At 40.4% G+C, this 57,671-nt stretch carries 53 protein-coding genes, 1 tRNA gene and 1 pseudogene (2 of these 55 cut by a window edge); 32 read left to right on the top strand and 23 right to left on the bottom strand.

The features are described 5' to 3' along the window. The 3 genes from PJ15_RS07330 to PJ15_RS07320 form a co-directional block, all read left to right on the top strand. On the top strand, positions 1–279 hold the 3' portion of the coding sequence (locus tag PJ15_RS07330) for a TonB-dependent receptor plug domain-containing protein (protein WP_047429363.1). The gene continues 1,545 nt to the left of window position 1, outside the view; the window shows 279 of its 1,824 coding nt (coding positions 1,546–1,824); the start codon falls outside the window, past its left edge; the stop codon is at positions 277–279. A 103-nt stretch (positions 280–382) separates the two neighbouring features. Beyond that, on the top strand, positions 383–970 hold the full coding sequence (locus PJ15_RS07325) for a cob(I)yrinic acid a,c-diamide adenosyltransferase (RefSeq protein WP_047429360.1): 588 nt from the start codon (positions 383–385) through the stop codon (positions 968–970). Between the two features lie 23 nt (positions 971–993). Beyond that, entirely contained in the window at positions 994–1,710 is a 717-nt protein-coding gene (locus PJ15_RS07320) for a glycerophosphodiester phosphodiesterase (RefSeq protein ID WP_047429357.1), read from the top strand. Positions 1,711–1,740: 30 nt separating this feature from the next. Here the strand turns inward: PJ15_RS07320 and PJ15_RS07315 are convergent, their stop codons facing one another. Further along, the gene (locus PJ15_RS07315) at positions 1,741–2,268 is read right to left on the bottom strand and encodes an META domain-containing protein (protein WP_047429355.1); all 528 of its coding nucleotides are present in this window, start codon (positions 2,266–2,268) and stop codon (positions 1,741–1,743) included. 211 nt (positions 2,269–2,479) lie between these two features. On the opposite strand from PJ15_RS07315, the gene PJ15_RS07310 reads away from it, so the two are divergent. From PJ15_RS07310 to PJ15_RS07300, 3 genes are all read left to right on the top strand, one after another. Next, complete coding sequence (locus tag PJ15_RS07310) at positions 2,480–3,652, top strand: acyl-CoA desaturase (RefSeq protein ID WP_004775465.1); 1,173 nt, start codon at positions 2,480–2,482, stop codon at positions 3,650–3,652. A gap of 135 nt (positions 3,653–3,787) precedes the next feature. Beyond that, the gene (locus tag PJ15_RS07305) at positions 3,788–5,230 is read left to right on the top strand and encodes a protein adenylyltransferase SelO (RefSeq protein WP_047429351.1); all 1,443 of its coding nucleotides are present in this window, start codon (positions 3,788–3,790) and stop codon (positions 5,228–5,230) included. Positions 5,231–5,304: 74 nt separating this feature from the next. Beyond that, positions 5,305–5,886: a L,D-transpeptidase family protein gene (locus PJ15_RS07300; protein WP_047429349.1), complete on the top strand. Its 582-nt coding sequence runs from the start codon at positions 5,305–5,307 to the stop codon at positions 5,884–5,886. A 474-nt stretch (positions 5,887–6,360) separates the two neighbouring features. On the opposite strand, the gene PJ15_RS18605 is transcribed toward PJ15_RS07300, so the two are convergent. From PJ15_RS18605 to baeS, 4 genes are all read right to left on the bottom strand, one after another. Beyond that, positions 6,361–7,434 carry a hypothetical protein gene (locus PJ15_RS18605; RefSeq protein ID WP_171248576.1) on the bottom strand — a complete coding sequence of 358 codons (1,074 nt, stop codon included), beginning with the start codon at positions 7,432–7,434 and terminating at the stop codon, positions 6,361–6,363. A gap of 37 nt (positions 7,435–7,471) precedes the next feature. After that, positions 7,472–8,827, bottom strand: a complete 1,356-nt coding sequence (locus tag PJ15_RS07290; protein WP_047429346.1) for a hypothetical protein — start codon at positions 8,825–8,827, stop codon at positions 7,472–7,474. A gap of 163 nt (positions 8,828–8,990) precedes the next feature. Continuing rightward, entirely contained in the window at positions 8,991–9,677 is a 687-nt protein-coding gene (locus PJ15_RS07285; RefSeq protein ID WP_004775485.1) for a response regulator, read from the bottom strand. 45 nt (positions 9,678–9,722) lie between these two features. Further along, on the bottom strand, positions 9,723–11,393 hold the full coding sequence (gene baeS / locus PJ15_RS07280; RefSeq protein WP_004775486.1) for a sensor histidine kinase efflux regulator BaeS: 1,671 nt from the start codon (positions 11,391–11,393) through the stop codon (positions 9,723–9,725). Between the two features lie 131 nt (positions 11,394–11,524). Between baeS and PJ15_RS07275 the strand changes: the two genes are divergently transcribed. The 4 genes from PJ15_RS07275 (at position 11,525) to PJ15_RS07260 (ending at position 16,575) form a co-directional block, all read left to right on the top strand. Further along, positions 11,525–11,899 (top strand): hypothetical protein, encoded by a 375-nt coding sequence (locus PJ15_RS07275; protein WP_005259465.1) that lies wholly within the window; start codon positions 11,525–11,527, stop codon positions 11,897–11,899. A 311-nt stretch (positions 11,900–12,210) separates the two neighbouring features. Beyond that, positions 12,211–14,013, top strand: coding sequence for an acyl-CoA dehydrogenase C-terminal domain-containing protein (locus PJ15_RS07270; protein WP_004775488.1), 1,803 nt, complete (start codon positions 12,211–12,213; stop codon positions 14,011–14,013). Between the two features lie 162 nt (positions 14,014–14,175). Then, positions 14,176–15,957, top strand: coding sequence for an acyl-CoA dehydrogenase C-terminal domain-containing protein (locus PJ15_RS07265; RefSeq protein WP_004775489.1), 1,782 nt, complete (start codon positions 14,176–14,178; stop codon positions 15,955–15,957). Positions 15,958–16,077: 120 nt separating this feature from the next. Continuing rightward, the gene (locus tag PJ15_RS07260) at positions 16,078–16,575 is read left to right on the top strand and encodes a phosphate-starvation-inducible protein PsiE (protein WP_004775490.1); all 498 of its coding nucleotides are present in this window, start codon (positions 16,078–16,080) and stop codon (positions 16,573–16,575) included. A gap of 41 nt (positions 16,576–16,616) precedes the next feature. Here the strand turns inward: PJ15_RS07260 and PJ15_RS07255 are convergent, their stop codons facing one another. Together PJ15_RS07255 and PJ15_RS07250 are read right to left on the bottom strand one after the other, a co-directional pair. Then, the gene (locus PJ15_RS07255; protein ID WP_047429344.1) at positions 16,617–16,988 is read right to left on the bottom strand and encodes an RcnB family protein; all 372 of its coding nucleotides are present in this window, start codon (positions 16,986–16,988) and stop codon (positions 16,617–16,619) included. 153 nt (positions 16,989–17,141) lie between these two features. Next, positions 17,142–17,633, bottom strand: coding sequence for an RcnB family protein (locus PJ15_RS07250; protein WP_047429342.1), 492 nt, complete (start codon positions 17,631–17,633; stop codon positions 17,142–17,144). A 178-nt stretch (positions 17,634–17,811) separates the two neighbouring features. On the opposite strand from PJ15_RS07250, the gene PJ15_RS07245 reads away from it, so the two are divergent. Further along, a complete protein-coding gene (locus PJ15_RS07245; RefSeq protein WP_047429501.1) occupies positions 17,812–18,249 on the top strand; it encodes a hypothetical protein in 438 nt (145 codons plus the stop codon). 82 nt (positions 18,250–18,331) lie between these two features. On the opposite strand, the gene PJ15_RS07240 is transcribed toward PJ15_RS07245, so the two are convergent. The 3 genes from PJ15_RS07240 to znuD all read right to left on the bottom strand — a co-directional run bounded on the left by PJ15_RS07240 (position 18,332) and on the right by znuD (position 22,782). Continuing rightward, positions 18,332–19,144, bottom strand: a complete 813-nt coding sequence (locus tag PJ15_RS07240; protein ID WP_047429338.1) for a hypothetical protein — start codon at positions 19,142–19,144, stop codon at positions 18,332–18,334. Between the two features lie 25 nt (positions 19,145–19,169). After that, positions 19,170–20,633: a phospholipase D family protein gene (locus PJ15_RS07235; protein ID WP_155766453.1), complete on the bottom strand. Its 1,464-nt coding sequence runs from the start codon at positions 20,631–20,633 to the stop codon at positions 19,170–19,172. 79 nt (positions 20,634–20,712) lie between these two features. After that, complete coding sequence (gene znuD / locus PJ15_RS07230; protein ID WP_047429335.1) at positions 20,713–22,782, bottom strand: zinc piracy TonB-dependent receptor ZnuD; 2,070 nt, start codon at positions 22,780–22,782, stop codon at positions 20,713–20,715. Positions 22,783–22,920: 138 nt separating this feature from the next. Between znuD and PJ15_RS07225 the strand changes: the two genes are divergently transcribed. The 4 genes from PJ15_RS07225 (at position 22,921) to PJ15_RS07210 (ending at position 26,833) form a co-directional block, all read left to right on the top strand. After that, positions 22,921–23,691: a DUF4184 family protein gene (locus PJ15_RS07225; RefSeq protein ID WP_047429334.1), complete on the top strand. Its 771-nt coding sequence runs from the start codon at positions 22,921–22,923 to the stop codon at positions 23,689–23,691. Between the two features lie 144 nt (positions 23,692–23,835). Then, positions 23,836–25,617 (top strand): aspartate--tRNA ligase, encoded by a 1,782-nt coding sequence (aspS, locus tag PJ15_RS07220; protein ID WP_005226864.1) that lies wholly within the window; start codon positions 23,836–23,838, stop codon positions 25,615–25,617. A 125-nt stretch (positions 25,618–25,742) separates the two neighbouring features. Beyond that, the gene (locus PJ15_RS07215; RefSeq protein ID WP_004775503.1) at positions 25,743–25,958 is read left to right on the top strand and encodes a hypothetical protein; all 216 of its coding nucleotides are present in this window, start codon (positions 25,743–25,745) and stop codon (positions 25,956–25,958) included. An 11-nt stretch (positions 25,959–25,969) separates the two neighbouring features. Then, positions 25,970–26,833, top strand: coding sequence for a lysophospholipid acyltransferase family protein (locus PJ15_RS07210; RefSeq protein WP_047429331.1), 864 nt, complete (start codon positions 25,970–25,972; stop codon positions 26,831–26,833). 36 nt (positions 26,834–26,869) lie between these two features. Here the strand turns inward: PJ15_RS07210 and PJ15_RS07205 are convergent, their stop codons facing one another. The 4 genes from PJ15_RS07205 to PJ15_RS07190 form a co-directional block, all read right to left on the bottom strand. After that, on the bottom strand, positions 26,870–27,676 hold the full coding sequence (locus PJ15_RS07205; protein ID WP_005259560.1) for a glycosyltransferase family 25 protein: 807 nt from the start codon (positions 27,674–27,676) through the stop codon (positions 26,870–26,872). A 130-nt stretch (positions 27,677–27,806) separates the two neighbouring features. Then, complete coding sequence (locus tag PJ15_RS07200; RefSeq protein WP_047429329.1) at positions 27,807–28,580, bottom strand: glycosyltransferase family 25 protein; 774 nt, start codon at positions 28,578–28,580, stop codon at positions 27,807–27,809. Next, positions 28,577–29,374 (bottom strand): glycosyltransferase family 25 protein, encoded by a 798-nt coding sequence (locus PJ15_RS07195; protein WP_081402759.1) that lies wholly within the window; start codon positions 29,372–29,374, stop codon positions 28,577–28,579. The genes PJ15_RS07200 and PJ15_RS07195 overlap by 4 nt, the downstream gene beginning before the upstream one ends. A 333-nt stretch (positions 29,375–29,707) precedes the next feature. Continuing rightward, positions 29,708–31,675, bottom strand: a complete 1,968-nt coding sequence (locus tag PJ15_RS07190) for an HAD-IA family hydrolase (protein ID WP_047429325.1) — start codon at positions 31,673–31,675, stop codon at positions 29,708–29,710. Between the two features lie 115 nt (positions 31,676–31,790). Between PJ15_RS07190 and PJ15_RS07185 the strand changes: the two genes are divergently transcribed. Both PJ15_RS07185 and PJ15_RS07180 read left to right on the top strand, forming a co-directional pair. Continuing rightward, positions 31,791–32,693 (top strand): glycosyl transferase, encoded by a 903-nt coding sequence (locus PJ15_RS07185; RefSeq protein ID WP_047429323.1) that lies wholly within the window; start codon positions 31,791–31,793, stop codon positions 32,691–32,693. Between the two features lie 78 nt (positions 32,694–32,771). Beyond that, positions 32,772–33,668, top strand: a complete 897-nt coding sequence (locus PJ15_RS07180; protein ID WP_047429321.1) for a lipopolysaccharide biosynthesis protein — start codon at positions 32,772–32,774, stop codon at positions 33,666–33,668. Positions 33,669–33,686: 18 nt separating this feature from the next. Here PJ15_RS07180 and PJ15_RS07175 read toward each other — a convergent pair whose 3' ends face one another. From PJ15_RS07175 to PJ15_RS07165, 3 genes are all read right to left on the bottom strand, one after another. Next, positions 33,687–34,598 (bottom strand): glycosyltransferase family 32 protein, encoded by a 912-nt coding sequence (locus tag PJ15_RS07175; RefSeq protein WP_047429319.1) that lies wholly within the window; start codon positions 34,596–34,598, stop codon positions 33,687–33,689. 75 nt (positions 34,599–34,673) lie between these two features. Next, positions 34,674–35,432, bottom strand: a complete 759-nt coding sequence (locus PJ15_RS07170; protein WP_047429317.1) for a glycosyltransferase family 25 protein — start codon at positions 35,430–35,432, stop codon at positions 34,674–34,676. 3 nt (positions 35,433–35,435) lie between these two features. Next, complete coding sequence (locus tag PJ15_RS07165) at positions 35,436–36,434, bottom strand: Stealth CR1 domain-containing protein (protein WP_047429315.1); 999 nt, start codon at positions 36,432–36,434, stop codon at positions 35,436–35,438. 376 nt (positions 36,435–36,810) lie between these two features. Here PJ15_RS07165 and PJ15_RS07160 point away from each other — a divergent pair, with 376 nt between their 5' ends. From PJ15_RS07160 to PJ15_RS07150, 3 genes are read left to right on the top strand one after another with little or no spacing between them, the layout of a single operon-like run. Further along, complete coding sequence (locus PJ15_RS07160; protein ID WP_005259575.1) at positions 36,811–37,695, top strand: ATP-grasp fold amidoligase family protein; 885 nt, start codon at positions 36,811–36,813, stop codon at positions 37,693–37,695. A 35-nt stretch (positions 37,696–37,730) separates the two neighbouring features. Further along, the gene (locus PJ15_RS07155) at positions 37,731–38,900 is read left to right on the top strand and encodes a nucleotide sugar dehydrogenase (RefSeq protein WP_004775531.1); all 1,170 of its coding nucleotides are present in this window, start codon (positions 37,731–37,733) and stop codon (positions 38,898–38,900) included. Beyond that, positions 38,897–39,922, top strand: coding sequence for an NAD-dependent epimerase (locus PJ15_RS07150; protein WP_047429313.1), 1,026 nt, complete (start codon positions 38,897–38,899; stop codon positions 39,920–39,922). Before PJ15_RS07155 ends, PJ15_RS07150 begins: the two co-directional genes overlap by 4 nt. An 89-nt stretch (positions 39,923–40,011) precedes the next feature. Here PJ15_RS07150 and PJ15_RS07145 read toward each other — a convergent pair whose 3' ends face one another. From PJ15_RS07145 to PJ15_RS07125, 5 genes are all read right to left on the bottom strand, one after another. Continuing rightward, positions 40,012–40,767, bottom strand: coding sequence for a hypothetical protein (locus tag PJ15_RS07145; protein WP_047429311.1), 756 nt, complete (start codon positions 40,765–40,767; stop codon positions 40,012–40,014). Between the two features lie 173 nt (positions 40,768–40,940). After that, positions 40,941–41,867, bottom strand: a complete 927-nt coding sequence (locus PJ15_RS07140) for a branched-chain amino acid transaminase (protein ID WP_004775537.1) — start codon at positions 41,865–41,867, stop codon at positions 40,941–40,943. 30 nt (positions 41,868–41,897) lie between these two features. Next, entirely contained in the window at positions 41,898–44,645 is a 2,748-nt protein-coding gene (gene glnE, locus PJ15_RS07135; protein WP_047429310.1) for a bifunctional [glutamate--ammonia ligase]-adenylyl-L-tyrosine phosphorylase/[glutamate--ammonia-ligase] adenylyltransferase, read from the bottom strand. 72 nt (positions 44,646–44,717) lie between these two features. Then, positions 44,718–45,989, bottom strand: a complete 1,272-nt coding sequence (locus PJ15_RS07130; RefSeq protein WP_047429308.1) for a sensor histidine kinase — start codon at positions 45,987–45,989, stop codon at positions 44,718–44,720. A 176-nt stretch (positions 45,990–46,165) separates the two neighbouring features. After that, entirely contained in the window at positions 46,166–46,792 is a 627-nt protein-coding gene (locus PJ15_RS07125) for a hypothetical protein (protein WP_047429306.1), read from the bottom strand. Positions 46,793–47,038: 246 nt separating this feature from the next. Here PJ15_RS07125 and PJ15_RS07120 point away from each other — a divergent pair, with 246 nt between their 5' ends. From PJ15_RS07120 to PJ15_RS18940, 5 genes and pseudogenes are all read left to right on the top strand, one after another. Further along, the gene (locus PJ15_RS07120) at positions 47,039–47,467 is read left to right on the top strand and encodes a PAAR domain-containing protein (RefSeq protein ID WP_047429304.1); all 429 of its coding nucleotides are present in this window, start codon (positions 47,039–47,041) and stop codon (positions 47,465–47,467) included. A gap of 18 nt (positions 47,468–47,485) precedes the next feature. Further along, positions 47,486–48,019 (top strand): PAAR domain-containing protein, encoded by a 534-nt coding sequence (locus PJ15_RS07115; RefSeq protein ID WP_047429303.1) that lies wholly within the window; start codon positions 47,486–47,488, stop codon positions 48,017–48,019. A 1-nt stretch (position 48,020) separates the two neighbouring features. Further along, complete coding sequence (locus PJ15_RS07110; RefSeq protein ID WP_047429301.1) at positions 48,021–48,656, top strand: hypothetical protein; 636 nt, start codon at positions 48,021–48,023, stop codon at positions 48,654–48,656. A gap of 11 nt (positions 48,657–48,667) precedes the next feature. Then, positions 48,668–49,111: a hypothetical protein gene (locus tag PJ15_RS07105; RefSeq protein ID WP_047429300.1), complete on the top strand. Its 444-nt coding sequence runs from the start codon at positions 48,668–48,670 to the stop codon at positions 49,109–49,111. A gap of 70 nt (positions 49,112–49,181) precedes the next feature. Then, positions 49,182–49,502: pseudogene (locus PJ15_RS18940) on the top strand (NF045616 family extracytoplasmic (lipo)protein). A 217-nt stretch (positions 49,503–49,719) separates the two neighbouring features. Here PJ15_RS18940 and PJ15_RS07100 read toward each other — a convergent pair. Further along, positions 49,720–49,806, bottom strand: a tRNA-Leu gene (locus PJ15_RS07100). Positions 49,807–49,986: 180 nt separating this feature from the next. On the opposite strand from PJ15_RS07100, the gene queA reads away from it, so the two are divergent. The 7 genes from queA to secF all read left to right on the top strand — a co-directional run. Beyond that, a complete protein-coding gene (queA, locus tag PJ15_RS07095; RefSeq protein WP_047429298.1) occupies positions 49,987–51,024 on the top strand; it encodes a tRNA preQ1(34) S-adenosylmethionine ribosyltransferase-isomerase QueA in 1,038 nt (345 codons plus the stop codon). A gap of 175 nt (positions 51,025–51,199) precedes the next feature. Beyond that, positions 51,200–52,228 (top strand): membrane protein, encoded by a 1,029-nt coding sequence (locus PJ15_RS07090; protein ID WP_047429297.1) that lies wholly within the window; start codon positions 51,200–51,202, stop codon positions 52,226–52,228. A 62-nt stretch (positions 52,229–52,290) separates the two neighbouring features. After that, positions 52,291–52,860, top strand: coding sequence for a LemA family protein (locus tag PJ15_RS07085; protein ID WP_004775583.1), 570 nt, complete (start codon positions 52,291–52,293; stop codon positions 52,858–52,860). Positions 52,861–53,248: 388 nt separating this feature from the next. Then, positions 53,249–54,379, top strand: a complete 1,131-nt coding sequence (tgt, locus tag PJ15_RS07080; RefSeq protein ID WP_005289237.1) for a tRNA guanosine(34) transglycosylase Tgt — start codon at positions 53,249–53,251, stop codon at positions 54,377–54,379. Positions 54,380–54,477: 98 nt separating this feature from the next. Next, a complete protein-coding gene (gene yajC, locus PJ15_RS07075) occupies positions 54,478–54,807 on the top strand; it encodes a preprotein translocase subunit YajC (RefSeq protein WP_004775585.1) in 330 nt (109 codons plus the stop codon). 51 nt (positions 54,808–54,858) lie between these two features. After that, positions 54,859–56,760: a protein translocase subunit SecD gene (gene secD, locus PJ15_RS07070; RefSeq protein WP_005259597.1), complete on the top strand. Its 1,902-nt coding sequence runs from the start codon at positions 54,859–54,861 to the stop codon at positions 56,758–56,760. Between the two features lie 10 nt (positions 56,761–56,770). Continuing rightward, positions 56,771–57,671: the 5' portion of a protein translocase subunit SecF gene (secF, locus tag PJ15_RS07065; RefSeq protein ID WP_047429292.1), read on the top strand. The gene runs 68 nt beyond the window's last position; the window shows 901 of its 969 coding nt (coding positions 1–901); its start codon is at positions 56,771–56,773; its stop codon lies off the right edge, out of view.

Genomic DNA, 57,671 nt, shown 5'->3' with positions numbered 1-57,671 from the left:
AATATTGCGTTGACTGCTGGTTGGACAGATGAACAATATACCTTCTCGACCACAATGCTTGCGAATGGTGATTATGACAACAGTGCGTTTGATAATGCTCAAATCCCTGGGCACTTCCGTGTAGATATGCATGGACAATACAAAGTGAATAAAAATGTAGATATTTTTGCCAATATCCAAAATGTAGGCGATTCAAAATATCGTACTGCATATGGAAGCGGTAGTTACTACATCAACGGCGGTCGTTTAGCTTCTGCGGGTGTCACATTCCGTTATTAATCGTACGCTAAAATAATAAAAACATTTTCTTAACTCCAGTTTCGGGGTAATGTTCTGACCGACATTATCCCCTTTTTATTTTCAGGATCAGAGAAACAGAACTATGGGACATCGTTTAAGTAAAATCTATACACGTACAGGCGACTCAGGCACCACAGGTCTGGGAGATGGCTCACGTGTTGCCAAAGACGATTTACGCATCGCAGCTTTGGGTGATGTCGATGAACTCAATGCAACCATTGGTGTACTTCGCGCACAAATCAGTGCCAGCCAAGTTGAAAATAAAGCACACTGGGATAAAAGTTTAAGCCTGATTCAACATTGGTTGTTCGATCTAGGTGGCGAAGTCTGTATTCCCAATTATCACCTGCTTCAACCTGTATGCATCGACTTTCTGGAACAAGAAATCGACCACATGAATGAAGCTTTACCGATGTTAAAAGACTTCATTTTGCCATCAGGCACTTTGGCTTGTAGCTATGCCCACCAAGCCCGCTCTGTCTGTCGCCGCGCAGAACGTGCTTTATTGTCAGTACATAATCGCGACCAAAATATTCAAGCGACTGCACTACAATTATTGAATCGCTTATCAGACTGGTTATTCGTTGCCTCACGTGCTTTACAGCGTGCCGAAGGTGGTAGCGAAGTGCTGTGGCAAAAGAATATTAACGACAGTATCGATCAAGCATAACTTTTCAATAAAGGCAGAGACAAATGCGAATTATTGGTCATCGTGGTGCGCGTGGTGAAGCCCCTGAAAATACATTAGGCGGTTTTCGTTATCTGCATGATTTAGGCGTACGTGCAGTCGAGTTTGATGTACGTCAATTGAAAGATGATCAATTGGTCGTAATCCATGATGATGACTTTGTTCGCACGGCGGGCCGCTCACAACAGGTTGAAAGCTGTAATTTATTCGAAGCGCAGCAATTCGATCATCGTCATCAATGGCAGGCATGGGCCTTTGAAGAATATACGCCGAGTCTTCCCCATGTCCTTGAGTGCTTAACGGACTTTGAGCACATTGAAGTTGAAATCAAAGCAGTTACAGACGATGCAGCGGCTGAACGCTTGGTCTATCAACTGCATCAAGATTTAAAAGGGTTTGAGAAGAGCGCAACCATTACCAGTTTTGATGTCAAAATTTTAGCTGCCTTACAGCGTCATCACAGTCATTTTAAGCGTGGACTACTGGTTGAAATTCCAATTGGGGAATATGCGATTGAACTTGCCCAGCAATATGACTGCTGTCAAATTGGTTGGGGCGATGCTCTGGCAACTGATGAAATTATTCAACGGACTCAACAGGCAAATCTTGCAATCAGTGTCTGGACGGTGAATGAGGTTGAACGTGCCAAGCACCTGCAGCAGCTGGGTATTCAAGGTTTAATTACTGATGTTCCAACAACCATGTTGCAACATTTAAAATAACAAAAGGCGGAATAAATTCCGCCTTTTATTTTATTTCTTACGCTGGGCCTGAATCAAACGTTGCCCTTTTGCATCTAACAAATATAGGTTTGCGCCATCTAGCTGGAAGCGCTCAACTCGTTGAATCGCATCCATCAAATCCGCCTCTTGCGCTAAAGCGCGGTTACAGCTTTGATGCTGTGCCATCACATCAAAATCCAGTTTACGCTGGGTGAAATCATATTTATAACGACCATAAATATTGTTGCAGCCCGTATGCCCTGACACCATCTTTGAAATGGAGTTGAGCTGAAAACCCGGATACTGGTTAAAGAACAAAGCTCGCTTGCCTTGAATGGTGGTAATTTGCCAATCCACATCTTGCACACCATCAGTACTTTTACGTACTTGCATGGCGGGCGGCTGTGTCACCCGTTTCGGCTGCAAGGTATTCTTTTTTGCCGGCTGGGGTTGGCTTTGGCAGGCTGCAAGCATGACAGCAGCAGAGAATATTAAAGTTTTGTTAAAAAATGCCTTCAAAGAAAAAATAGGATTTTTCATGGTATTTTGCTCAGACATTGATTTATTTCACCTTTTAATTCATTGATCAAATTTACAAATGAATTCTGTTACTGTTCTTTCGATACAACTGTACAATAATACTAGTGCTAATCGATTTGGGCATGCTAATATCAGTGATAAAATAGCAATATATCGTCATGATTGGTTTTGCTATCTCGTTTAGTTTTATTATCTTGTACAAACAAGGTTTTTAGGAGCGCTGACGGATATGACTTCCGCCCCACTCAAAAAAAAGGCACCCATTAACTGGACTGCTAGCATTACCTTAATTGGCACACCAATTCTTGCCGCTATTTTAATCCCTTTATACGCTTATTATTATGATTTTAGTGTAAGTGCTTGGGTGAGCATGATCTTCCTTTTGGCACTTAGTAGCCTAGGAATTACAGCAGGTTATCACCGTCTTTGGGCACATCGTGCTTATGAAGCAGCTTTACCACTTAAAATTTTATTGATGATTGGTGGTACCTTTGCTGTCCAGAATAGTATTTTATTCTGGGCTTCAGGTCACCGTACCCATCACCGCCATGTCGATGATGTGGATCAAGACCCGTATTCCATTAAACGTGGTTTCTGGTACGCGCACTTAGGCTGGATGATTCGCGATCACTCGCCATCTGAACCTGACTTTAAAAATGCACCTGATTTGCTCAATGACAAATTAGTGATGTTCCAACATAAATATTATGTGCCAATGGTCATCGCAGTTCATGTCGGTGTATTAGGGTTAATCGGTTGGGCGACTGGCGATATCTGGGGCGTGATTTTACTGGGTGGTTTATTACGTTTAATCATCAGCCATCACGTTACCTTCTTTATTAACTCGCTTTGCCACATGTGGGGCAAACGTCCTTATACCGATGAAAATACAGCACGTGACAACTTTGTCTTAGCTATTTTCACTTGGGGTGAGGGTTATCATAACTATCATCACATCTTCCAGTACGATTACCGTAATGGCGTGAAATGGTGGCAATATGATCCAACCAAATGGTTAATCTGGACCAGCTCAAAACTTGGTTTAGCTAAAAATTTACGTCGTATTCCAAGCTTTAATATCAAAAAAGCTGAGCTTGCGATGAAGTTTAAATATGCTGAACGCGATCTTGCGATTTATGGTCATGATGTCAATACCGACATCGTGCAAATGAAGCAACGTATTGCACAAGAATACGAAGCATTTACTCATACCTTAAATGATTGGGCGAAGCTGAAAGAACAAGAGCTTCATGCCAAGAAAGCAGCTATGGCTGAAAAAATCCATCAAATGGATCACAAGCTAAAAGTTGATTTCCAGTTACTTGAACACCGTTTAAGTCATCACCGTGAATGTTTAGAAACCTTAATGCGTAACATCAAAAAAGCGCCTGTTTCTGAATAACAGAATACCCATTAAAAATGGTCTCAAATCGAGGCCATTTTTTATATCTACTGTTTCATCCTTGTGTTTTACCCTTCCCCACTGCATCCGTTAATTTGCTATAGTCATGATTCAGCTCACCATGATGTTTCAGTTATGCAATTCAATTCTCGCTATGATTCTTTAAATCCGAAGCTTTATCATCAGCAACAGCCGAGTCCGTTGCGTGGTGCCAAAGCAGGCCATTTCAATGAAGCCTTAGCAGATGAGTTGCAGTGGAGTGAAGAAGATAAAGCCAACTGGGTTGAAATCTGTAGTGGACAAAAAACTTTTGCTGAATTTCCACCGCTTGCCATGGTCTATGCAGGCCATCAATTTGGACAATGGGCTGGACAACTCGGTGATGGTCGAGGTTTGCTCATCGGACAAATCCTGAATAAACATGGCGAAACAATTGATCTACATCTGAAAGGTGCAGGTTCTACTCCCTACTCACGTATGGGCGATGGCCGTGCTGTGCTGCGTTCGGTAATTCGTGAATATCTAGCTGGACATGCGTTAAATGCTTTGGGCGTTGCATCAAGTCACGCAGTCGGTTTTACCAGCTCAACTCAGGGCGTACAACGGGAAACCCTAGAGCTGGGTGCAATGTTATTGCGCACGTCTGAATGTCATATTCGTTTGGGACATTTTGAATGGATTAATCAATACTCACCTGAACTCTTGGCTGAATTCACGCAAAAATGTATCGAATGGCATTATCCAGAATGTCTTGAAGCTGAAAATCCAATTCTGGCCTTTGCTGAAGCCGTGATTGAGCGAACAGCCATCATGATCGCCAAATGGCAACTGGTGGGTTTTGCGCATGGGGTGATGAATACCGATAATCTCAATATTACGGGTTCAACACTGGACTTTGGTCCTTACGGGTTTATGGAACGTTTCCGTCCAAACTGGATTAACAACCATTCCGATTATCAGGGGCGTTATACTTATCAGAACCAGCCAAGTATTGGACACTGGAATCTTTGGACATGGCTGAACAATCTGATTCCATTAGCATCGGCCAAAGACAAAGAACAGTTCAAACTGGATCTGGCGACCTGCCTAGAAAAATTTGAACCAACATTTTTGCAGCATTATGGTCAGGGCTTATGTCAAAAGATGGGATTACCGCATTTCCATAAAGACAGTCTGGATTGCAGCTTTGCCTTCTTGAGAATTTTGCAAACTGAACAACTGGATTACACTCAAAGCTTTATTCGCCTACAACAACAAGATTACAAAGCTTTAAGAGATGACTGTATTCATGTCCAGCAGTTCGATGATTTCCTGACGCATTACCAGAATATCCGTCAACATCAGGATACCGATGAATTAGACCAGCAGATGCAACAGATCAATCCACAATATGTCCTGCGCAATCATATGGCGCAGAAAGCCATTGAGCAGGCTGAACGTGGTGATTTTAGTGAAGTTGATCGTTTATTTAAGCTGTTGAATCAGCCCTATCAAAAACAGCCTGATCTGGAAACCGAAGCAGATACGGCACCTTTACCCAGTGATGTACCAGAGGTGATGGTGAGCTGTTCATCTTAATTTTGAGTCATTATGATTCACTTGGGTCGCTATTGCGGCTCAGGTGAGTTACTTATTTTTAAAAGAAGAAAATAATGAAAACTGGATTGATTGCTGGATGTGTTGTTTTAATCATTTTATTGGCACTGGCTTTTTATCAGTATGGCAAGTTCATCCCAACATTGGCAGCAACGCATACGCCGCTTTCAACCGAAGAAATACAGCAGCTCAAACAAAGTAAACCCGTGACCTCAATTGAAGTCTTTAAGAGTCAGCGTATTTTGCAATTAAAACATCAACAGGAAGTCATTCGCAGCTATCCGATGCGTTTAGGCTTTGATCCGATTGGACATAAACAGTTTGAAGGTGATGGCAAAACGCCTGAGGGAACTTATTCTATTGATTGGCGCAATCCACAAAGCGCTTATTATAAATCTTTGCACATCTCCTACCCCAATAAAACTGATACAAGCTATGCTCAACAGCATAATCGTTCTGCGGGTGGCGATGTCATGATTCATGGTACGGTTCCAACACGTGCCACCTCATTTGCTGCAAGTGCGAGCTATATGCCACGCAAAGACTGGACCTTAGGCTGTATCGCGGTGACCAACTCGGATATAGACGAAATATGGCAACTGGTTGCTGATCATACACCCATTATCATTCACCCCTAATGGGGCAGCGCTCAGGCGAGTTTGCGGATAAAGGCGGTGATCAAACCGAGCAAGGCTTATTCAGGGGATAAGTTTCTCATTCAGAAATAATCTCATTACTGCAATCTAGCTCACCACAAGTGATTGTAAAGTAATGTAATCTTATTTATCGCAGAATCCAGTGATGGTTCACTTAAAACTAGAAAAGAAGATAATTTCTACAAAACCTATAAGAAACTATCCACATTTTCTGTGGATAACGCTGTGGTTATCCACAGGATAAAAGTTTTTGCAGTGCTCTACCTTTTATTCTCATCAAAACTCATCTCATGTCAGCTTCTCTATACGGAGGAAAAGAGATGAGTTTATCTATAGAAACTGTTCCACATTTTCTTGGATATGAGCCGCGTTGAAGCGGCGCAAGGAGGAGCCACAGGATAATAGTTTTAGCATTCATTCTTATTGTCCAAAATTTTTATTTCCCATGAAAGTCCATTACCAACGATGCTGTGCAAATAATTGTGCCCCCATTCGCTTAGCTTGATTAGTATTCAGATCATCCGTGATATATTTCAAACCAAAGTTATGATGTTGAATAGATAGCCCCACTGCATGAGTTTGAGGTTCATAGTGAACTCCCCATTTTAAAACTGCGTCCCAATATGCATTCATCTGCCAAAGACTCATATACTCATTGCTTATCGAACTAAGCCCAACACTCCATGGTTGATTAGACTGATATATCATGTCTGTATAGACTTTATAAGGTAATCTTTGCGTGTATTGCTTATAGGTATTAAACTTTCCCTGAATATCGAATCTAGGACGCATATCCTGATCATAGTTTATTTTATATCGCGTATAAGGCGCATCATGCCAATACAAATAAGCTAAGGCATCTTGAATATTAATATGAACTTTAAAGTTATTCGCAATTGTCCCTGCTATTGAAGCATCTAAAGCGAAGCCATAGCCTTTATTTGCTTGCTCTTTCCACCCCATTTTATCTTCTTTTAATGCCGGCTGATCATAACTATAGTCAATTTGACCATTCAGCCATTTAACTCGATCCATGAGTTGCACTTGATTTGTTGTTTGAGCCAAAGCATTAACTTGACCATCAACATAATGACGTCCAATTAACGCTGTTGCACCTGTTGTCAAACTCCAATTTGGAGCAACTTGCCAAGTATAAGCAAATCTAGACCCAACTGTATCAACATGCTGCGCCTCAAGCTGTAAATCATATTGGGTATTACCATCAATCAATTTTTCATTTTTTATTTGATAATAAAGTTTGGCAGTATCTTTACTGAATCTTAATACATAATCATAACGCCAAATCCAACTAAAATCCCACGCGTCTTTTCTTACCCCTAATTGCATTAATCCATGGGCAAAAGCATTCTTTCCAGATTTAAAATTTGGATCACTCCAATCATCTGTAAATGATTTAATCGATAAAGGTTCACTATAAACATCAGCACGTACTTGATAGTACAACTGCTCTTGAGCATGACAATAGCTCGCTATCAATAAAATAGAGAGCACGAAACTTTTTCTTAGCATATAAAAAGGGGTAGCATGTACCCCTCTCCTTTCATGATTATGGCGCAATGACTTTGGTGGTGTTATCAATAAAGGTGGCAGAATAAACGCTTCTTGAAACCTTATTGATTGTTCCATACTTGGTATTGCCAACTTTAATATCAGCTGAAGTAAACTGATCTACATTTGCAATATCTACAAATGCACCATTTGCATGAGATATTTTTGCAGAAACAGCTGGTTTTTCAGCAACTAAATTTTCTGTTTTGACATCCACATTTAAAGCATTTTGATCAACTGCGATTTTAATATTTGCAGTCCCTTTTTGATAATCACTGCGTTTAGCAGATAAATCAATATTAAATGGCTTGATTGCATTCGCAGCACCTTTAACATTGCCTGATAGTTTTACCACTAAGTCTGCATTAATAAATGATGTAGCAGATTCACCATTTGTGATATCAATTGTCTTGGTTAAATCGTTATTTAGTTTGATACTTGCATCTAAATTTAGACTCTCCGAACCACTAATCGCTTTACCTTTCAAAGTAAGTTCAGTTGGAATGATCTCTGTCCCCAAATTATTACCGTTTTTGAATTGAACTTTTCTAGCTTTGCTTGCCAGCTCGGTTAATTCAATTTCAGCATCTGTTGTTTTCAAGACAACATTTGAGAACTTAAGTTCCGCAGTCTCAGGACGTGAATCCCCACGACTTTCTAATAATGCAGCCGTACTATAAATGGCTTGTGCTGTACTATCACTCTTAAACTCTAAAGAAGCATCTTTTTTATTTGCATCATTCTTGGTTAGAATTTTCCCACCTGCAACGATTTTAAAATTATATTTATCCGTTACAGCTGTATAAGGCGCCTCTAGCTTAACAGCATTAACCGTAACTTGAGCACCTTCACCAAAAATATCTTTCAATGTATTGGTTTTAAAATCCCAAATAGTATTTATCCAATATTGTGCTTTTGCACTGCCTGAAACTGTCACGGATGATGCATTTACTGTCACAGCAAATGTACTATCCGTTAATTGATAGTCAATATAATCATCATTATCAAGCAAGGTCTGCAATTGTGCTGCATTATAGGTTTTATTTGATCCTTGAGCATCATTATAGGCTAATGTAGCAAGTGTGAGCACCAATCCTGCTGCATTGTCAATATCCTTCCCGGCATCGTTAACTGCATCAAAGGTTGGTTGATATTGGGATTGTAAACTATCAAAACTATCAAAATAAGCCACAATACTATTGGTTGTATCAATCAGCTGTTTTGCTTTATCTAAATCTGAAACAGGTGCGACTGAATTACCATTATCGGTGTTATTTGATGAGCTACCATCACCTCCTCCACAAGCAACTAAAACTGTAGAACAAGCGAAAGCTAAAAATGTCTTTTTAAACATTGGAGACCCCTTTTATAATAAACTTATTATCTAAATTGTTTTAAATTTAGGTTTTCAAAAAACCATATATAGGCTTTGCGAGGAATAATAGCTATTTATATTTATAATGACAATTTTTTATTCAACAAAAAAAGCCCTCTATAAATAAAGGGCTTTTAATATTTTACTCATCTGGATATTCAAAACGATAACCCACGCCATACACCGCTTGAATCCATTCATGACGATTACCCGTATCAGCCGCCTCTGAAATCTTACGACGCAGGTTTTTAATATGGCTATCAATCACACGGTCTGCCACATCAAAGCTGTCTGGATTGATATGATCAAGCAACTGTGCACGTGAATAGACCTGTCCAAGATGTTCTAAAAACAGCTCCAATAAACGGAATTCGGTTGGCGTCAAGGTCAATGCTTTTTGTTGATACCAAATCCGTTGCTGAGCTTTATCAATACGGAATAAATCATTTTGTTCCGGTTCCGCTTTACGTTCTAAACGGCGCAAAACAGCTTGGACACGGGCAACCAGTTCTTTTGGACTAAAAGGTTTACAGATATAGTCATCTGCCCCCATATTAAGACCTAAAACACGGTCAATTTCTTCAGTACGTGCTGTCACCATAATGATCGGCAGATCAGACTGCTCACGTACTTTACGGCAGATGGTTAAACCGTCCATACGCGGCACCATCAAATCCAGAATCATCAAGCTTGGTTTACGTTGCTGGAACTGGGTAAAAGCATCTTGACCATCATGGAACATACTGACTTCAAAACCAGCAGCTTCTAAATAATCACGAACCAACTGTGCCAGTTCAACCTCATCTTCAACCAACATGATATGTTTCATGGTCTTCATCCTATCCATCATCCTCAACCAGAGAGGATCTAAAAGTTACGTATTTTGTTTTGGGAAAGTTAGTACACAACGTAATCCACCTAATGGTGAATGATCGAAAGTCAGTGAACCACCTAAAGCTTGTGCCAGTTTACATGATAAAGCCAAACCTAATCCTGTACCGCCTGTACTACGTGTACGTGAATCATCGACACGGTAGAAACGTTCACCCAGACGGGCTAGCTGCTCATCATTCATCCCCAATGGGCTGTCATCTACATACAATATCCATTGTTGTTCGTTTTGTTGAGTATGAATCTGTATTTTTCCACCTTGTTCAGTATAACGAACACAGTTCCCCAGTAAATTGACAATAATCTGTTTAAAACGATCACGATCTAACGAGAGTAAAGCCCCTTCACCAGACAAGCTGACGTCTAGCTGATTTTGCTCAAAGGTTGATCTGAAATTTTCGACTTCTTGCAATACCACATCCCACGGATTGACTTCAGCAAAATAGCATTTCAACTGCTGAGCATCGGCCTGAGCCAGATCTGCCAGATCTTGAGTTAATTTCTTCAAACTGCTGACCTGACGCATCATGGCTGCAAGATGTTCAGGTGTGGCTTTACGAATCCCATCCTGCATCGCTTCGATTTGTGCCTGCAACACAGCCAATGGTGTTTTTAACTCATGTGAAGTATCGGATACCCATTGACGGCGTGATTCTTCATGATGGTGCAAAATATCAGCCAAATGGTTGATCTGATTAGACAAATCACCTAGTTCATCATTACGTCTGATCTTAACCTGATGCTGATAGTTACCACGCGTTAATTCTAGCGTTGCTTTTAACAGGCGCTGAATCGGCTTTTTAAAATAGGTCGCCATTAGCAATGCTGCAATCAAACTAGACAGCACGGTTAATGCATAGACTAAAAGCAAATAACGTTTTTGATTACTAAAGAAGTTAATACTGGATGCATCATCCTGATCAAGTACAGGTTTTAATCCCAGATAGCCCACCACCCGTTCATCCACAATAATCGGACGAAACGAGATTTGGTCCGTCGCGGGTTCACCAACAATAAACTGCTGATTTTCATCATATAAAGATAAACGCGAACTCAAACCTAAACGATCTGGAATTGAGACAAAACGCTTTTTACCATGCTCAACAGGCGTATTTAATTTATGCTCCTGTTTATCGTCTTTATCATCTTTCTTTAAACGGAACTGACTTGGACTGAGCGGAAAACGTAACCCTTCAAAGGGTTGATATTCGGAAGGTAAATTCTGCTTTAGAATTTTGAGTTCTTCATCATTAAAGATCTGACGATTTCTCATCTCAACATTATTTTGCGCCAAAGTCGGCGAAAGACTCAATAAAGTATGGTCATTAAAATAACGTTGCTGCAAAGCGATATCATACTGACGGCGTAACCACCATTGAGACAGCCGGTCGTAGTCATCTGGCGCTGCGGTGCCCTCGATTTGCAAGATCTGCGCCTGAATGGCATTGCCCCAGTCGTGATAAACGGTATAGACATTGCCTAAGTTGGCAATTAGCCGATCCAGTTTCTGCATTTCGACATCGGCCACATAGCGTGCAAAGTTCTTTTGCATGGTCCAGTGCAAAACACCTAAGCTGATCGTAGCGATCAGTAAGGTGGTCAGTAATACCGTTAAAAACAGGCGTAAGGCTAAAGGGACACGACGAACATTCAAAAGCTTAATCTCAATAGTGTTCTATTTATGGATTGTAACCAACATGGTTCAAAAAAACTCTCCATTGTTTCTTCATCTTTATTATCTAATCTTTAATCATCAAATCACAACTGCTTACGCTGGATAAAACAATGAACAAGACAAAAATTGTATTGATGACCACCTTACTCGGTTCTGTTTTAGGTTTGGCTGCCTGTCAGTCGACTACCCCAGCAGAACAGTCAATGAATCGTGACCACCATCGTCACAATATGCAACGTGCACCGCTTACCCCTGAACAGCGTGCTGAATGGCAAGCGAAACGTGAACAGCGTTCAGAACAACGCGAACAAATGCGTCAGGAACATCAGGCACAACGCGCTCAGATCGAACAGGCATGTCAAGGTAAACGTATCGGAGAACGCGTGAACGTTCAATGGAATAAACGTGTGATTGAAGGGACCTGTGAAGTTCGTTTTACACCAGACAAATCACAATTCAAGCGTCAAGCGAATCCAACAACATAATCATCCTCTCCTCTCAGGCGCTTTCGAAGCGCCTTTTTTTTATGCGTTAAATGATTGATTTTTCATTTACACAGCTGCTTACGATTTTACATGAACAGTTTCACTCAAATGCTGGAAAACCACCTACAATCTAAGCGCTTAAGCAGGCTGGCCAACAAACTTTGACTTAGCAGTCACTAAGAAATGACCTGCAAAAGCTTGTACCGAACTATAACTTGTTGCACGATTAGCGGTACAAAATGGTGCTCTTGGGCACATTTATCATTGACTAAGATTATAACTCTGGTTTAACCAGTATTGAGGAACCCGCTATGCCACAATACAAAGCACCCTTACGTGATATGCAGTTCGTATTGCACGAATTATTAAATGCTGAAGCACATTACGCAAAACTTCCTGCATTTCAAGACACTGTAAGCCGTGAATTGGTTGATCAATACTTAGAAGCAGCGGCTGATTTCTGCGAGAACGAACTTTCTCCTTTAAACCAAGTGGGCGACCGTGAAGGTTGTACTTGGAACGACGGTGTTGTTACTACCCCGACAGGCTTTAAAGAAGCGTATCAAAAATATATCGAACTTGGCTTCCCGTCTCTTTCTGCTGATGAAGAGTTTGGCGGTCAGGCATTACCAAACTCTTTAGGGATCGCAATCTCTGAAATGGTGGGTACTGCAAACTGGTCATGGGGTATGTACCCTGGCCTTTCTCACGGTGCTGTGCGTACTTTAGAACACCACGGTTCTGATGAGCAAAAAAATACTTACTTGCCAAACCTTGTTTCAGGTGTTTGGACAGGTACGATGTGCTTGACTGAATCTCATGCAGGTTCTGACTTAGGTATCATTCGTTCTAAAGCTGAACCAAATGCTGATGGCAGCTATGCAATCTCTGGCGAGAAAATCTTTATCTCTGCTGGTGAACACGACATGGCTGAAAACATCATCCATATCGTACTTGCACGTTTACCGGGCGCACCAAAAGGTACAAAAGGCATTTCATTATTCATCGTACCTAAATTCCACGTGAATGCTGACGGTTCTGTCGGTGAGCGTAATGCCGTACGTTGTGGTTCAATCGAACACAAAATGGGTATCCATGGTAACGCGACTTGTGTGATTAACTTCGACCAAGCAAAAGGTTACTTGATTGGCCCTGAAAACCGTGGCTTAAACTGCATGTTCACCTTCATGAACACAGCACGTATCGGTACTGCGGTTCAAGGTCTATCTGCATCTGAATCTTCTTTCCAAGGCGCTTTAGCGTATGCGAAAGACCGTTTAGCAATGCGTTCGCTTTCTGGCCCTAAGGCACCTGAAAAAGAAGCTGATCCTATTATCGTTCACCCTGCTGTTCGCAACATGCTTTTAACGCAAAAGTCATTTGCTGAAGGTGGTCGTGCGCTAGTTTACTTATTGGCTCAATATGCAGACATCGTTGAAAAAGGCGAAACTGAAGAAGAGCGTAAGTTTGCTGACAACATCTTGTCTTTGTTAACACCAATTGCAAAAGCATTCTTAACAGAAACTGGTTCTGAATCTGCGAAGCACGGTGTACAAGTCTTTGGTGGTCACGGCTTCATTTCTGAACACGGTATGGAGCAAATCGTACGTGATACACGTATCGCTTGCCTATACGAAGGAACAACCGAGATTCAAGCGCTTGACTTGTTAGGTCGTAAAGTATTGCAAACTCAAGGTGCAATGTTGAAAGACTTCACCAAGATCATCCATAAATTTGTTGAAGCAAACAAAGACAATGCTGCGATGCAAGAATTCGTTGCGCCATTGGCTGCTGCAAACAAAGAATGGGGCGATATCACTATGCAAATTGGTATGCGTGCAATGCAAAACCCTGATGAAGTTGGTGCAGCTGCGGTTGACTACCTATACTTCTCTGGCTATGTAACGCTTGCTTACTTATGGGCACGTATGGCACTTGTTGCTCAAGAGAAATTGGCTGAAGGTACAACTGATGTTGACTTCTACAATGCAAAAGTGACGACTGCTCGCTTCTACTTCAAGAAGATTTTGCCACGTGTTCGTTCGCATGTAGACGTACTTTCAACTGGCGTTGCGCCATTGTTTGAACTTGATGCGGAACACTTCGCTTTCTAAACATAGTTTAGAATGAGATGCAACGTTCATCACAGAAAAAGGACTGGTCAGTTTTGACCGTCCTTTTTTTGTTTAATCAATGCTAAATTTATACGATTCAATTTATTTGTTCGTTTTATTTGATCATTTTGCACATGACGCTGTGCGTAGAAAGGAACGATTATGCCAATTTACAATGCTCCTCTAGCAGACATGAAATTCATCTTAAATGATGTATTTAAAGCAGAACAATTTTGGCAGGCGAATGAAAACCTGGCTCATGTAGATGCTGCAACAGCTGAAGCAATTTTAGAAGAAATGGCGAAGTTTGCCCAAAACGTGACACATCCGTTAAACCGTACGGGTGATGAAGAAGGCGCACGTTGGGAAAATGGTGAAGTTTTCACCCCAGCAGGTTTTAAAGAAGCATTCCGTCAATACGCTGAAGGCGGCTGGATCGGCTTAGGTGCAGACGAAGAATGGGGCGGTCAGGCCATGCCAAAAATGCTGACTGTACTGTCTGATGAAATGCTATTCGCAACCAATCCATCATTCATGCTCTACCCGCTTCTTTCTGTGGGTGCAGGTATGGCTTTAAACAGCTATGCATCACAAGAGCAAAAAGAAACGTATTTACCTAAAATCTATTCGGGTGAATGGTCAGGTACGATGTGCTTAACCGAGCCACATGCAGGTACAGATTTAGGGATTATCAAAACTAAAGCTGAACCGAATGAAGATGGTACGTATAATATTACTGGTACGAAAATCTTCATCACGGGTGGTGACAACGATCTCGCTGAAAACATCATTCATTTGGTACTTGCAAAAACCCCTAATGCACCTGCGGGTTCACGTGGTATTTCATTATTTATCGTACCGAAATTCTTGGTGAATGAAGATGGTTCTTTGGGCGAACGTAACCCTGTTGGACCAGGCTCAATCGAGCACAAGATGGGAATCAAGGCATCTGCGACTTGCGTGATGAACTTTGATGGTGCCAAAGGCTACCTCGTGGGTAAAGAAAACGAAGGTCTTGCTGCGATGTTCGTAATGATGAACTACGAACGTTTATCAATGGGTATCCAAGGTCTCGGTGCTTCTGAATTTGCTTATCAAAATGCGGCACAATACGCGACTGACCGTTTACAGGGTCGTAGCGCATCTGGCGTTCAATCTCCAAACAAACCAGCAGACAGCATTTTAGTACATGGTGATGTACGTCGTATGTTGCTCAATGTACGTGCCAACAACGAAGCATCTCGTGCATTTGCGGTGTATGTTGGTCAACAGCTCGACATCACTAAATTCTCAACTGATGCTGAAGCCGTGAAGAAAGCCAACGACCGCGTTGCACTTTTAACACCAATCGCAAAAGCTTACCTCACTGACACTGCTTTCCAAGCGACTTTAGATGCGCAAATGGTCTTCGGTGGTCACGGTTATATCCGTGAATGGGGCATGGAACAATGTATCCGTGATCTTCGTATTGCTCAAATTTACGAAGGGACCAACGGCGTTCAATCTCAAGATTTAATTGGTCGTAAAACCATTAAATGTGGTGGTGCATTCATCGCAGAATACATCACAGAGATCCGTGACTTTGCCAATGATCTAGATACGGATTTAAACTTCATTAAAGATGCAACTCTTGACGCTGCAACTGAAATTGAAGCGATCACCCAGTTCATCATTGAACAAGCAGCTGAAAATGCAGAGTTCCCGAACTCAGCTGCGGTTGATTACCTACATGCTGTTGGTTTACTCAGCTTTGCTTATATGTTCGCAAAAATTGCAGCAGCGGCAAAAGACAAATCTGGTGATTTCTACCAAAACAAAATTGCATTAGCGCAATATTTTGTAGATCGTATCTTGCCTGAATTAGATGCGCGTTTAGCGAAAATCAAAGCAGGTTCTGACTTGATCATGAACTTCAGCGAAGATTACTTCACCAATCAAGCTTAAGTCGCATTCAATCATAAAAACTGCTTCAATCTAGGTTGAGGCAGTTTTTTTATGCCTATAATAAAAACAGCATAAAACTTGCATATCATTCCAATCATCATGTTGAGCATATAAACCGCCATGTCGAATTCAAAAGATAAACTTGAAGGCTTACCTCGTCTACTTGACCGCTTCGGTCACTACGCAGTTGAAGCCTTTCATTATTTAGCCCTGTTTATTATCGGCTGTATGATTGCATGGTCAGCCGTACATACCGTGATTGAGATTCTGACGGTTAAACAGTACGCCACCATTGATGATATCTTGCTGCTGTTTATCTATCTGGAACTGGGCGCCATGGTCGGGATTTATTTCAAGACCAATCATATGCCAGTGCGCTTTCTGATCTATGTCGCGATTACCGCACTGACCCGTTTGCTCATTGCCGATATTCAGCATAATCATAAAGCGTCGATGGATTTGGTCATTACCACAGGTTCGATCCTGATTTTGGCAGTTGCGATTCTGGTGGTGCGTTTTGCATCGTGGAACTACCCTTCTGTGATTCGTGGCAAAGATCAGGAGCAACAATTGCCTTCCAATAAAACGCCTCGACCACAAGATGATGAATTGGCATAAATAAAAAAGCAGGTGGATAGCCTGCTTTTCTCATATGAGGATTATGCCACTCGGAAGATACGATATTTGGAATCAACCAATACATATTTGCCTTGTACCTGCATCCAGTTATAGCCACGTGGTGGCTGATAAAGGCGATGGTAGCGATAATTGGATACCATATAACGATTACTACGGAATTCTGACGGTAAGCGCTCACCACGTTTGAAATTGATACGTTGACCATAATGATTACCGCGATCACCATTTGACCAGCGCGGTTGCTCACGGTGATCATGTCGGTGGTCATAACGATCATAGCGCTGATCATAACGGTATTTATGATCATTGTTCCAACGGTTTGAATCTGCCATTGCTGATGCAGATACACCGAGCATGAGTGTTGATACAAGCAATACGACGGTCTTTTTCATTGTTTGATCCTCTGTTTTTTCGATCTGAAATCAGATTAAGAAAAACTCTAGGAGAAAGCATGAATAAAACTCGCGACATTGCAAAGCTTTGTAATGAATAGCAAGAAATTGTGGAGAATACTCTCTATTCAAAATTTAAAAACAGATGTCAAATCAGCGAATAATCTCAATGGTAAAGTTATCATCGGTCACTAAAAGATAACGACCATCGACGACCACCCAATGTCGACCGCGTGGCGGTTCACGCAAAGAATAATAATCCCAATCCCGCACCACATAACGCTCGCTACGGAACTCACCCGGTAATTCATTTCCTATCACAAAGGACTCACGGCGATAGCTGCGGTCATATTGAGTCTCTGGATAATATTCAATCCGAACGCCGGGGCGATGGTTCGAATGAGGATAATAGTTATTTTGATTCGGCTGATAATAATAGCCTTTCGGTGGCGCAGTCGGTGTCGCGCGCTGATTCGAGAACGCAAATGGGTCTTGCGCAGGCGGTTGATAGACAGGTGTATTCTGATGATAAGAACGGCGTTCTACCCCGCTATATCCACCCCACGCATTATCGGCATAGCTCATTACAGGGAGACCGCTGAGTAGGCTGACCAAGCCATAGATATAAAGTTTAGATTGCTGCATCATGATCTCCCAAAATCAGAGTATGATTTTATTTTAGAATAAAAAATAAGCGCCACTGTTGTAATAATATTTTTTCAGACTAACTGTTTAATTCCGTGGATAAAGCGCAGCTCGCTATAGCCTCTCTGAGATATGTTAGAATCAATTTTTTGGTTTTGAGGCAACATCTGTGGCTGAAATGAATTTTGATCGTCTCTATCAATTTTTCTGTAAAGTTCCTAGCGTACAAGAATCCCGTATCGTGGCGCATGGTGCAGATGGTCAGCATGCATGGTGGTTTAAGTTCAATATTGATGTTGAACATCCATTGGCATGGCAAACAGTTCAGGAACTGGGACATGTCCTCAATTATTTATCGACGAATGAGCGTCTACCCACCCAATTTTTCCCCGTATCACCACCGCCCTATATGAACGGTGAAGCCAAAGATTTTCTGGCTTGGGTGATCCAGTGTAATCATCCAGAATTTAGCCCAGATATCGTCTGTGACTGGTTAGAAGCGCGTTTACCTAACCCTGTCGATGATGAAAATCAGTGGAAAATCAAAACCGATTTAAGTGAACTGGATCAGTTAGCAGATAAAGATCTGGATCAATTGATTCCACCGAGTCCTTAATTTTTATTGATCGTGTATTTCTTTCAATAAGCTGAATACCAAGTAAACTTCCAAATTCAGCTTATTGAACTCTCGTTCTGGATCACGATAAGTCGTAACCCAAATATTCTTGTGGTGATTCAGAATAAGGTAAAATCAGATAATTATTTTTTAAAATCAAGTCTGTCATTGCCTTTTGATGAGATAAATCTAAAGGATAAATCAAAGCGAGATCCTGAATTAAATCTTCAATTTTTTCTGCATTAAAATCTGCTGTTTTGATCCATCCTAATAATGCTGCTCCAAGTCCGATAAATTCGAAGCCATAGCGCTGCATTTTCTGAACCAGCGCATAATTCTCAAAAGGATCAAAATCACAAGAAAAATAGCCATTCGGCATTATCGCCAGTTTCAATGCTTCTGTTTCAACAACGGCCACTTTAACCATGATTTCAGTATGAGTAGAGATCAATAGATGTTGATTGAAGTAAACGAGCGCCTCTAGATCACTTTCATCATAGTGCTGCATTTTTCCAGCCAAGCTTTCAAAACTCCGCTGATGGTCTAGATGACTCAGCTGTTGTACATGGTGTTGAAACAACAAAGGTGTGACAATATTACTTTCAATCAGAAGACTGTCTAGACTTCCAATATCTTCGATTCCTTCAAAATATTGACGATCGTCGAAATAAAGTTGATCACCCAATTGAGCATGCATAGAAGTGTATTCTGCCTGCGCCCTATCATCCAGAACCAGAAACACCTTTTTAGGATAAACCTCCTGTTTAAGGGCGCGATAGCATTCCAAGAGTTCTGCCCAACTTTGAATTTCAACAATATCTGCATAATGATTGAATTGATGTACATCTAAATCAATCTGCTCATCCTGTCTGATATTAAGTTTGATTTTCGCCATTGTGTAGAACTCTATTTATGCTGAATTAAAAAGTGGATAACCCTGTCCATTCCATAAAACGATAGATCCAGTATTTTACTTTTGACTCATCAGCATATTTTGCATAATCCACTGTGATTTGACGTGCATTGGCATTGCTCCATGCTGCATCAAAGTATTGCCCGGCATCTTTAAACACTGGCGTTTGTGCTGAACCAATCACACGCATATCAGTTTCAAGATTATAGTTTTTCAGATTACGTGCCGTTAAGTTAGCAGAACCCAGAATCATCTCAGCTTGCTGTGCATTGTATTTGAGCAACATCTTGCTATGGCACTGTTCACCACGAGTATCGCACCAACGAATTGGAATACCAGCAGCATTGAGCTCTGATGCAACTTGGCGATTCGGCATGCCATTCTTCTGACGGCCAAATGCATCTTTATTCGGATCGATCATGATACGGATGTTGACACCACGTTGCTGAGCTTGCTTCAGTGCTTCAATAATATTGCGTTCCGACAAATAAAACATGGCCATATCCAGATGCTCTTTGCTCTTGGCGGTCTGAATCATTTTCAAGATGCCATCATAAATGGCTTTTTCAGTCAGCACTTGCACCTGCGGCAAGGTTTTGTCTTCGCTCACCCCACCCATAATCACAAAAGGACTAGACCCCTTTGACATATTGGCAACAGCTTGTTCAGTTTGTAAGACATCAATCGCGGTTGGCCCATCCACCACCAGTGCAACATTACTATGATGCGAACTGCCATCATGCGGATTGGCAGAGGTCACCAAACTTTTCCAGCCCTGTTCAGTATCAACCACCAAGGTTTTACGATGATTGGCCTTGAAGTTGAATAACTCAAGATAACTACGCAAGGTAATTTTTTCATCACCAAATGGGCTACTTAACCAGCCACCTTCAGGATTATTACCCAAGTTCTGACAACAGATATACCAAAAGCCTGACCAAAGCGGATTAGAAGCGCGCAATGGTTTTAAATCAGTTTCGATCACATCCACACCCGCTTGACGCAACTGTAGATAATGTTTCGGTGTCATTCCACCATAAACCGAATTAATCGGATCGGTTATCACCACAACTTCAACATTTGGATGCAAACGACGCTTCACGATCAACGCATCTGTCAACTCTTGCATCAAAGGAAATTGCTTAACCTTTGACTTTCCTACTTCCTGATTAAACAGGAACATATCCAGCACAATGGTGGTCTGTGCCTGATCAATTAAATGAAAAACTTCCTTGAAAATATGCTGATCGACCTGTTGCTGGCCTTGTGCATCGATATAGGTCTGATCGGCTAAAAATTTCACATTGGCATGACGCAACTGCCCAGTAAAATCCAGCCCTTTCGGGAGTGGTTTTACTGTGTGGTAGACTGCCGAAGCAATGTACCCAATCGCAAAAATACTCAATATGACTGCCATGTAACGTCGACCTGACCAGTTTAATTTTCGATGGATTCGTTGGAAGATACGCATATAAACAAAAAAAGCCCTAGCCTAATGATCTAAGGCTAGAGCTTATACTTTGATTTTTCAATAAGATTTAAGTGAAAAATTAGAAGTTAAAATTCACCCCAACGGTAAAGTTACGGCCCACTTGAGGAATCGTTGATAAGAACGATGCATGTTGGTAAACCTGATCATCTAGCAAGTTATTGGCATTTAGATAAACACGATAGTCACCAACATTGCTGTATTTACCTGAATAAGCCACCCCTAGATTCAACATGTTATAGCTTTGGGTATCGGTTTCATAAGCTGCAATCTTGTCTTGCTGGAACACATGGTAGTATTCAGCTGAACCGCTAAAGCCATCACCGAAGTCCGCATTTACTTTTGTTCCTAGACGACCTGCTGGAACACGCGGGGCATTTTCATTGTCGATCTTGCCGCGAACATAATCACCGAATACACCAACTTTATACATGTCCGAGATCTGATAACCCGCTTCTGCCTCAGCACCATAGAAACGTGCCTGATCCTGCGTATATTTGACCAAACGGAAATCTTTATAACGATCTAAGGTTTGAGCGTAAATATAGTCATCAAACCAGTTGTGGTACACATGTACATGGTAGTCAAATTTATCATTGTCATAATGGAAACCCAATTCAACATTATTTGACTTCTCTTTACTTAAACGATCATTACCCAGCTCATAAGTATTGGTCGCGAAATGTCCACCATTGGCGTACAACTCTTGCGCTAAAGGTAAACGCTCCTGATGTGAGGCAACTAACGAAAGTTTATAGTCTGGTGCAAACTCCCAGTTGGCAGCGCCTGAAACAGAAAAGGCTGAACCGTCAAAATCTTTTTTGCTTGAGTCATCAATATCAATTTTTTGTTTTTCTGCGCGTGCTGCCAGTTCAACATGGACATCATTAAATTGTGCATGCTCTAAACCAAAGATGCTCCACTTCTTGGTGGTATTCGGCGCCAAGAACGCTTCTTCACCGGTGAGTTCCAGTTTTTGTTGACCATATTGCGTTCCAATCACCCCTTCCCATGGGCCAATTGGATTATGTACCAACTCTAAACGCCCATCATAGCCCTTGTTTTTAAAGCGCGTAGCGATGGTATCTTCTTCAATTTCATCATGTTTATAATCGGTATAACTCGCTTGAGCACGTAATTTTTTAAAGCCTGCAAATGGATCATTCAGTTCTGTGCGTACATCATAGCGCTCAGATTTTAAGTCAATCCAAGGCCCTGAGCCATGTTCATGGTCGTGATCCTCATGACCATGATCATCTTCACCGTCACCATGATCATGCTCGCCGCAATGTAAATGAGGGCGCCCAGAAAGATGTGCATGGCAGCTTTCATATTCATGACTATGCCCAGGTAAACCATATTGATCTTGGCGATTGCTATAAGAAATGCCTGTAAAGCCACGATCATAAATCCAGGATAAACCGACATTCACGGTTTGGCCTTTGGCAAAGGTATTGTCTACACGGCGCTCTCGCTCTCCTTCATGTACATAATCTGGAGCGATATAATCATTGGCTTCACGCTTTAACCCTTCGACACGTAACGCAACCTGATCACCCAGACCAACCGTTACGCCCGCAGTTGCCAGCTTTTCATCACTTCCAGTGTTGTAACGTAAGCCAACATTACCTTCGTAACCTTTTTCAGGCATTTCTGTTGGAATCTTGCTATCGGTGACATTGACTAAACCACCGACTGTTCCTGCACCAAATAATAAAGTTGATGGGCCACGAATCACTTCAACCTGCTTTGCCAATGCAGGATCGACTGTTACCGCATGGTCAGGAGACAAGGTAGATACATCAATGTTTTCAGATGAGTTTTGCAGCACCTTAACGCGCGGCCCGTCTTGTCCACGAATGACAGGACGGCTAGAACCAGCACCAAACTGATTTGAATAAATGCCAGGCTCGCTGCTTAGCGCCTCACCAATGGTGACAGCCCCCTGTTGTAAACGTTTTTCATCTACAACGGTATCTGCAACAGCAAAATCTTTTGAGGTTTGCTCAAGCGGATGCGCTTTAATTCGTATGGTATCTAAGGTGGTAACTTGTTCATTTTCGGCTGCAAATGTAGATACAGATACAACAGCTAAAATGGATAAGGTCAAAATATTTTGCGGAAATGACATACCGTGTCCCGAATCAGTTGATCGTTATTTTTTGTTATATTATAACATTTCATTTAATTTGCAATAAAAAACAGTGCAACAAAGGACATTTGCTACACTGCTTATCCATGATTCAATGAATGGTCGTTTTCCAACGATATGCCTTTTACACTTTCCCATGCAGTTCTCGCTCCGCCGTTATCCAAATTAAGTCAGGGTCATTTGCCTGTTGCAGCACTGGCAATTGGCTGTATGACACCTGATCTTTATCGATTATTTACGCAAGAAAATACACCTTTAACACACCAATGGGCAGGTATCTTATTTCCAAACCTGCCATTGGGCCTATGCTTTTGTTTAGTGTGGTATTTAATCTATCGTCCTGTGACTTATCGTTGTCTTGAGATTCAAGATCCTTTAAATATCAAGTCACTGGATGATTTTATTTCTTTCAGCTTTCTGAATTGCATTGCACTTATTATTGGAATTAGCACACATTTGATCTGGGATGGATTAACCCATCTTGATTTTCGAACATTTGCTTTTAAAGAAATTCTGGCCCATAACATTTCATTTTGGGGCTTTAGTTATCCATTACATTTTGTCTTACAGATTGGCTCTTCAATTATTGCCTTGCCGTTTTTGATAAAAATGTGCTGGGATTATTATAAAACGCATAAACATCATCATCCCATTCCCTCTAAACTCAAGGGATTTGCACTCATCAGTATGATCCTTTCCATCTTATATGGGCTGTTTTCAGTGTTTGACTATAACCGTCATATCAATACTGATCTTTGGAATACTGAACGTTATTTTTTTATTGGCAAATCGATTAATGAATTTACACAAGCTGGCTTAACTGTCTTTACCATGGCTTGTCTATTATTCTTGTTTTTGGATCGGACTGCCCGTATGAAATCATTTTAACAAAAAGCGTCTGTTTAAAATTCGCTTGAAAACATTAAGACTTGAGACTATACGTTCAACAAGGCATAATCTCCCCTTCATTGGTGCTGCGCTGTTTACGCATTCACCTTCTACAGCCAATATAGTTTGGATAAATAATTCAATATGATGCGCACTCATTACTGTGGCTCTTTAACTGAAGCCCAAATCGATCAAACAGTTACTTTATGCGGATGGGTTCATCGTCGCCGTGACCATGGCGGTGTGATTTTCCTTGATATGCGTGACCGTGATGGTCTTGTACAGGTTGTTATCGATCCAGATACCCCTGAAGCATTCGCAACAGCAGATAAAGCACGTTCAGAATTTGTTTTAAAAATTACAGGTCGTGTTCGTCGTCGCTATGAAGGTACTGAAAATGCCAACATGGTGAGTGGCCAGATTGAAGTTTTAGGTAAAGAGATCGAAGTTCTTGCAGCTTCTGATACTCCGCCATTCCCGTTGAATGACGAAAATACCAATATTTCAGAAGAAATTCGTTTGAAATACCGTTTCTTGGACATCCGTCGTCCAGAAATGTTAGAGCGCTTACGTTTCCGTTCTAAAGTGACCAACTTGATCCGTAACTATTTTGAAGATCATGGTTTCCTTGACGTTGAAACACCAATTTTGACACGCGCAACGCCAGAAGGTGCACGTGACTATTTAGTACCAAGCCGTGTTTCAAATGGTAGCTTCTACGCACTTCCACAATCACCACAATTGTTCAAACAGTTGTTAATGGTTGGTGGTATCGATCGTTATTACCAAATTGCTAAATGTTTCCGCGACGAAGATTTACGTGCGGATCGTCAGCCTGAATTTACCCAAATCGACGTTGAAACATCGTTCATGAGTGACGATGACATCATGGATTTAATGGAAGGCTTAACAGTTAAAATGTTCAACGAATTATTGAATGTAAAATTCGATAAGTTTGAACGTATGACTTACGCTGACGCAATGCGTGATTATGCATCTGACAAACCAGATATGCGTATTCCATTGAAACTTGTTGACGTTGCAGACTTGATGCAAGACGTTGAATTCAAAGTTTTCGCAGGCCCTGCAAAAGATCCTAAAGGCCGTATCGTTGCTTTACGCGTACCGGGTGCTGGTTCATTACCGCGTAGTGCAATTGATGAATACACCAAATTCGTAGGCATCTACGGTGCGAAAGGCTTGGCTTACATTAAAGTCAACGAACTTGAAAAAGGCATCGAAGGTCTTCAATCTCCAATCGTTAAATTCATCGAGCCAATCGTACTTGATCTATTGAAACGTGTTGGTGCCGAGAATGGCGACATCGTGTTCTTTGGTGCAGATAAAGCCAAAGTTGTAAACGATGCGATGGGCGCACTTCGTGTGAAAATCGGTCATGATCTTAATCTTGCAACTTGTGAGTGGGCTCCACTTTGGGTTGTTGATTTCCCAATGTTTGAAGAAACTGATGATGGCAAATGGACCTCTGTTCACCACCCATTCACACTTCCAAAATCAAGCGTTGAAGAAGTGAAGAACAATCCTGGTGAAGCACTTTCTGTTGCCTACGACATGGTATTGAATGGTACTGAAATCGGTGGCGGTTCACTTCGTATCTATACTTTAGAGATGCAAAAGGCAATCTTTGAAGCTTTAGGTATTGGCGAAGAAGAAGCAGAAGAGAAATTCAGCTTCTTACTCAATGCATTACGTTATGGCGCGCCTCCGCACGGTGGTTTGGCATTCGGTCTTGACCGTTTGATCATGCTCATGACAGGTGCATCTTCGATTCGTGATGTAATTGCATTCCCGAAAACCAAGACTGCTGAATGTCCATTGACTCAAGCACCTGCGCCAGTTGAAGCAAATCAATTGCGTGACTTGGGTATTCGTTTACGCGAAAAGCCAAAAGCTGAAGAAAAATAAACCTTGAGTTTATGCTTCAACAAAAACCCTGCACTCTGCAGGGTTTTTTTATAATCCCTAGTTTTGCTTTGAGATCATGGCCGCTAATGGCATAATAGACTGCTTTTTATTGAGAGGTCAGTCTTATGGCAATGCGTCGTGATGTACGTCGACATACAATTATCATTATTGTGTTTTCACTTGCTCAATGGTTCTTTATGCGTTACATCCTGGCAAATGAACTTTTCAATATGGATACCAACCAACGTATTTTATATTTCTGCGTAAGTAGCCTGGTAGGTGCTTTACTGATTTTTGTTGCACTGATTTATATGGTGCTTAAAGGCAACGCCGATAAATAAGCCCCATTAGAATGTCTTTTTACCCTACTCTGCTCCGTATTCTCCCCCTTCCATTTTTGCGCAGTATCGCAAAAGTGGCGGCTTACTTTATCAATCAAAACCCGAATAAAAGTATGCTGTGGAAAACCAGGGTCAATCTTGGACTGGCTTATCCTGAACTCAGTCAAGAGCAGAAAGAACGGCTTGCAAGAGAAAGCGTCACTAAACAATGTCTCAGTTATATCGAATCTGGAAAATGCTGGGCAATGCCACCCGAATGGAGCATTCAACAGATTCATACTGTGCATCATCTGGAAGTCCTGACCGATGCGCTGAGCGATCCTCGCGGTGCACTGATCATTACTCCGCATCTGGGTACATGGGAAATGATGAATGCATGGGTACATCAATATGGCATCCCGACTATCATGTATAAACCCATGAAAGATTCGGGATTCAATGCTTTTGCATTGCATGCACGTCAACGCCTCAACGCAACTTTAGTGCCGACAGATGCTTCGGGTGTCAAAGCTCTATTTAAAAATCTAAAACAAGGTGGTTTCAGTGTGATTCTGCCTGACCATGTTCCCGATCCTTCTGGCGGTGTCGTGGTTCCTTTTTTCGGAATTCCCTGCCTGACCAGTACACTGGCCAGCAAAATGGCTCAAAAAACCCAATGTCGTCTGGTGGGATTAAGTTGTTTCCGTCGTGAGGATGGTGAAGGGTTTGATGTGTATTGCGATGATCTAAATGATCCAGCACTCTATGATCGAGATATTGAAGTTGCGACCACTGCACTCAATCAAGCAGTTGAACAGATGATCAACCGCTTTCCTGCTGAATATATGTGGGGTTATAAACGGTTTAGAGGTGGCGATAAGACTGTCTATAAATGAATTACAGACAGTTCACGTAGATTCATAAAAATCTAATTATTTAAACTTTACCGTTCGATAAGCAGAGAGCTTCGTCAGCTTCAAAATTTGTGAAACTAATCTGAAAAGTTCTCTTTTAACTTTTAGAGATAGACTTAGTTTCTTCTTTTGTTGCAGTCGGGCTAACTTCTCAGCTCTATGGCGGACTGAACGGTCTTCTTCCAAATGACTTGGTAAATTATCATATTTATTATAAACATAGAAATCTTGAGCACAAATCGCTGGAGTGATTTGATAAGTTTCATACTTCCCATATTTAACATCACAACCAAACAGGATGTGATCTACAGGTACCAATTTTGGCATATTCGCAATAAGTGCAAGATAATGTTCAGCTGCTGCTTTTGATAAAATATAACCAGCTCCACCTAAATGCATCGCCTTAAGGTGATATAAGCTTCTACCATCTTTTGATAATTTTGGGAAAAAAGCCATATCAACTTTTTTATCGAAAGCTTCTAATTTAATGATATGGACGTCTTCAGGGATCCATGAAAAATCACTAAAAAAATTCTGTATATTTTCACCAAGATAAATATCATCTTCGAAAATAGCCATATACTTCAGATCAAGATCAACAATCTTTTTCCATAGCATGACATGGCTTAACAAACAGGCAACCTCCCCTTTTGTTAAGTCTCCACGTCGACTTAAATCAATCTCGACACTTTTTGCAGCTTCGTCAGATGTGACTGGGGTGATTGCATCATAAAAGTTGAAATCAACTAAATATTTTTTAAATTCCGCTTCAATATGTTGTCTTCTCTCAACCGCAGAATCCAAACTAATGACAAAAATACTCACTTAGACAACCATCATGCTTGAGAATAAAAATCAGGATTATACAACTAAACAGTATAAAATGAACTACAAGGAAATATTCGCACTATGCGAAATCAAAAATAAGCCCTGATTAAACCAATATAACGCTAATTTACAGCTTATTACGCTTCATGAATTTTAGCTTGGTTTTATAAGGAGACTCTTTCAACTGAGTTAAAAAGCGGTTCAGTTCGCGCAATAACTTCTTCAATCCTTTGACCTTAATTTTTTCTTTATTACGCCATTGCAGACTGGTTTTAAATTTTTGTTCTTCAGGATTTAGAATATAGTCCTGAATACATAAAGCTGGATTCAATTGATAGATTCCAAGCTCGCCTTCATGAATATATTTTCGGAAAACAATTTGATCAACATGATCAAGTTCATTTTGGCTTTTCATATAATCTAGAAGCGCCACCGCCCCTTGATACGACAAGATATAGCCAGCAGCACCTAAATGAGGTTTTTTTAACTTCCTCAAAATGAACTCTTTATCCTTGAAAACTTGTATTTTTTCCAAGTCTAGAATCACACTTTTATATGATTTTTCCAGCTTGACAATATCACACTGCAACCAGCTTGAATCTGTTAGGAACAGCTCTGCATCATGGCTCAAATGTACATCATCTTCAAAAATTGCGATCGTAGGAATTTTTTCATCAATAACTTTTTGCCACAAAGACACATGGCTCAATAGGCATGCCAATTCATTTCGGCTGAGATCACCCTGACGAAGAATCAGTCCAATTTTTTCAGCTTGAAGATCAACCTGAGGAGGTTCAATCGCATCAAAAAAATCAAATGCAATTCCCTTATCCCCAAACTGTTCTTCAATATGCTTTCTACGATCAGAAGCCGATTTTAAGCTAATAACAAAATTTTTCACTTGAAAGTCACTCGACGAGCAAACAGAGTAATTTTCAATTGTGTCGTAATTCGAGATAATTCGACCAGAATTTTTTGTAAACCGTTGGCCTTGTTTGCGTGCATTCTTTTCTTTCTTTCAGAGGTCAACTGGCTTTTCAGTTGAATACTGGTAGAACGATAATGCAAGATGGTATCTTGAATGCATAATGCAGGCTGCATTTGATACATCATAAAATTATGATTTTTAACAGCATATTCAAACATAAAATTATCTAATGGAATAATATAATCCATTTTCTTAATTTCATTTAATAGAAATTTTGCCCCATCAAATGAAAGGATATAACCTGCCGTACCTAAGTTTTTACCTGTTAATTTATAGATCTCACGCCCTTCCTGAGGAAATTGCTTCTGCTTAGGGCCAAGTATTACTTTGGGCGTAAATGCTTCTAATTTGACTAAATGCCAATCTTTCTCAATCCAATCGGATTGATTTAGAAAGAAATCTGCTTTTTCACCCAAATGAATATCATCTTCAAAGATAGCCATGTAAGGAATATCTTCCTCAACAATTTTTTTCCATAAATGAACATGGCTCATAAAACAGGCAAGCTCTCCCCGAGCAATATGATTTTCATGCACACTGAGTTTCATTGCTTGCGCATCCGAAGCTGCAATATCAGGTGTTACAGCATCGAAAAAGCTAAATTCTATGCCCTGTCTCTCAAATTGAGCTGAAATATGCTTACGACGCTCGATTGCGCTTGAGAGACTTACAACAAACTTTTTCATATCGGGATAGTAACAATTCATACAAATTAGGCCACATGCCTGTAGGCGCTAAGAATACTTGTTTTTGATTATGATGTACATTATTTCAGATACACATCAATCGAGATGAGGTGGAATCTCATAAGTACTGGATAAAAAATAGTTTTTTAGCTTTAAAGTACATTCTTTACAAACAAGAGTTACGCTTAATTTAATTAAATTCAACTACTTAAAAAACATTAAATATTAAGCTCTAATACCAAGATTACTCAACACGTCCTTTTCTAAACAAAAATACGCATTAAAAGTAAAGCTTCTTTCTCTAATTTGAGCCCTAAAAGCAACATACTGAAGCAGGCTTAACAAAGCCCAGGCCTAAGTACTATGCTTTTTATGATCACCTAAGCTCAATTGAAAAGAAAACCGATTAAACAGTGATAAGGTCCATAAGAAATATCGAACTTTAAGATATGGGAAAAAGTTGATTTTTATTTGCTTGGTCTGTTTCCTTTTTATTTTTATTGGCTTAAGCATATGTAAAATAAGTGATTGCAGAGGTGTTCTCCACGTTATAGTTTTTAACAGATTCAGAGTGGCTTTGGGTTTTTTTAAAAAATCTAGCCATGAAGTCTTCATCGCAAATAAAGGCACACTACGACGATGTGATACATCGACAGCCAATTTGATCTCCGCCATTTCCTTGATGTCATGGCTATTAGGGTGATCACAAAACATATTCACCCAGGAAACAAGCTCCTGCCCTTCAAGATAAATAGGTGTTTGCCCAAACATAGCTTTTACATCAGCAAAGAACACCTCAGCGCCTTGCACAATCTGAGCATAATTATCTTTAATGATTCGCTCATCTGTACCTGAATTATCTTTATAGATTGCTTGGCCTTCTCGTGTAACACCCTGAATTGAAAACTCAGGCGCACTTAAAAGTAGCTCCACAAATTTCCAGTTTTTAGTAAATACATTTGGATCGAGTATATTTAAATTATTCGGTATAAACGTCTCAAATGCATATTTCTTGGTTCTATAAGGTAAAAACGTTGACCAATAGAAGCCTTGAACTGGTCGCTGTAAAACATCTTCCAACAATTTTTGTGAAGTAAATGCGACGGTCTTACTATCAATCAGACCAACGCTTTCCTCTTTATTCACAATTGCATCGATATAGACATGATAATCTGCATACATTTCTTTGGCATAAGACTCAAACTTAAGCTTATGTACTTGAATAAATTCGTGATAATCATTTGCTTTGATCAGAGAGTTTGCATCTCTTAGCTCCCGAATATCTGCATATTTCTGGCTATAGAAATCAACAATTGGTTGGGCATGCTCAATATTACGCTTGTCATAATCCAATCGATAAACCAGATTCAGTAAACGTGGTGCATAAACATAACTTGTCTTTATCTCACCACAATGGAAATGTTCAAAAGCTTTTTGTAGTAAAAATCCATCTCGAGCAACAAATAGAAGATGGTCGAGTTGTTTCTGCTGAGCTGTTGTTTCAATCCATTTGGTATAACCATAAGCCAGAGGGGCTGCATAGGCATAACCAATGTCGTCCCAATATTGACTACTGTCTTGTTGCAAAGTTTGCTTACGCCACCTTATTGCCAACATGGCCACCAGAATACTTATGCCTAAACTTGGGATATTCTGTTCAGTAAATCGTCTTGCTCGCTCATTTACAGCTAAAAACTGATGTGCAACCTGTTTATATAAAATTGCCTGAATGCCTAATTTTGCTGGCGTTCTAAAATCACCCTTTTTATTGTCCCCAATATGTACAATATCCTGTGGCTTCACCTGTAGATCCTGAAAGACCTGTTCAAATAAGGTCCCTTTTTTCTTAGTTTTGCCATAGCAGCTAGACACATAGAGATGTTCAAAAGCATGAAATTCATTTTTAATGAGTAATTGACTAAGGTCTTCATATGAGTGATACATGTCTGAAATGACAATCACTTTTTTGTTTAACTCAAGCGCATAATCCCAAAGTATTTTCATCTCAGGATTCGATTGAAGAACGATAATTTCCCAATTTAATTCAATTTCTTTTGCGCTTGCAAAACGTGCTTCAATTTCATTATAAATGTCGTCATAACAAATCTCCTGTTTATCAGGATTTTTCTTTCGGGCACTCAGCTCTGCCTCTCTTCGGGCAAATGCAAATCCCTCTAGACATTGATCAATCTCAATGTGTAAGAATAAATCACGAGGAGAGAGATATGGACGTAATAACAAAGTATCAAATATATCAAAAGAAACAACTTCAGCTCTGGCAATCTTTTTTTTGGTTTTTTCAATAAATGTATTTGTTATCACTACATTGCCTCACATAAACACTTTACAAACTCATCATGACCAGAGAAATATTTCAAAAATCGTCACTCTTTTTAGACTATAATTATGAATACAGCCTTAAAGATGGAAGCTAGGAATGTCTAACTCCACAATTAAAATTTTTGTCGGTTGCGATCCCAATAACTGTGATCTAGAACAAATGATGATACTGGACTATAGTGTCCGCAAGCATACCAAACATCCCGTTGAAATCATATGGATGCAGCTCAGCCACGATCCAAATAGTCCATGGTATACCAATCAACAGACGGGTGAAGGCTGGCATACTGAGCATTGGGCGACTCCTTTTTCAGGTTTTAGATGGGCAATTCCAGAGTCATGTAATTTTCAGGGCCGTGCCATTTATATGGATGCTGATGTGGTCGTGTTATGCGATATCGCAGAGTTATGGGCACATCCTAAAAAAGACGATGCCATGGTGATTGCCAAAGGTGGTAAGAACGCTGCCCGATTGTGTACCTGTGTCTGGGACTGCGAAAAGGCGAAAGCATATCTACCGCCATTAAAAGAAATACAGGCAGATCCAGAAAGCCACAAAAAATTGATGCGCTTGCTAAAAGATAAACCGAAACTGGTTCAGCCTTATCAAGATTCGTACAACAATATTGATGGAGAAGAATTAGCGATTGAACAGATCAAAATTCTTCATTATTCAGATATGGGAACTCAGTTCAGCCATAAATATTCTTTACCACGCTTAGAAGCTTCAGGTCAAAAACACTGGTTCGACGGTAAAATCATGCCTCATCCGAGAAGTGATCTGACACAGCTCTTTGATCAATATTATGAAGAAGCATTAGCAGCGGGCTATCGTCCAGAAAATTATCAGATTGAACCATTTGGTGATTTTTCTAAAGCCACTCAAATTCATTATCGTGGAAACAAAGTGACACGTCCTGAAGATAAAAACTGGTTTGCCCGTTCTCTACATAATCTAAAAGCTAAGTTTAAAAAGAAAAGTTTTTCTTTAGATGACTAATATAAATGGAACTAGATTGTCTCCCACGGGCATCTAGTTCCATTGTTCTTGATGATATTTTATAAATGGTTTTTTTAAATGATCCACTTCTTCTCAGGTTCTATTTCCAGAAGTATTTATAAATTAATTTATAAAATTTTCTTTCCCAAAGCGGCAAAGCATAACCGCCGTTACTGGCCTCTTTATAGCGTAACAAGAGATCAATACCATCGTATTGAACAGATTTATTATAAAAAACAATTAGTTTCTGATAATCTTGCACCACAGCAGATTAACCATAAGAAATGCATGCTAGTGGCGGCTGGCCCATCTATTCAGCAACTAGATCGCGAAATTTTGCATCGTACTGACATTGATTATATTGGTGTCAACGGCGCAATCGCATTTGATTCAATCAAATTTTCCAGCTATATCATTATCGATCATAACTTTGTTGGCTGTCGCTTTGATCTTGTTCAGAAAGTCCTGAATACAGAATGTACATTTTTCACGACACCACGTTGTCTAGATATAATTCTCAGACAAGTTCCGATAGAAGATATTCGCTGTCAGATCAAGACGATTGAAACCATTACAGATAATGTCACTGAAGTTTTTTTAGATCGCGCAAAGTATTTCGATCAAAATGAAAAAGATTTTTTTATTCAGAATGGTTTTGGATTTTCACAAGATATTTTCAAAGGAACCTTCGACTACTTTACGGTAGCTTATGTGGCTCTTCAGGTGATCTACAACCTAAGTTATAAAGAAATTTATATTGCTGGTTTGGATATGAACAATTTCACACAGCCGCGTTTTTACGAAAGTAGTGAACGACAACAACCCACCACCTTAAACCGCCATGTTAACGAGGTATTTCAAGCCTTCGATGTTGCTGCAACGCTGTTTCAAGAAAAAGAGATTAAAGTTTTTAATCTATCTCAAACCAGCGCCGTACATGCCTTTGAGAAGATTGATCCAAAAACCTTGCTTTAAACTATGACAGATCTTGTTTTAGATATCGAGTAATGAACCTTCCAGATACATCCCTTTTTCATAATAATGACTCAGGGTTTTTCTTTCCTTACCTGCAAGCTTGATCAGTTTTGGCATTTCAGCAGGTGGATAGTGAATTGCCATATCAATAAGTACTTTTTCTTTGACCCATTGGTGCTTGACCTGAAAATACAGCGCATTCTTATCGCAGTTAATTAAGCACATACTTGGTAAATCATTACGCATCACTTTCTGACAAGCCACATACGCCACTAGATATTCCAGCCGGCCAATGTGCTGAATCAAGTCCTGATAATCAGGTTCGGTTTCTTTGAGTTTTTGCAGATAAGCTTTGGGCGTTAATTCAATCGCCGTAACCAGTTCATCAAACCAGTACTTAAAAAATGGATTTTTTGCAGCACTTGCCAACAACCAGTTTTCTAAAACAGGAGAAGTTTTGATGGTCGTGTTCTTGGCACGATAATAAGCAAAACTATTGGTCTGGGTCTTTTTAACCAGATCCTGAATCCAGTCTAAAGACTCATAGACAATCGTACTGGCATCTAACCAAATACCACCATATTGATAAATCAATTCAAAACGGAGTAAATCGGCCTTTTGTTGTGGTGTTGCCTTGGGGAAGCGACCAAAATCAATATCACAAAAGCTTTTCACTGTATCTGGTGTGAGAAAATGAACCTCATAATCAGGATTGGTTTTTTTAACCTGTTCAACACATTTTTCCACAAATCCAGCCAGTGGCCCTTCCCAATACATCCAGATTTTCTTTGGGATGATCGCATCAACACTTGTTGGATTAAGGATGATCAGATCAGCTTCATTGTCTATGGCTTCATTCACCCCTCTCTTTTTATTCGAATACATCGTATAGAACTTCAAGAGATAGAATATTTTTTTAAATATTTTCATACAGGTCACTCAGCCATATTTTTAAATCACTTCAATTCACCTTTGCGCTGAAGTGATTTACCTCGACAATGTTAATTAAAAGTAAAGATGCTTGAATGCGTAAAAACGATCACGCCACATACGTTTCTGTTTTTTTAAGCCATGAGAAGCATCACGCTTTTCCAGATCTTTACGCTGAATTCCCTGTGTGGCAACCGTGCCCAGAATATCACTGTCCAGACCAGCAGGTTTCACAAACGGCTGCCAGACCCCAAGCCCTTTTCCATTTTTACTGAGCCAGCCTTGAAAGAAAATATCGACAGGGACATGAATCTCTTTCCCGAGTCTGACAAACTCCTCAGCGCCTTTTCTTGACCAGACCAACCCCACACCACGGATCGGGAAATAGTAGGCATGCCACAAGTTATAATGCTCCATCTGAACAATATCCTTGGCAAGTTTCTTCTTTTTCGCCGCCAGATTCACGACATACCAGTCCAGCGTTTTATGCTGATCTAGATAATTGAGAAGTGATTGCAGATTATTTTTAAAGTTCGGTAGAACATGTATATCATCTTCTAACACCACCAGATAATCGGCGTCTGTTTCGAGGAATTTTTCGACACAACCATAATGGCTCAAATAGCAACCCAGCTCTGAGTTGATTAGGCTACGGCCCAAAATCCGTTGCGCCTCGGCATCATCATATTGTTTAAACTCAGAGAGCGCTTTGCCACGACCATCGTAGGCAGAAAAACGAATAAATGGCCAATCTTGTTGCTGTAACTGTGCTGTTGCACTCGCCAGACGTTGATCACTACCATCCAGATTAATCAGATAAGTTACGACTTTCATTATTTATCCTTCGGCTGTTTGAGCCAATAAAACGTGTGGTAAGTAGCCCACCAATTTCTGATTTAAAGCATGATAAATCTGCTGGGCGGCTGTATCACTTAACTGATCCAGACTTTGCATACAACCATATTTAATCTGTTCATTGCCCAAGCTTTGCAAGAAACTGTTTAAACTGCCTTCATTTTTCAAATAAGCAATTTCAAGATCAGGTTTTAACACGGCCTCATTAGACTTAATTTTTAAGTGATTCATCAATGAAATCGGGTTAATTTGTTCTACACTGCGGAATTTATACTGAATCTGTTTTTCCAGAAACTCAGGATGAGCAAGCAAATAGTCTTGGAGTATTTTACGATCCACTGCATGTGGATAATGGTGAATTTCAAAAAACTTTTTAAACCCAAGTCTATCCGCCCCTAACATTTGCGCAATCATATGTTTGGGTTGAATCGGCTTGGCAAAATACTGGTTTAATAATTGGCGATACCAGAGCTTGGCCTTAAGCACAAAACTACTTTGCCAATGTCCGTAAATCACCATTTTCTGATCGATAACAATATCTTCTAGTTGCGCAGGCGCATTAAAGAAAAAGTCATCATTTAAATAGAAAAAGTAATCCGATAAGCCCTGAATATTCCATAACATGGTTTCAATGGAACGGGTATTAAAGGTCGGAAGATATTGTTCATAACCAGCAAAAATTTCACGATGGTCAACAATACGAATCTTGCCTGCCTTACAAATGCCATCTGTTACGAAGTCATCAATCCATTGTGGTTGCTGAGCATCCGTCACAATGTAAATATGACGGCAAAATGGAACGTACTTTAAAATCGATGCAACGTTATAATAAATTTCATGGTTACTGGCAAAGCGGGTATCACTCACTGCATCAGAAGCTTGTTTTTTACCCTGATACTGGAGGCGTTTTTGCTTTAACTTTGGATCATTACCGTCTACCCAGGCAATCACCACATCAACCGGTTGCATCATTTCACTCATCAATTCACTCTTAAACAATTAGAAAGCCCGAAAATACGGCTAAAGATGTTTAATCTAATGACCTATGATAACACCACTGATCTATTTACCGTCAGCCTCTTTTCGTAATAGCTTCCAGAGCGAACAAGTCAATCATTCCATATAAATCAATATATTATATTTATTCAGTATTTTACTGTCTTAGATGAAGCATGCCATCTATCTTCTTATCGTATTTTTCCTGTACATGAACATCAGCTTAAAACTCACAATCTTTAACAAAATCAAACCTTTTGGAATCAGTTAGTAAAAAAATATATTACATTTTAATTAGACGAATTTAAGCATTTTTACTATAATTATCGACTACTTTTATGCGATTAAACCTTTTTTTAAAATGATTAACTATGACTATTTTGAATATCAAGCAAAAGTAATTAGAACTAAATTTGTCTCAGATAAAAAGTATCTCACCAAACGTTTTATGTGTAAGTTGGGCTATACACCCGACTTTGGCGCGCCCAAAAGCTTTAATGAAAAAGTCACGGCGCGCATGATCTACGAAAGAAGTCCGTTATTGACTAAACTGGCAGATAAATGTGCTGTCAGAGATTTAATTTCAGCAAAAGTAGGAAATGACTATTTGGTTCCTTTGGTTGGCGTCTATGGCTGTGCTGATGAAATCGATTTTGAGCAACTACCTAACCAGTTTGTGCTGAAATGTACCCATGACAGTGGTAGTGCCAAGATTTGCCGTGATAAAAGCAAACTTGATGTCACCACGGTCAAGGCGAAAATCAAAGACCACTTGAAAAAGAACATGTATTTCAGAAAACGCGAATGGCACTACAAAGACATTTGCCCCAAAATTCTGATTGAACAATATGTTGATTTATATGTCGATCCAGCAACCCAGTCAGTCATTACCACCTGTCGTGTTCACTGTTTTGAAGGGCGTCCAGAATATCTGGAAATTGATGTACAAGATACCCAAGGTAATGACTATTCAAACATGTATGATACTGAATGGAACTTACAGCCATTTCGTGTCGACCTGAAAGATAACTCACCAGATGCTTTAGCCAAGCCACCACAATTGAAAAATATTATCGAATTGTCAGAAAAACTCTGTTTTGCGTATGGTTATAGTCGAGTAGATTTCTTATTATCTCAGGATCACGTTTACTTCAGTGAAATTACACTCACCCCAAATGCAGGACGAATGGTGATCACACCAGTAGAATGGGATTTAAAACTCGGCTCACTCTGGCTATCCTATTAACCGTCCATCATGTATTTCGAATCTGTTAGGTACTTATGAAAATAGCTATTGCTGGAACTGGATATGTGGGGTTGTCAAATGCGATGCTATTTGCACAACACCATGAGACCATTGCACTTGATATCTTAGAAAGCAAGGTAGAACTACTAAACAATAAAGTATCACCGATTCAAGATCATGATATTTCGCTATTTTTAAAAGAAAAAAACTTAAATTTTACAGCGACAACCGACAAGCAACACGCTTTTCAAAATGCTGATTTTATTATTATTGCAACACCTACCGATTACGATCCACAGACCAATTACTTCAATACACAAAGTGTTGAGAGTGTGATTCAGGATGTGCTCGCGATTAATCCTGCCGCGACCATGATTGTTAAATCAACCGTTCCTGTAGGTTTTACCGAGCACGTTAAAAACAAATACCAGACTGAAAATATTATTTTTTCGCCTGAATTTTTACGTGAAGGCAAAGCACTGCACGATAATCTCTACCCATCCCGCATCATTGTTGGAGAGCAATCTGAACGTGCCCAGCAATTTGCAGACTTACTGGTAGAGGGTGCAATCAAACAGGATATTCCTGTACTTTTGACCCATTCAACCGAAGCTGAAGCGATTAAGCTGTTCGCCAATACCTATCTGGCCATGCGTGTTGCTTTCTTCAATGAACTGGACACCTACGCGCAAAGTTTCGGTTTAGACACCAAGCAAGTGATTGACGGGGTCTGTCTAGATCCACGTATTGGCAGTCATTATAACAATCCATCGTTTGGTTACGGCGGCTATTGCCTACCAAAAGATACCAAGCAGTTACTCGCAAACTATAACAATGTTCCAAGTAACCTGATCAAAGCGATTGTAGATGCCAACCGTACCCGTAAAGATTTTATTGCCGATTCAATTATCGCAAGGAATCCAAGTACGGTCGGTATTTATCGTCTGGTAATGAAAAGCGGTTCTGACAATTACCGTGCCTCTGCAATTCAAGGCGTGATGAAACGCCTGAAAGCCAAAGGTATTGAAATCATTATTTACGAGCCAACCTTTCACGAAGATAGCTTCTTTAAATCGAAAGTTACGCAGGATCTAAACGAATTCAAGCAATCATGTGATGTGATTATTGCCAATCGTCTCTCCAATGAATTGCTAGATGTACAAGATAAAGTTTATACACGAGATATTTTTGGAGGCGATGAATGAAAGTTCTAGTCACAGGCGCTGCTGGATTCATCGGCTTTAGTGTTGCACAAAAACTGCTTGAACGCGGTGATGATGTGGTCGGTTTTGATAATTTTAATGATTATTATGATCCTAGCCTTAAAGAAGCTCGCGTCAAACAATTACAACAAGTGGCTGAAAAGAGTGATACAGGCAGCTTCACACTGATCAGAGAAAACCTGGCCAATAAAGCAGTGGTTGATCAGTGTTTTAAAGAACATGCTTTTGATCGTGTTATCCATTTAGCCGCACAAGCAGGCGTGCGTTACTCGCTTGAGAATCCGCATAGCTATGTGGAAAGCAACCTGATTGCCTTTACCAATATCTTGGAAGCATGTCGCTACGCAGAAACACCTCACCTGACCTATGCAAGCACCAGTAGCGTGTATGGGGCTAATACTACCATGCCATTTAGCGAACAGCATGGCGTTGACCACCCCCTACAATTTTATGCAGCGACCAAACGTGCCAATGAATTGATGGCACATAGCTACAGCCATTTATTTAAACTTCCAACGACAGGTCTACGTTTCTTTACGGTATACGGGCCGTGGACACGTCCAGATATGGCACTCTTTAAGTTCACCAAGCATATTTTTGAAGGTAAGCCGATTCCAGTATTTAATCATGGCAACCATACCCGTGACTTCACCTATATCGATGATATTGTGGAAGGGATTATCCGTACCAGCGACAAGATTGCGACACCGGACGAAAACTGGGACAGCAATCATCCAAACCCTGCAACCAGCAATGCGCCATTTAGAATTTTCAACATTGGCAACAATCGCACCGTGAAGTTGATTGAATATATTCAGGCGATTGAAAAAGCTGCTGGCAAAGAAGCGATTTTAGACCTGCTTCCGCTTCAGCCTGGTGATGTCCCTGATACCTTTGCAGATAGTTCAGCACTGGAAGACTATGTTAATTATAAGCCAGCAACCTCGGTTGTGGACGGCGTGAAAAACTTTGTGGATTGGTATCGTCAGTATCACAACATTTAAGTAAGCACCCTAAATGCAAAAAAATCAGGCAAAGCGCCTGATTTTTTTATTGCTATCATCACTAATTTTAGCAATGACACCTATTTAGCTTACTGCCAAGATTCTTTGATCCAGTCAGATGGCAAGACATAACGATACCATTTACCGCCTCCACCACTGATCGCATCAGGTGGATTGATCTCGCCATGGAAAATAATAATTTTTGCGCCTTTAGGCTTAACAGGCGGCTGGAAGTAAGCAAAAGGAACTTTTCTTAAACAATGGTATTTATAACTCTTACACCAGTCTTTGTCCCAATAGCTGAGCTTGCCTTCTTTGTGCATAAACCAAGACAGATATTCCTGCTCGTTACGGAACTTCTCGCGGATTTCATTAAAGTTCTCACGGAAATATGGCAGAACGTCAGGGAAAGCACCCAGTTTAAAACGATACACTGAACTATTGCCGGTAATCCGCCATGGACGTTTCCAGTCATGAATCACCAAAAACTCACCTTCGGCCTGAAAGAAGCAATCAATATTATCAACAATCACCACGTCCAGATCGATAAACAGCGCATTGCCTTTTAAACCATATAAATCAGGTTCAAAGGTCGAAAGCTTGTTCCAGCCCCGTTCAGGGCTACCCTCAGGTAGATCTAGTGATGGAATCGGAAAACATTGAATATTAGGATCAATCCCTTCAGTACGGTCAGTCAAACAGACCATTTTAAATGGCAAAGTCAGATGACGTTTAACCATGTTATAGAGACGGTTAACGTACTCGGCACCATATTTGGTTCCCCATTTCATACACAAAATGACATTGTCTTCAGGAGTTGCCGAATCTTGTTGAATATCTACCATCTGATAACCTTAATTGCTTGAGATATGCTGTCCCGCTTTAGATAAAACTTAAAAACGTTCAGACATATGCACTGAATATATTGCCATCTTAGCATAGAGCCTAGGCTTTTTTTTACTATTAATTCGTCAATAAAAAAGCGAAGCCTAAGCTCCGCCTTTTCGCTGATTTGAACTTATTTGATATAAGTTAACCAGTGTGCATATTTCTCATTACGGCCTTGAACCGCATCAAAGAAAGTCTTCTGGATTTCAGTGGTAATCGGGCCACGTGAACCACAACCGATTTCACGGTCATCGTATTCACGAATTGGCGTGACTTCAGCCGCTGTACCTGTAAAGAATGCTTCATCTGCAATGTAGAATTCATCACGCGTGATACGGCGCTCAACCACTTCATAACCCAAATCTTTGGCAATGGTAATAACTGTTTGACGGGTAATCCCTTCAAGTGCACCACCAGCCAGATCAGGTGTATGTAATACACCATCTTTGATCAGGAATACGTTCTCACCCGCACCTTGGCAAACAAAGCCTTGTGGGTCAAGCAACATTGCTTCGTCATAACCTGAACGTGCAACTTCCTGATGTGCCAGAATTGATACCGTATAGTTACCACATGCTTTTGCTTTACACATGGTCACGTTAGGGTGATGGTGCGTGAATGAAGAGGTTTTTACACGAATACCACGTGCCATTGCCTCTTCACCTAAATATGCACCCCAACCCCATGCCGCAACTGCTGCATGAATGGTGTTTTCTGTCGCTGCAATGCCAAGCTTTTCAGAACCAATCCAGATCAGTGGACGTAAGTAGCAAGAAGCCAGTTTATTTTCACGCACAACATCAATTTGTGCTTGTTCTAATGTCGCTTGATCAAATGGAACATTCATTTGATAAATTTTTGCTGAATTTAATAAGCGCTTAGTGTGATCTTGCAAACGGAAGATTGCGGTACCATTCGGTGTTTCATAAGCTCTGACGCCTTCGAAGACACCCATACTGTAGTGTAATGTGTGAGTCAGGACGTGAATTTTTGCATCACGCCAATCAACCAATTTTCCATCTTGCCAAATAAAACCATCACGATCAGCCAAACTCATCGCACATACTCCATTTTCTTTTTTACACAATTATTCACTTTCCAATGCTATCGCAGTTGGATCAATTAATCTTTGCCATAACTTGCAAACGATCTCGCGGGTATCGTGCCAATCCGCAGCATTAACTTGCATAGATTGGTTTGCAAGTGCTAAACGGTGGCTCTCAGCTCGTTCACGGAGATAAGCGTGTATTAATGCTGTGGCATCTTCACTGGATAAGCAGCCTGCTTTAGCAGCATCTTCTAGAATTCTTACATTATCGGAAAAATGGGCGAGATCTGTATTCGTCCCACTCCATGCAAGTACAGCATACTGTGCCATAAATTCGATATCAACGATACCACCTGAGTCCTGTTTTAAATGAAAAATACCATGTTTTTTTTGCTCAGAAGATGATCCCAAATGATCTTTCATCTTTTGACGCATTTTTAACACTTCTTCACGCACTTCATTTTCATCACGAACTTGCGTCAGGATCTGGCAGCGAATCTGCTCAAATTGCTGGCATAAACTTTGATCACCCGCAATCGAGCGGGCACGGACTAAAGCCTGATGTTCCCATAACCATGCGTTTTTCTGTTGATACTGTTCATAGGCTTTTAAACTGGTGACCAACATGCCTGCTTCACCCGAAGGTCGCAGGCGCGTATCAATTTCATAGACACGTCCATCAAGAGTTTGCGTGGTCATCAGCGACATAAACTTCTGTGCCACCCGAATGGCAAACTCAGCCCCACTGATGCCCTTGCGACCATCCGTTTCACTTTGCTCTTCAAGCGCATGAATAAATACCAGATCCAGATCTGAGCCATAACCCAGCTCAATGCCGCCTAATTTCCCATACGCAATCACCGCAAAGCCTTTATGGTCCAGACTACAACGTTGCCCATCATTGCCCAAAGGATAACCATGCCGCGCAGCGACAGCTTCATAGGCCAATCGTAAGGTTGCCTGCACGCTGACTTCGGCAATATCGGTGAGTGCATCAGACACTTTCATGAGTGGACTTTCGGCCAACACATCACTGGCAGCGACCGTCAATACATTGCTCTTTTTAAATAAGCGCAATACCCGCATCTGATCTTCAACTTGGTCAATTTCAATCCGAAGCAATTGCTGACGCAGAGAATCTTCCAGATCCTGTCGCTGCGGCAGACCAAAATCCATGGACAGGAATTCATCTAAAAGCACAGGATATTGCGCCAGTTCTTCACAAATCCACGGGCTGACCGTCGCCATTTTTACTAGTCGTTGTAACGCACCACGACTTTCCATCAGCATCACCAGATACACAGTACGGCGTAATACAGATTCAACCAAAGGCATCAAACGCAATAAAGCTACTTGCGGCTGATCGGACTGTAAAATCGCTTCAATCAGATGAGGCCAAAATTTCTTTAAACGCTCTAAGGCACTGGCAGGAATTTTACGCAAGGCTTGTCCATGCCAGAAGTTTTGAATCAGGTTTTTGGCATTGTCATCAAGTACCGCATTGAGTTTTTGCTCAAGCTGAACGAAATCATCCACAGGTTCAGAAAATTCTTTTTCCTGAATCAACTGTTTAAACTGGACTTTGACCTTGTCACGCTTCTTATTCAATACCTCTAGGAATGCAGGCCAATCTGCAAAGCCCAAGGTATCCAGCATCCGCTGTCTCAGTTCAGGTTCCGTTGGCAAGGACTGGGTTTGCTGATCATTCAAGGCCTGAATTGCATGCTCCACCCGTCTTAAAAATAGATAAGCATCTTCTAGATCAATCACTGCCTGCTGATCCAGCAACTCCGCTTCACCTAAATGATGCAAATTGACCAGACATTGACGATCTTGCAGTTCACGCTTCGATCCACCGTAGATGAGCTGGAACACCTGCACAATAAATTCGATTTCACGAATCCCGCCTGCGCCAAGCTTAATATCCTCTTCGATATTACGGCGCATGACTTCACGCTCAATCATCGCCTTCATTTCACGCATAGCAGCGAAAGCAGAATAATCGACATAACGACGGAATACGAATGGCCGCGACATGTCCAGTAACTCTGCACCCGCTTTACCACCCGTAATCACGCGTGCCTTAATCCATGCATAGCGTTCCCATTCACGCCCATGCTGGCTCAGATATTTTTCCAAACCACTATGGCTAATCGCCAATGCCGAGCCATCGCCCCATGGACGCAAGCGCATATCAACACGGAATACAAAACCATCGGCAGTAATGTGATCCAATAAGTAAATTAATTTCTGTCCCCACAAAATGCAGAACTGCTGCACATCAATACATTTACGCCCATTGGTTTCACCCTGTTCATCAAAGGCAAATATCAAATCGATATCACTAGACAGATTCAGTTCTTGAGCGCCCAGCTTACCCATGCCAATGACAATCAGATCCTGCAACTGGCCTGAATAACCGATCGGTTCGCCATGCTTGGCAAGTAAAGGTGCTAATGCAAAAGCTTTGGCAGCACAAATACTGGCATCAGCGAAATCAGACAGTTCGCGCGTTAGTGTGACCACATTGGTTAATTGATTGGCATCTTGCCAAATCCAGCGAAACATCAACTTGGCACGTAAAACGCGTAAAGCCTTCATCCATGCTTGTTCATTACTGCATTCAGCCACAGCTTGCTGAACTTTTTGAAAGATGGTTTCAGTCGACAATGCATCAAGAAAATGATCTTGGTTATAATCTTGTTCTAATTCTGCTTGGTATAAATTTAAAACTTGTTCAGCGTATTGGCTTGCGACCAAGGTTTTTTGTAGCTGTTCCGCATTCATATAAAAAGGCTCGACTGATGTCATCTCATCTTGGTTAGTTATATCAGTTACAAGCTTATCTTTAAAATCTCTTTAGACTAATTTTGCTTTAGTTTTTGCCTGACTTGTACATAAATCAACCTGCTCACGTTCTATCGGGAGCAGCACTGTAAATACCGTACCTTCCCCTTCATTGGAAGTCACATTGATTTCACCCAGATTCATTTCCACAAAGCGCTTGCATAAACTTAAACCGAGTCCAGCACCCTTTTCTCCTGCGGTACCTTTATAGCTCATGGTAATGCGTGGCTGAAACAAATCTTTAATTTGTTCTTGGGTCATACCTAAGCCCGTGTCTTTGACATAAATTTCGACATAGGTGCCCTTATGTTGCGCCTGAATATAAACTTTGCCTGAGCCATCGACATCGGTAAATTTCAGTGCATTGGAGACCAGATTCTGAATCACCGAGGTAATCATATTCATATCGGCATAGACTTTCAGGTTTTCATCGACTTCGTTAATCAGTTGAATATTCTTTTTAATCGCCAAAGTTTTCAGGATATCAGTCACAATATTGGTGATCTGACGTAACTTGAAGTTAATGGGATGATAGACAAAACGACCACCCTCTGCCATTGCCCAATTCAGTAAGCTTTCCAATAAGTTATAAGTCGACTGCGAGGTATCGTAGAGATAATCAGCAATATTTTGAATACTTGACTCATCCAAGGTATCACGCTCTTTCGCGAGTATTTCCGAAAAGCCTAACAAGCCATGAAATGGTGCACGTAAGTCATGGGAAATAATAGAAAAGAATTTGGTTTTACTAAAATTCAGTGCAGCTTCTTGTTCGTATAATTCTTTAAGTTCATCATGGTTAAACTTCAATTCCAGCTGTTGCATGAAATTGACACTATGCTCTTGCAGCAGTTGTTTTTGTAATTCACTAAAACCTTGTGCAGCTTCATCAAACAGGATGATATATCCGAGTGAGGTCTGGTCTGGATGCCTGAGGTGTAAGGCAATTGCCGACTGGACTTTCTTTTTAATCGGATGTAAAAATGCCAATAGGGTTTGATATTGTGGATGATCACAGTCGACCAGATCGCCATTTACAAATAGCGTATTTAAGCTTTTGGTAATCTTGGAAGCATCAATCGCTTGTAACTTTTCAGGACAACGATGCCAAAGGTAAGGTTCCTGATGAAAAGCGAGTAATGCAGTACTGGCTTGCATCAATTTACGGTTAAACTGTAAAAATTGCTCAAGCAGGTTCTGCTCTGAGTTTAGCCCCAAAGAAAGAGAGATTTTACAAGCACTTAGCTTTTCGGCTTGCTGTAGTTCTAATAATTGAATCGCCATTCCCGCCTCTCGAATATTATCGTTATACGGTTCTTTACGTTTTATAGAAAAAATGTGAAAACTATCACTTAGTATTAACAAACTTTAACAGAAAAGGCAATTGTTGATTCAATCAATTCGCAACAAAACGTGAAATTTCATTGAATTTTAACTTAGATAAAATCCCAACAGATAAGCTATTCTCTAGGTACATGCTGTACTTTTAAATCATCATAAATCTCAATCAATGCATCTACACTCAGAAATAGCAATCCAGAAATAATAGCCAGGATCATTCCCATAACTAGCGAGACTATAGTCCCAACTAAAAGTACCCAAGCATCAACTTGAAATGTTGCTAAGTCATATTGGTTCATTAAAAAAACCAATATGTTATTTGACTCAATAATTACCATGGCTAAAAGATAGCATCCAGCCAAGACCCATCTTTTCCTTTTATAACTCTGCTTTGAAGATTTTGCTGTTAAGGCTATTTTTCCGTCATCCAAAGTTGTAACTACCATATGACGGGCAGTGATCAACTTCTTGATCATGATGAAAAATCTTTGGGGATATTCTTTAATTACATAGTCCACTTCAAGATGACTCACCTTTTCAGAACATACCAATGCTTGTGCAGCACAATCTTTTTCGATCTTTTCTTTATCTTGTTCATAATAATGATCAATATATTCAGTTACAGCTGTTAATCTCTCTAAATAGAATTTTCTACGATGAATAAATCTTTTCGCTTTATCCAACCAAACAAACAGTGGCACGATGGCCAAGAATACTGGCAATGCTTTTATTATTAAATCTAACACTTCTCCCCCTTGATAAATTAAACTGCGAATAACAACTAAGAAATATATCTAACCTCTAGATTATAAATACTAAAAAACAAAAATTTAATCCAAATTAGAATTTTTCAATTCTGATTCATAGATAAGATACACCAACGATAGTCAAATAGTATTATCAAACGCTGGATTTATTGGTTACATATTGGGTGTTTCTTGGTTTGATTGTTTTTTGCTATTATTATGTCGAAAATTAAAATAGGAAAAATAATGAAAGATCGTATGTTTTTAAATGAGCTTTCTATTGAGCAATTAGAAATACTTTCAGAAAGTGATATTCAACAGATTTCAAACGCTGAACAGCTCTATTGGAACAATAAACCTCATATTGTCTACTATGTAGCTGTACATGGGGCTAAATCTCGAAATGGTGGTTTACTTAATACATCTTCCAACGCAGCAAAAATTTGTGGTTTAACTATTGCTTGTGTTGGTGATGAAGTCATTTATGCAGATGGCACAACTTCTAAAATAGTTTCTGGTGCAGGCACTGCATGCATTGTGGATGGATCACCAGTAGCTTTAGTTGGCAGTCGTTTAGAGAATGGGGATGAAATTATTGAAAGTCCAAATACGACTATTGCTATTAGAATTTATAAAGATCACTCCATACCCGAAAACTTTTTAAATCATGACTAATTTTAAGGACTGATTAGAATGAAAGGTTTTGCTATTCATAATGCACCAACTAATCATGGTGGTATCATTCCAGCCACTCAAATGCGAAGTTCTCAAATGGGAAATTTATTTGTACGCGCTGGAGATGGACATTTTTGCCCTAAATGCAAATGTTGGTCAACAGTATTAAAAAGCCATGATCATGTAATTTTTGATGGCAAGCCCGTGGCGTATGTCGGAGATAAATTGACATGTGGAGCGACTATTCAACCACAACAGTCTCATGTTGTAGGAGAAAGCGGCGGCGGAGCAGGAAGATCATCTTCGAATAACCCCCAAATACCCCGTAAATTTGATGAACAACTCCAATTAGCTGATGACTCTAGTATTAGCATTCTTTTCAAATATATTGGTTACAAACTTCAAGTTGGTAGTAATTTGCATGAAGGTCTATTAGATAGTGAAGGTAAAACTCAACGAATATCCTCAGAAAAAGTAGAAGAAATAACAGATATAGAGTTCTTCTTTAAAGAAAAAATTCCTTATTTTTATGAGTTAGATCAGGACAAGTAGTGTGGGTATTAATATAAAAGCATCAACCAATAGTGTTGAAAATAGTGTGAAAAAAGTAGTAACGTTGCCTTCACGTAATCTAACATCTGGTGAAATAGCTTTATCGAAGCTTATTTTTAAAGATAGTATTGATTATTCTAAAGTTAAAATTTTTACTGGTGACTATTTACCTAACCAAGACTCAAAGACATTTGTTACTCCTAACGGTAATATTTATGCTCCTAGAGAAATTTATTTACCAGACTATAGTGCCTCAACAACTGATTTTAAAAAGGTTTTTTTACATGAAATGGGCCATGTATGGCAATATCAATCAGATGTGAATGTATTGGTTGTAGCGGGTTCAGTACATGCGTGTGCTTATTTTACTAAGAAAGATCCTTACCTATACAACATACATGAACTAAAAAAATACAAGTCAGATTTCATGCCTAATTTAGTTGAACATCTACCTAAAAAATTATTAGATTACAACTTGGAATCTCAAGCAGAAATTTTAGCTGATTATTGGTTACTCAAATATACCAACAAACAAATTCAGTATATGAAAATAGATAATATAAAGACCAACATTAAAGGTGCTTGGGCTAGTATAGTACAAATTTATGAAGATAAAGTTAGACAAGCTATTCCATAAAAGGAAGTTATATGAAATTACTTAATGCATTGATTATTTTATTTATTCCATTTTTCATTATTGGATGTACAAGTCACAATAGTATGAAAAATGATATAGTTATTTCTAGCAATCAAGGAAATCTCCATTTCTCATTCCCGAAAGATAAAAAAGTTTTGGTCTATCATTATGAAATTAATGACTATGAAAACTTTGAATCAGATGGCCTAACTTATAAAAGATTATTTGTTTCTAAAGAGATTAATAAGGAAATGAAAGAGATTATTTTTGAGAACTATAAATCAAAAAAAATTTTAGAAAATCATGCTTATTATATATTGCTAGGTGAGCAAGGATTAAATAAAACTGGTGTTGGATTCACTACAGTAGGTTTCTGTTTACATAAAGATAAAATTCTTACTAAGCAACAAAATGAAAACACTTCCACATTTATTAAGAAGTGCCATGATTTATGAAACTTTAAACAAAACTGCGTAGATGCTTAACTCAGACCTATTTTTTGGAATTATATTAAAATTAATTTCCATTAAATTATTATATTTATTACTTCTTATTAGTAGTACTGCCAGCGCTTCTCCATGCTCTTTCCTGCATGCAAAAGTTAAAGACAATGATATCTGTGTATTTATAAAAGGAGGGTACTACAAAGCATATAAAAATCAGACATTAGTTTATATACATAAAGTAGATGGGATTAATACTTTTCACTCTTGCTAATCAAAAAATTATTTGAATATTAAAATACCTACAGCTGAAGAAACTGTATTATTAGAGACTAAAGCAGATCTTGATAAAGGTATATATTACGGAACCAATCAATATGATTATTCTAGCAACGGTCTTTGAACAATGTTAAAAAATTTATATTACTGGTTCGTCCGTTTATTAAAGTAAGTTATCTTAAAAGTTGCTTGAGTAAACTTCAACGGAGTGTACTCAAGTAAAAACTTCTTTTTGAGGGCTTATTTGCAGAAAGATTTTTAGTTAGAAACATGTACCTAATTCATTTTTATGAACATAAAAAACCCCAAGCCTTTAATACCAGCTTGGGGTCTTTGAATCTTGGTCCCGAGGGTCGGACTCGAACCGACACGTCATCTCTGACAGCGGATTTTGAGTCCGCCGCGTCTACCAATTTCACCACCTCGGGAAGAGTGCGATGCTTTGTGTTGCGTATAATAACCTGTTTGATTTTATTGTCAAACACTAACTCACGCTTATTGCTCACTTTTAAATCATTCAGATATTTTTCTCTCAATAATCACACGAACTCAGCGAGAAAATGCAAAAAAGACTATACTACGCCCAATTTTTGCAATGTTTTAGATGTATGCAACTCTCCGACTTTTCGTTTGATCTCCCCGATGAACTTATTGCTCGCTATCCATTAGACAGTCGTAGCGCATCTCGCCTGCTCCATATCGATAACCAAGGTCAATATCATGACCATGCCTTTACCGATATCCTCGATCTACTTGAAGACGGTGATTTACTGGTACTGAATGACACCAAAGTCATGAAAGCGCGCTTAAAAGGCAAACGTGCTACAGGTGGCGCAATCGAAGTGCTGGTTGAGCGCATATTGGACACTCACACTGCTCATTGCCATATCAAATCAAGCAACTCACCTAAAGCCGGCGTAGAACTGTATATCGGTGAAGATGCTGTACCTGTCACCGTACAAGGTCGCCATGAAAATCTGTTTGTGGTGAAGTTTTCACAACCGATTTTGTCGGTACTGGATCAATACGGTCAGCTCCCGATTCCACCTTATTTCAACCGTGAAGCCGAAGAGATTGATACTGAACGTTATCAAACCGTATTCCATGATCCTGAAAAAATTGCCAGTGTTGCTGCGCCAACAGCCAGTTTGCATTTCGACCAAGGCTTATTAGAAAAATTAGAAGCAAAAGGCGTGCAAAAAACCTTTGTGACCTTGCATGTCGGTGCAGGAACGTTTATGCCTGTTCGGACTACAGACATTACCAATCACATTATGCATAGTGAATGGTGTGATGTACCACAAGCGACGATTGACCTGATTTTGGCAACCAAAGCACGCGGTAATAAAGTGATTGCAGTAGGCACTACAGCGACCCGTGCGCTGGAAAGTGCAGCACAGGCCAACCAAGGTAAAATTGCAGCTTGGACAGGTGATACCCAGATCTTTATTTATCCAGGTTATCAGTTCTGTATCGTGGATCGTTTGATTACCAACTTCCATTTACCAGAATCGACCTTATTAATGTTGGTTTCAGCTTTGTCGAATCGGGATAATATCTTGGCTGCTTATAAACATGCAGTGGAACAACGCTATCGCTTCTTTAGTTATGGCGATGCGATGTTGGTGGACAAGCTCGACGCTTAAAAAACAGATAAATAGGCTAAATTCAGGTTTAGCCTATTTTTTCAGAATAGATTAAACAGAGCACTGTTTATTAAAATAAAAAATACCGCCCGATTCAGATTATATACTTCTTAGTTTCTGAAATTTAAAGCATAATTCAGTTCATACAAAGCAATTATAATGAAATAAAACCTCCATGCCGATCGATACAGTACAACAAGCTCTCCATATCCGACGTAAAAAAAATGCGCAGGTGTTCCGTAATATCGCCCGTTTGTGGGAGGCTGGACAAAAATCGCATAGCGATCAGGATTTGTTAGATGCGCTGCATCCTTGGCGTGAAGATCATAATCTGTGTTTTTTTAATGCCCTTCCCTACCTACTGGGTATCATCAGCATCGGAACGCTGGTCTTTGGCTATTTTCTCCATCCGCATATTCAATATATCTGGAGTCTGCTCGGGGCATTCCTGACCGGTTTTCTCGCTTATCTATTGTATGAACCGCAAGAACCACTGACTCGTGTGATTCGTTATTTAGAAGAACGCATCACGGTATTGCGTTATGGTTTACAGTTCCAGCAACTGCCTGCTTATTTACCGATTCAGGCGCAACCACTGCTAGTGATGAGTAAATTAAAGCAACATTTCCCCTTATTTAATCGTGGTAGTGAATCCAATGACATCACGCACTATGCATCAACGACGTGGAATGATGGCACGACCACGCATCAAGTGCTGCTTTTTCAATATCATTACGTCAATGAAATGCCGATTTTGCAAGATCAAGGCAACAATAAGAAAATCGTCAAAGAGATTCATAAGGATTTGTGGGGCGCCTTTATTTTTCAAATGCCCAACTTAGGGATTGCTGTCAGTAATCAACGTTCCCGTTTTTTTGAACCCTATACCAGTTCATGGCAAAGCAGCGATATTTTGATTAATCAGGAATTGAATATTTTTGGACTGAATCAACATCAGTTAGCCAAGGAAATCAGCCCGAGTTTAACCTTAAAATTACATGATTTTTTTCAACATTTTACAGGTGATTTAATTTATCATCATCAAGAGCAAATCCTGTGTTACGTGGGCGAACAAAATCTTTTCCAAACCGCCAGTAAACGCAGTGAAATTCATGATATTCCAGCATTACGCGGACACTTGCGCACCATGACCATGCCGCAATATCAGAAATTTCAACAATTGATGCTGAATGTAATTCAATAATTCTCCCAAGCTCTCTTTTAATAAAGCGAGAATTTAAGGGAAATAACAATAAGGGGAATGTGATGACAGGTTTACTGATCTTTTTGGGGATTTTTGTGGTGCTAATCGTATGGGGCGTTTCTATTCGCAACAACATCGTACGATATTTTAATGCCACCAAACGTGCGTGGTCAGAAGTGGCTAATTTCGAGCGTCAGAAAGTAAAGACATTGGAAGCTCTCGAAGCGACGCTGGATCAATATACCCAGTTTGAAAAATCAACCTTGGAAAAAGTCACCGAGTTACGTCAACAGATTCTGAATCTTAATGTCAATGATACGGATATTTCACAACTACAACAGATTGAGAAAATGAGTAAAGAGCTGATCCGCAGCTTAAATGTGGTGGTTGAGAATTATCCTGAACTGAAAGCGGATGCGCTGTATAGCAAAATGATGGATGACATTCAGGAACAAAATGAAAATGTCGGTGCAGCCATTACCATCTTTAATCGTAACGTGGAATTGTTTAATAACCAGATCGAAGTGTTTCCAAACAACTTGATTAATACGCTAACCTTATCCAAGAAGACGATTCGTCCGTTTAAGGATAATCTGGCGACTGAAAATTTTGACTATAAACCGAATTTTTAGTGCGGTAGTTAAACATATTAGCGTCTTATAGTTATCTCACTCATTTCAGTAAAAACCTTCGGTTGGAGTTACTTTTGTTTTGGCAAAAGTAACCAAAACCATTTGTTAGACTGACGGTACATCCCTGCTACCGCAGTCTAACGCGGCGGCATCCATGCCGCCATCTCGATAGCAAATTTCCTCACAAATGTCGCATTACAAAATGCAAAAACCTTATTCACGTAAATCAGTATTTGCTCATCAACATTCGAGCAAATATCACCAAAAACTTATCAAACTAAATCTATTTTATCTCTCGCTACATTTAGTAGTAGAACTGGACGCCATAATCAAGGAAAATAGCCGCTTTTGATCAGCGAACTGTTTTTTCGCCTTGATGGATAGTGTCATGAAATTTGAAAAATTAGGCCAGTCGGGGCGTGCCCGTCGTGGTCGACTCACTTTAGAGCATGGTGTGGTTGAAACACCTGTATTTATGCCGGTTGGTACTTACGGTACTGTGAAAGGCATGTTGCCACGCGATATTGAAGACATTCAGGCACAAATTATTCTGGGTAATACCTTCCATCTTTACTTACGTCCTGGCTTGGAAGTCATTAAAGAGCACGGCGGTCTGCATGAGTTTATCAAATGGGATAAACCGATTTTGACCGACTCTGGCGGTTTCCAAGTCTTTAGCTTGGGTGCAATGCGTAAGATCAAAGAAGAAGGTGTAACTTTCCGTTCGCCAATCGATGGTTCAAAAGTATTCCTGTCTCCAGAGATTTCGATGGAGATTCAACAGGTACTCAATTCAGACATCGTAATGATTTTTGATGAGTGTACCCCTTACCCTGCGACACATGAAGAAGCGCAAAAATCATTGCAGCTTTCTTTACGCTGGGCAAAACGTTGTAAAACCCACCACCATGATGAGCTTAAGAATAAAAATGCGTTATTCGGCATCATTCAAGGTGGCATGTACGAAGACCTACGTGATGAATCACTGAAAGGCTTGTTAGAAGTTGGTTTTGATGGTTATGCGATTGGTGGCTTGTCGGTAGGTGAACCGAAAGAAGAAATGATCAAGGTACTTGATTATTTACCAAACAAAATGCCACAAGACAAACCACGTTACTTGATGGGTGTGGGTAAACCAGAAGATATCGTGGAAGCGGTGCGCCGTGGTGTCGATATGTTTGACTGCGTGATGCCAACCCGTAATGCACGTAATGGTCATTATTTTGTGACCGATGGTTTGGTTAGAATTCGTAACAGCAAATATCGTCATGATAAAGGGCCATTAGACCCACATTGCGATTGCTACACTTGTAAAAACTTTACGCGTGCCTATTTATATCATTTAGAGAAGTGCGGTGAGATGCTGGCGTCAATGCTCGGCACAATCCATAACTTGCGTTACTACCAGCGCCTTACGCAAGGTATGCGGGATGCACTGGATAACGGCACATTTGATGAATACGTTCAGGACTTTTATGCACGTCGTGGATTAGACGTTCCACCTTGCCCTGAAGATTAATTCATCAAGATTTGCGCCTGATCGCAAGACAAGGTACATTGCAAAACGAATTGGAATTTATTGTTAATTTTTTGGCTTTTTAATTTTAGGAAAACGAAATGAGTCTTTTCATCTCTACTGCTCACGCTGCCCCTGCTGCGACACAAGGTCCAAGCTTGATGGCTAACTTGTTGATGATCGCGGTATTTATCGCAATTTTCTACTTCTTGATCTGGAGACCACAAGCGAAACGTGCCAAAGAACATCGTTCTTTGATCGAGAGCTTGGGTGTAGGCAGCGAAATCGTGTTTGCTGGTGGTTTAATGGGGAAAATTATCAAACTCGAAGGTGACTTTGCAGTTGTTGAACTCACTCGTGGTGTTGAAGTAAAAATCCAGCGTGCGAGTGTCATTTCAGTATTACCTGAAGGCACATTAAATAACCTTTAATCATAAAATAGTCGTGCCTCAGCACGACTTTTTCATTTAAGAAGAAAGCGAATGCGTTACCCTGCATGGAAATATTTACTGATCCTGGTTGTCCTTGTGATCAGTACGTTATATGCACTTCCAAGTCTGTATCCAGATGAACCTGCTGTCCAGATTTCTGGGGCCAAAGCAGGCACCAAGATTGATCAGACTATCGTGCAAAAAGCTGAGCAGATTTTAAAAACTGCCGATATTAGCAGTCACGACAATAGCTTCACCAACAACGCGGCATTATTACGTTTAAGTTCTTCTGAAGCGCAGTTAAAAGCGAAAGAAGTCCTTCGTCGTGATCTCGGTGATGACTATGTAGTTGCACTCAACCTTGCGCCAACCACACCTGAGTGGTTGCAGAAGATTGGTGCGAAACCGATGAAACTCGGTTTGGACTTACGTGGCGGTGTACACTTCTTGCTCGAAGTCGACATGGATAAAGCAATTAGTCAGCGTATGGAAACATCTGCGACTGATCTGCGTCGTCAATTCCGTGATAACAAAATCAAATTTAACAACTTGGCGTTAAACAACAACACCATTACTGTCCAGTTTGCAAACAATGCAGACCGTGATGCAGCGACTGATTTCTTGCGTCGCAATGGTAATGAGTTTACACAACAGGCTGTTGCGACTTCATCTGGTGCAACCTTAAGACTGAATTATACCGATACACGTCGTCAGGAAATTCAATCTTATGCAGTCAACCAAAACTTAACCACCTTACGTAACCGTATTAACGAACTAGGTGTGGCAGAAGCTTTGGTACAAACACAAGGTAGCAACCGTATTGTGGTTGAATTACCCGGTGTTCAGGATACAGCGGAAGCAAAACGTGTCTTGGGTCGTACAGCAAACTTAGAGTTCCGTCTGGTTGCGGATAGTAATGATCAATATATCGATCCATATACGGGTAAATATAACGGTCAGCCACTTCCTCCAGGCACTGAAGTGTTCGCTTACCAATCACTTGATAGCGGTCGTCAATTACTGTTGCAACGTAACCGTATCTTGACGGGTGAACGTGTTCAGAATGCAAGCTCTGGCTTTAGTCAGGACTCAGGCGGCGCCGAAGTAAACATCACGTTAGACACTGCGGGCGGTAAGCTCATGTCAGATGCAACGCGTGGTGCTGTCGGCAAACGTATGGCGGTACTGTTTATTGAAAATAAACAAAAAATCTCTTACGTTGCAGACCCGAATACTGGCGTTCAAACCGAAGTTCGTACCCCATATACTGAATCTGTCGTGATCAATGCTGCAACCATTCAGGCTGTGCTTGGTTCACAATTCCGTATTACAGGTCTAGATTCACCACAAGAAGCGGCTGAGCTTGCTTTAATGCTTCGTGCAGGTGCACTTGCTGCGCCGATGTACTTCGTAGAAGAACGTGTGGTTGGTCCAAGCTTAGGTCAGGAAAACATTGACAAAGGTGTGTTATCGACTCAGATCGGCTTCTTGCTGGTTGCGATCTGGATGGTTGTATTCTTCCGTTTATTCGGTTTAATCGCAAACTTTGCCTTGGTCTTTAACCTTGCCATGATCTTAACCGTGATGTCTTGGATTGGGGCTTCCCTCACCCTGCCAGGTATTGCGGGTATCGTCATTACCATCGGTATGGCGGTCGATGCCAACGTCCTGATCTGTGAACGAATACGGGAAGAAATGCTCTGGGGCGCCTCGCCGAAACAGGCGATTGTGGCGGGTTATGATCGAGCCTATAACACCATTCTTGACTCGAACTTAACCACATTCCTCGTTGCGTTTATCTTATTCGCTATTGGTACAGGCCCGATTAAAGGCTTCGCTGTGACCTTGATGATTGGTATTGTGTGTTCGATGTTTACTGCAATTACCGTAACTCGTGCCATCGTACAGCTCATTTATGGCAAACGCCGTAATTTGAAAAAGTTGAGTATTTAAGGAGATTCACATGACTGATCTGACTCAACAAGACTCAAAACAATACGGTCGCCCGGATAACCTGAAAATTATCCCGTTCATGAAGATTGCCAAACCTGCGGCTATCTTCTCGATCCTGCTGACGATTGCGAGTATCTTCTTTATCGCGACCAAAGGTCTAAACCTCGGTTTGGACTTCACTGGCGGTATTTCTGCTGAATTGAACTACAAGCAAGGCGTGCAGCCATCACAAGTGGTTCAGGCACTTGATCGTGCTGGCTTTAAAGATGCAGTAGTACAAACTCTAGGAAGTAATACGGATCTGATCGTCCGTATGCCTGTACAAGAAGATCTGGACGTCGAAGACCTGAGCAATAGCATCACCAAAGCCGTTCAATTGCCAAATAACACCGTAGAAGTTCATAAAGTGGACTCTGTCGGTGGTGCAGTAGGTAATGAGCTTTATGTGCGTTCTGCGGGTGCAGTGGCGCTTGCATTGATCTTGATGCTGATCTACGTGACCATCCGCTTCGAGTTTAAACTCGCGATGGGTGCGGTCATGTCGTTATTTCACGACATCGTCATTATTATCGGTGCATTCGCATTGTTCCAGTGGCCTTTCGACTTAACCGTATTGGCTGCGGTACTTGCGGTGATTGGTTTCTCGCTCAACGATAACATCGTTGTATCGGATCGTATCCGTGAGAACTTCCGTAAGATTCGCGGTGCAACACCTCGTGAAATCGTTGATATTGCACTGACAGAAACCTTACGTCGTACCATCCACACCTCGATGACCTTATTACTCGTGGTACTTGCCATGATGTTCTTGGGTGGTGATGGCTTACACTGGTTCTCTGTTGCCATGTTTGTCGGTGTATTCGTGGGAACTTACTCATCGATTTATATCGGTACAGCATTCGCTTTATGGC

Source organism: Acinetobacter sp. neg1 (assembly GCF_000788125.1).
GTDB classification, from domain to species: Bacteria; Pseudomonadota; Gammaproteobacteria; order Pseudomonadales; family Moraxellaceae; genus Acinetobacter; species Acinetobacter vivianii.
Note: the sequence above shows the minus strand (reverse complement) of the source record. Positions and strands in the feature narration are given on the sequence as shown.

Coding starts and splice junctions, on each gene's coding strand:
- PJ15_RS07315 (WP_047429355.1), bottom strand. CDS start 2,268: ATGTCTGAGCAAAATACCATGAAAAATCCTATTTTTTCTTTGAAGGCA.
- PJ15_RS07225 (WP_047429334.1), top strand. CDS start 22,921: ATGCCTTTTACACTTTCCCATGCAGTTCTCGCTCCGCCGTTATCCAAA.
- PJ15_RS07290 (WP_047429346.1), bottom strand. CDS start 8,827: ATGTTTAAAAAGACATTTTTAGCTTTCGCTTGTTCTACAGTTTTAGTT.
- PJ15_RS07160 (WP_005259575.1), top strand. CDS start 36,811: ATGATTAACTATGACTATTTTGAATATCAAGCAAAAGTAATTAGAACT.
- PJ15_RS07090 (WP_047429297.1), top strand. CDS start 51,200: ATGCCGATCGATACAGTACAACAAGCTCTCCATATCCGACGTAAAAAA.
- PJ15_RS07140 (WP_004775537.1), bottom strand. CDS start 41,867: ATGAGTTTGGCTGATCGTGATGGTTTTATTTGGCAAGATGGAAAATTG.
- PJ15_RS07325 (WP_047429360.1), top strand. CDS start 383: ATGGGACATCGTTTAAGTAAAATCTATACACGTACAGGCGACTCAGGC.
- PJ15_RS07170 (WP_047429317.1), bottom strand. CDS start 35,432: ATGAAAGTCGTAACTTATCTGATTAATCTGGATGGTAGTGATCAACGT.
- PJ15_RS07275 (WP_005259465.1), top strand. CDS start 11,525: ATGAACAAGACAAAAATTGTATTGATGACCACCTTACTCGGTTCTGTT.
- PJ15_RS07265 (WP_004775489.1), top strand. CDS start 14,176: ATGCCAATTTACAATGCTCCTCTAGCAGACATGAAATTCATCTTAAAT.
- glnE (WP_047429310.1), bottom strand. CDS start 44,645: ATGAATGCGGAACAGCTACAAAAAACCTTGGTCGCAAGCCAATACGCT.
- PJ15_RS07185 (WP_047429323.1), top strand. CDS start 31,791: ATGTCTAACTCCACAATTAAAATTTTTGTCGGTTGCGATCCCAATAAC.
- PJ15_RS07120 (WP_047429304.1), top strand. CDS start 47,039: ATGAAAGATCGTATGTTTTTAAATGAGCTTTCTATTGAGCAATTAGAA.
- secD (WP_005259597.1), top strand. CDS start 54,859: ATGCGTTACCCTGCATGGAAATATTTACTGATCCTGGTTGTCCTTGTG.
- PJ15_RS07195 (WP_081402759.1), bottom strand. CDS start 29,374: ATGAATTGTTACTATCCCGATATGAAAAAGTTTGTTGTAAGTCTCTCA.
- PJ15_RS07300 (WP_047429349.1), top strand. CDS start 5,305: ATGAAAACTGGATTGATTGCTGGATGTGTTGTTTTAATCATTTTATTG.
- PJ15_RS07260 (WP_004775490.1), top strand. CDS start 16,078: ATGTCGAATTCAAAAGATAAACTTGAAGGCTTACCTCGTCTACTTGAC.
- PJ15_RS07320 (WP_047429357.1), top strand. CDS start 994: ATGCGAATTATTGGTCATCGTGGTGCGCGTGGTGAAGCCCCTGAAAAT.
- tgt (WP_005289237.1), top strand. CDS start 53,249: ATGAAATTTGAAAAATTAGGCCAGTCGGGGCGTGCCCGTCGTGGTCGA.
- queA (WP_047429298.1), top strand. CDS start 49,987: ATGCAACTCTCCGACTTTTCGTTTGATCTCCCCGATGAACTTATTGCT.
- PJ15_RS07255 (WP_047429344.1), bottom strand. CDS start 16,988: ATGAAAAAGACCGTCGTATTGCTTGTATCAACACTCATGCTCGGTGTA.
- PJ15_RS07155 (WP_004775531.1), top strand. CDS start 37,731: ATGAAAATAGCTATTGCTGGAACTGGATATGTGGGGTTGTCAAATGCG.
- aspS (WP_005226864.1), top strand. CDS start 23,836: ATGATGCGCACTCATTACTGTGGCTCTTTAACTGAAGCCCAAATCGAT.
- PJ15_RS07180 (WP_047429321.1), top strand. CDS start 32,772: ATGATCCACTTCTTCTCAGGTTCTATTTCCAGAAGTATTTATAAATTA.
- PJ15_RS07175 (WP_047429319.1), bottom strand. CDS start 34,598: ATGAAAATATTTAAAAAAATATTCTATCTCTTGAAGTTCTATACGATG.
- PJ15_RS07130 (WP_047429308.1), bottom strand. CDS start 45,989: ATGGCGATTCAATTATTAGAACTACAGCAAGCCGAAAAGCTAAGTGCT.
- PJ15_RS07145 (WP_047429311.1), bottom strand. CDS start 40,767: ATGGTAGATATTCAACAAGATTCGGCAACTCCTGAAGACAATGTCATT.
- PJ15_RS07215 (WP_004775503.1), top strand. CDS start 25,743: ATGGCAATGCGTCGTGATGTACGTCGACATACAATTATCATTATTGTG.
- PJ15_RS07115 (WP_047429303.1), top strand. CDS start 47,486: ATGAAAGGTTTTGCTATTCATAATGCACCAACTAATCATGGTGGTATC.
- PJ15_RS07245 (WP_047429501.1), top strand. CDS start 17,812: ATGAATTTTGATCGTCTCTATCAATTTTTCTGTAAAGTTCCTAGCGTA.
- PJ15_RS07250 (WP_047429342.1), bottom strand. CDS start 17,633: ATGCAGCAATCTAAACTTTATATCTATGGCTTGGTCAGCCTACTCAGC.
- PJ15_RS07210 (WP_047429331.1), top strand. CDS start 25,970: ATGTCTTTTTACCCTACTCTGCTCCGTATTCTCCCCCTTCCATTTTTG.
- PJ15_RS07085 (WP_004775583.1), top strand. CDS start 52,291: ATGACAGGTTTACTGATCTTTTTGGGGATTTTTGTGGTGCTAATCGTA.
- PJ15_RS07310 (WP_004775465.1), top strand. CDS start 2,480: ATGACTTCCGCCCCACTCAAAAAAAAGGCACCCATTAACTGGACTGCT.
- yajC (WP_004775585.1), top strand. CDS start 54,478: ATGAGTCTTTTCATCTCTACTGCTCACGCTGCCCCTGCTGCGACACAA.
- PJ15_RS07235 (WP_155766453.1), bottom strand. CDS start 20,633: ATGCGTATCTTCCAACGAATCCATCGAAAATTAAACTGGTCAGGTCGA.
- PJ15_RS07165 (WP_047429315.1), bottom strand. CDS start 36,434: ATGAGTGAAATGATGCAACCGGTTGATGTGGTGATTGCCTGGGTAGAC.
- PJ15_RS18605 (WP_171248576.1), bottom strand. CDS start 7,434: ATGCTAAGAAAAAGTTTCGTGCTCTCTATTTTATTGATAGCGAGCTAT.
- PJ15_RS07305 (WP_047429351.1), top strand. CDS start 3,788: ATGCAATTCAATTCTCGCTATGATTCTTTAAATCCGAAGCTTTATCAT.
- PJ15_RS07270 (WP_004775488.1), top strand. CDS start 12,211: ATGCCACAATACAAAGCACCCTTACGTGATATGCAGTTCGTATTGCAC.
- znuD (WP_047429335.1), bottom strand. CDS start 22,782: ATGTCATTTCCGCAAAATATTTTGACCTTATCCATTTTAGCTGTTGTA.
- PJ15_RS07285 (WP_004775485.1), bottom strand. CDS start 9,677: ATGAAACATATCATGTTGGTTGAAGATGAGGTTGAACTGGCACAGTTG.
- PJ15_RS07240 (WP_047429338.1), bottom strand. CDS start 19,144: ATGGCGAAAATCAAACTTAATATCAGACAGGATGAGCAGATTGATTTA.
- PJ15_RS07150 (WP_047429313.1), top strand. CDS start 38,897: ATGAAAGTTCTAGTCACAGGCGCTGCTGGATTCATCGGCTTTAGTGTT.
- PJ15_RS07105 (WP_047429300.1), top strand. CDS start 48,668: ATGAAATTACTTAATGCATTGATTATTTTATTTATTCCATTTTTCATT.